At 63.7% G+C, this 56,344-nt stretch carries 54 protein-coding genes, 2 tRNA genes and 1 pseudogene (1 of these 57 cut by a window edge); 33 read left to right on the top strand and 24 right to left on the bottom strand.

Features of this window, described 5'->3' with window-relative positions:
* A protein-coding gene (gene htpG / locus CR103_RS13430; protein ID WP_099916487.1) for a molecular chaperone HtpG crosses the window boundary here: on the bottom strand, window positions 1-91 show its 5' portion. 1,829 nt of this gene lie to the left of the window's left edge; only the first 91 of its 1,920 coding nucleotides appear in the window; the start codon lies at window positions 89-91; its stop codon lies off the left edge, out of view.
* Here htpG and CR103_RS22105 point away from each other — a divergent pair.
* The 9 genes and pseudogenes from CR103_RS22105 to CR103_RS22730 all read left to right on the top strand — a co-directional run bounded on the left by CR103_RS22105 (window position 20) and on the right by CR103_RS22730 (window position 8,501).
* Entirely contained in the window at window positions 20-373 is a 354-nt protein-coding gene (locus CR103_RS22105; protein WP_180279386.1) for a hypothetical protein, read from the top strand. The two genes, htpG and CR103_RS22105, sit on opposite strands and share 72 nt — an antisense overlap.
* A gap of 99 nt (window positions 374-472) precedes the next feature.
* Window positions 473-1,396: pseudogene (locus tag CR103_RS23430) on the top strand (DMT family transporter); the annotation flags it as partial.
* Window positions 1,382-1,960, top strand: coding sequence for a RidA family protein (locus CR103_RS23425; protein ID WP_307719706.1), 579 nt, complete (start codon window positions 1,382-1,384; stop codon window positions 1,958-1,960). The pseudogene CR103_RS23430 and the gene CR103_RS23425, both read left to right, overlap by 15 nt.
* 135 nt (window positions 1,961-2,095) lie before the next feature.
* Complete coding sequence (locus CR103_RS13415; protein WP_099916521.1) at window positions 2,096-3,289, top strand: aminotransferase-like domain-containing protein; 1,194 nt, start codon at window positions 2,096-2,098, stop codon at window positions 3,287-3,289.
* Between the two features lie 179 nt (window positions 3,290-3,468).
* Window positions 3,469-4,791, top strand: coding sequence for a diguanylate cyclase (locus CR103_RS13410; RefSeq protein WP_099916520.1), 1,323 nt, complete (start codon window positions 3,469-3,471; stop codon window positions 4,789-4,791).
* Between the two features lie 82 nt (window positions 4,792-4,873).
* Window positions 4,874-6,136, top strand: coding sequence for a succinyldiaminopimelate transaminase (dapC, locus tag CR103_RS13405; RefSeq protein WP_099916484.1), 1,263 nt, complete (start codon window positions 4,874-4,876; stop codon window positions 6,134-6,136).
* Window positions 6,137-6,151: 15 nt separating this feature from the next.
* A complete protein-coding gene (gene dapD / locus CR103_RS13400) occupies window positions 6,152-6,979 on the top strand; it encodes a 2,3,4,5-tetrahydropyridine-2,6-dicarboxylate N-succinyltransferase (protein WP_099916483.1) in 828 nt (275 codons plus the stop codon).
* A gap of 33 nt (window positions 6,980-7,012) precedes the next feature.
* Window positions 7,013-8,158 carry a PilT/PilU family type 4a pilus ATPase gene (locus CR103_RS13395; protein ID WP_099916482.1) on the top strand — a complete coding sequence of 382 codons (1,146 nt, stop codon included), beginning with the start codon at window positions 7,013-7,015 and terminating at the stop codon, window positions 8,156-8,158.
* Window positions 8,159-8,333: 175 nt separating this feature from the next.
* Window positions 8,334-8,501 (top strand): hypothetical protein, encoded by a 168-nt coding sequence (locus tag CR103_RS22730; protein WP_180279390.1) that lies wholly within the window; start codon window positions 8,334-8,336, stop codon window positions 8,499-8,501.
* A gap of 182 nt (window positions 8,502-8,683) precedes the next feature.
* Here the strand turns inward: CR103_RS22730 and CR103_RS13390 are convergent, their stop codons facing one another.
* Window positions 8,684-8,902 carry a DUF3606 domain-containing protein gene (locus CR103_RS13390; protein ID WP_143752603.1) on the bottom strand — a complete coding sequence of 73 codons (219 nt, stop codon included), beginning with the start codon at window positions 8,900-8,902 and terminating at the stop codon, window positions 8,684-8,686.
* An 88-nt stretch (window positions 8,903-8,990) separates the two neighbouring features.
* Here CR103_RS13390 and CR103_RS13385 point away from each other — a divergent pair, with 88 nt between their 5' ends.
* Entirely contained in the window at window positions 8,991-9,527 is a 537-nt protein-coding gene (locus tag CR103_RS13385; protein WP_099916480.1) for a pyridoxamine 5'-phosphate oxidase family protein, read from the top strand.
* Between the two features lie 20 nt (window positions 9,528-9,547).
* Here CR103_RS13385 and CR103_RS13380 read toward each other — a convergent pair whose 3' ends face one another.
* Both CR103_RS13380 and CR103_RS13375 read right to left on the bottom strand, forming a co-directional pair.
* A complete protein-coding gene (locus tag CR103_RS13380; protein WP_099916479.1) occupies window positions 9,548-11,215 on the bottom strand; it encodes an alkaline phosphatase family protein in 1,668 nt (555 codons plus the stop codon).
* A 410-nt stretch (window positions 11,216-11,625) separates the two neighbouring features.
* Entirely contained in the window at window positions 11,626-12,099 is a 474-nt protein-coding gene (locus tag CR103_RS13375) for a hypothetical protein (protein WP_099916478.1), read from the bottom strand.
* A 215-nt stretch (window positions 12,100-12,314) separates the two neighbouring features.
* Between CR103_RS13375 and CR103_RS13370 the strand changes: the two genes are divergently transcribed.
* On the top strand, window positions 12,315-12,788 hold the full coding sequence (locus tag CR103_RS13370; protein WP_099916477.1) for a TIR domain-containing protein: 474 nt from the start codon (window positions 12,315-12,317) through the stop codon (window positions 12,786-12,788).
* Window positions 12,789-12,823: 35 nt separating this feature from the next.
* Here CR103_RS13370 and CR103_RS13365 read toward each other — a convergent pair whose 3' ends face one another.
* On the bottom strand, window positions 12,824-14,977 hold the full coding sequence (locus CR103_RS13365) for an EAL domain-containing protein (protein ID WP_180279389.1): 2,154 nt from the start codon (window positions 14,975-14,977) through the stop codon (window positions 12,824-12,826).
* A 176-nt stretch (window positions 14,978-15,153) separates the two neighbouring features.
* On the opposite strand from CR103_RS13365, the gene CR103_RS13360 reads away from it, so the two are divergent.
* From CR103_RS13360 to CR103_RS13345, 4 genes are all read left to right on the top strand, one after another.
* On the top strand, window positions 15,154-15,519 hold the full coding sequence (locus tag CR103_RS13360) for an ArsC family reductase (RefSeq protein WP_099916519.1): 366 nt from the start codon (window positions 15,154-15,156) through the stop codon (window positions 15,517-15,519).
* Window positions 15,516-16,661, top strand: coding sequence for a succinyl-diaminopimelate desuccinylase (gene dapE / locus CR103_RS13355; RefSeq protein WP_099916475.1), 1,146 nt, complete (start codon window positions 15,516-15,518; stop codon window positions 16,659-16,661). The genes CR103_RS13360 and dapE overlap by 4 nt, the downstream gene beginning before the upstream one ends.
* 24 nt (window positions 16,662-16,685) lie before the next feature.
* Window positions 16,686-17,573, top strand: coding sequence for a 50S ribosomal protein L3 N(5)-glutamine methyltransferase (gene prmB, locus CR103_RS13350; RefSeq protein WP_099916474.1), 888 nt, complete (start codon window positions 16,686-16,688; stop codon window positions 17,571-17,573).
* Window positions 17,574-17,666: 93 nt separating this feature from the next.
* Window positions 17,667-19,664 carry an ATP-binding cassette domain-containing protein gene (locus CR103_RS13345; protein ID WP_099916473.1) on the top strand — a complete coding sequence of 666 codons (1,998 nt, stop codon included), beginning with the start codon at window positions 17,667-17,669 and terminating at the stop codon, window positions 19,662-19,664.
* A 12-nt stretch (window positions 19,665-19,676) separates the two neighbouring features.
* Here the strand turns inward: CR103_RS13345 and CR103_RS13340 are convergent, their stop codons facing one another.
* Window positions 19,677-20,165 (bottom strand): chemotaxis protein CheW, encoded by a 489-nt coding sequence (locus CR103_RS13340; protein WP_099916472.1) that lies wholly within the window; start codon window positions 20,163-20,165, stop codon window positions 19,677-19,679.
* A 201-nt stretch (window positions 20,166-20,366) separates the two neighbouring features.
* Between CR103_RS13340 and CR103_RS13335 the strand changes: the two genes are divergently transcribed.
* Both CR103_RS13335 and arfB read left to right on the top strand, forming a co-directional pair.
* Complete coding sequence (locus tag CR103_RS13335; RefSeq protein ID WP_099916471.1) at window positions 20,367-21,422, top strand: HDOD domain-containing protein; 1,056 nt, start codon at window positions 20,367-20,369, stop codon at window positions 21,420-21,422.
* Window positions 21,423-21,444: 22 nt separating this feature from the next.
* Entirely contained in the window at window positions 21,445-21,843 is a 399-nt protein-coding gene (gene arfB / locus CR103_RS13330; RefSeq protein WP_099916470.1) for an alternative ribosome rescue aminoacyl-tRNA hydrolase ArfB, read from the top strand.
* Between the two features lie 38 nt (window positions 21,844-21,881).
* Here arfB and CR103_RS13325 read toward each other — a convergent pair whose 3' ends face one another.
* Together CR103_RS13325 and CR103_RS13320 are read right to left on the bottom strand one after the other, a co-directional pair.
* On the bottom strand, window positions 21,882-23,774 hold the full coding sequence (locus tag CR103_RS13325) for a flagellar assembly protein A (RefSeq protein ID WP_099916469.1): 1,893 nt from the start codon (window positions 23,772-23,774) through the stop codon (window positions 21,882-21,884).
* Window positions 23,775-23,984: 210 nt separating this feature from the next.
* Complete coding sequence (locus CR103_RS13320; protein ID WP_099916468.1) at window positions 23,985-24,416, bottom strand: hypothetical protein; 432 nt, start codon at window positions 24,414-24,416, stop codon at window positions 23,985-23,987.
* Between the two features lie 269 nt (window positions 24,417-24,685).
* Here CR103_RS13320 and ompR point away from each other — a divergent pair, with 269 nt between their 5' ends.
* From ompR to CR103_RS13290, 6 genes are all read left to right on the top strand, one after another.
* On the top strand, window positions 24,686-25,387 hold the full coding sequence (ompR, locus tag CR103_RS13315) for an osmolarity response regulator transcription factor OmpR (protein ID WP_229413943.1): 702 nt from the start codon (window positions 24,686-24,688) through the stop codon (window positions 25,385-25,387).
* The gene (locus CR103_RS13310) at window positions 25,387-26,760 is read left to right on the top strand and encodes a sensor histidine kinase family protein (protein ID WP_229443051.1); all 1,374 of its coding nucleotides are present in this window, start codon (window positions 25,387-25,389) and stop codon (window positions 26,758-26,760) included. Before ompR ends, CR103_RS13310 begins: the two co-directional genes overlap by 1 nt.
* 52 nt (window positions 26,761-26,812) lie before the next feature.
* Window positions 26,813-27,778 carry a threo-3-hydroxy-L-aspartate ammonia-lyase gene (locus CR103_RS13305; RefSeq protein ID WP_099916517.1) on the top strand — a complete coding sequence of 322 codons (966 nt, stop codon included), beginning with the start codon at window positions 26,813-26,815 and terminating at the stop codon, window positions 27,776-27,778.
* Window positions 27,779-27,975: 197 nt separating this feature from the next.
* Window positions 27,976-28,344, top strand: coding sequence for a GntR family transcriptional regulator (locus tag CR103_RS13300; RefSeq protein WP_099916466.1), 369 nt, complete (start codon window positions 27,976-27,978; stop codon window positions 28,342-28,344).
* The gene (locus CR103_RS13295; RefSeq protein ID WP_099916465.1) at window positions 28,341-29,213 is read left to right on the top strand and encodes an ABC transporter ATP-binding protein; all 873 of its coding nucleotides are present in this window, start codon (window positions 28,341-28,343) and stop codon (window positions 29,211-29,213) included. Before CR103_RS13300 ends, CR103_RS13295 begins: the two co-directional genes overlap by 4 nt.
* Window positions 29,210-30,199, top strand: coding sequence for a hypothetical protein (locus CR103_RS13290; protein ID WP_099916464.1), 990 nt, complete (start codon window positions 29,210-29,212; stop codon window positions 30,197-30,199). The genes CR103_RS13295 and CR103_RS13290 overlap by 4 nt, the downstream gene beginning before the upstream one ends.
* Window positions 30,200-30,233: 34 nt before the next feature.
* On the opposite strand, the gene CR103_RS13285 is transcribed toward CR103_RS13290, so the two are convergent.
* The 4 genes from CR103_RS13285 to rnr all read right to left on the bottom strand — a co-directional run bounded on the left by CR103_RS13285 (window position 30,234) and on the right by rnr (window position 35,077).
* Window positions 30,234-30,923 (bottom strand): YceH family protein, encoded by a 690-nt coding sequence (locus CR103_RS13285; RefSeq protein WP_099916463.1) that lies wholly within the window; start codon window positions 30,921-30,923, stop codon window positions 30,234-30,236.
* A gap of 8 nt (window positions 30,924-30,931) precedes the next feature.
* Window positions 30,932-31,669, bottom strand: a complete 738-nt coding sequence (gene cysE / locus CR103_RS13280; protein WP_099916462.1) for a serine O-acetyltransferase — start codon at window positions 31,667-31,669, stop codon at window positions 30,932-30,934.
* Between the two features lie 195 nt (window positions 31,670-31,864).
* Window positions 31,865-32,608, bottom strand: a complete 744-nt coding sequence (gene rlmB, locus CR103_RS13275; RefSeq protein ID WP_099916461.1) for a 23S rRNA (guanosine(2251)-2'-O)-methyltransferase RlmB — start codon at window positions 32,606-32,608, stop codon at window positions 31,865-31,867.
* Window positions 32,609-32,611: 3 nt separating this feature from the next.
* Window positions 32,612-35,077, bottom strand: a complete 2,466-nt coding sequence (gene rnr, locus CR103_RS13270) for a ribonuclease R (RefSeq protein ID WP_099916460.1) — start codon at window positions 35,075-35,077, stop codon at window positions 32,612-32,614.
* A gap of 362 nt (window positions 35,078-35,439) precedes the next feature.
* Between rnr and CR103_RS13265 the strand changes: the two genes are divergently transcribed.
* The 6 genes from CR103_RS13265 (at window position 35,440) to phaP (ending at window position 38,870) form a co-directional block, all read left to right on the top strand.
* Window positions 35,440-35,524, top strand: a tRNA-Leu gene (locus CR103_RS13265).
* A 128-nt stretch (window positions 35,525-35,652) separates the two neighbouring features.
* Window positions 35,653-35,737: transfer RNA gene (locus CR103_RS13260), tRNA-Leu, on the top strand.
* Window positions 35,738-35,920: 183 nt separating this feature from the next.
* Window positions 35,921-36,118 (top strand): heavy-metal-associated domain-containing protein, encoded by a 198-nt coding sequence (locus tag CR103_RS13255; RefSeq protein ID WP_099916459.1) that lies wholly within the window; start codon window positions 35,921-35,923, stop codon window positions 36,116-36,118.
* A 68-nt stretch (window positions 36,119-36,186) separates the two neighbouring features.
* A complete protein-coding gene (locus CR103_RS13250; RefSeq protein ID WP_229443050.1) occupies window positions 36,187-37,983 on the top strand; it encodes an ATP-binding protein in 1,797 nt (598 codons plus the stop codon).
* 60 nt (window positions 37,984-38,043) lie between these two features.
* On the top strand, window positions 38,044-38,250 hold the full coding sequence (locus tag CR103_RS13245) for a hypothetical protein (protein WP_099916458.1): 207 nt from the start codon (window positions 38,044-38,046) through the stop codon (window positions 38,248-38,250).
* 71 nt (window positions 38,251-38,321) lie between these two features.
* Window positions 38,322-38,870: a TIGR01841 family phasin gene (gene phaP / locus CR103_RS13240; protein WP_099916457.1), complete on the top strand. Its 549-nt coding sequence runs from the start codon at window positions 38,322-38,324 to the stop codon at window positions 38,868-38,870.
* 57 nt (window positions 38,871-38,927) lie between these two features.
* Here phaP and tssA read toward each other — a convergent pair whose 3' ends face one another.
* The 4 genes from tssA to CR103_RS13220 all read right to left on the bottom strand — a co-directional run bounded on the left by tssA (window position 38,928) and on the right by CR103_RS13220 (window position 43,751).
* The gene (tssA, locus tag CR103_RS13235) at window positions 38,928-39,965 is read right to left on the bottom strand and encodes a type VI secretion system protein TssA (RefSeq protein WP_229443049.1); all 1,038 of its coding nucleotides are present in this window, start codon (window positions 39,963-39,965) and stop codon (window positions 38,928-38,930) included.
* Window positions 39,966-39,975: 10 nt separating this feature from the next.
* Window positions 39,976-42,642: a type VI secretion system ATPase TssH gene (tssH, locus tag CR103_RS13230; protein WP_099916456.1), complete on the bottom strand. Its 2,667-nt coding sequence runs from the start codon at window positions 42,640-42,642 to the stop codon at window positions 39,976-39,978.
* Between the two features lie 77 nt (window positions 42,643-42,719).
* The gene (tssE, locus tag CR103_RS13225; protein ID WP_099916455.1) at window positions 42,720-43,205 is read right to left on the bottom strand and encodes a type VI secretion system baseplate subunit TssE; all 486 of its coding nucleotides are present in this window, start codon (window positions 43,203-43,205) and stop codon (window positions 42,720-42,722) included.
* 3 nt (window positions 43,206-43,208) lie between these two features.
* Entirely contained in the window at window positions 43,209-43,751 is a 543-nt protein-coding gene (locus CR103_RS13220) for a penicillin-insensitive murein endopeptidase (RefSeq protein ID WP_180279388.1), read from the bottom strand.
* Between CR103_RS13220 and CR103_RS22100 the strand changes: the two genes are divergently transcribed.
* The 3 genes from CR103_RS22100 (at window position 43,736) to CR103_RS13205 (ending at window position 48,423) form a co-directional block, all read left to right on the top strand.
* Window positions 43,736-44,383 carry a hypothetical protein gene (locus CR103_RS22100; RefSeq protein ID WP_143752602.1) on the top strand — a complete coding sequence of 216 codons (648 nt, stop codon included), beginning with the start codon at window positions 43,736-43,738 and terminating at the stop codon, window positions 44,381-44,383. The genes CR103_RS13220 and CR103_RS22100 overlap by 16 nt on opposite strands.
* A 99-nt stretch (window positions 44,384-44,482) precedes the next feature.
* Window positions 44,483-46,159 (top strand): VRR-NUC domain-containing protein, encoded by a 1,677-nt coding sequence (locus CR103_RS13210; RefSeq protein ID WP_099916452.1) that lies wholly within the window; start codon window positions 44,483-44,485, stop codon window positions 46,157-46,159.
* A complete protein-coding gene (locus CR103_RS13205) occupies window positions 46,138-48,423 on the top strand; it encodes an ATP-dependent DNA helicase (RefSeq protein WP_099916451.1) in 2,286 nt (761 codons plus the stop codon). The genes CR103_RS13210 and CR103_RS13205 overlap by 22 nt, the downstream gene beginning before the upstream one ends.
* A gap of 114 nt (window positions 48,424-48,537) precedes the next feature.
* On the opposite strand, the gene CR103_RS13200 is transcribed toward CR103_RS13205, so the two are convergent.
* The 7 genes from CR103_RS13200 to CR103_RS13180 form a co-directional block, all read right to left on the bottom strand.
* Complete coding sequence (locus CR103_RS13200; protein ID WP_099916450.1) at window positions 48,538-49,176, bottom strand: LytR/AlgR family response regulator transcription factor; 639 nt, start codon at window positions 49,174-49,176, stop codon at window positions 48,538-48,540.
* The gene (locus CR103_RS13195) at window positions 49,167-49,697 is read right to left on the bottom strand and encodes a sensor histidine kinase (RefSeq protein WP_099916449.1); all 531 of its coding nucleotides are present in this window, start codon (window positions 49,695-49,697) and stop codon (window positions 49,167-49,169) included. The genes CR103_RS13200 and CR103_RS13195 overlap by 10 nt, the downstream gene beginning before the upstream one ends.
* Window positions 49,678-50,382, bottom strand: a complete 705-nt coding sequence (locus CR103_RS13190; protein WP_099916448.1) for a LiaI-LiaF-like domain-containing protein — start codon at window positions 50,380-50,382, stop codon at window positions 49,678-49,680. The genes CR103_RS13195 and CR103_RS13190 overlap by 20 nt, the downstream gene beginning before the upstream one ends.
* Complete coding sequence (locus CR103_RS13185; protein WP_099916447.1) at window positions 50,372-50,755, bottom strand: LiaI-LiaF-like domain-containing protein; 384 nt, start codon at window positions 50,753-50,755, stop codon at window positions 50,372-50,374. Before CR103_RS13185 ends, CR103_RS13190 begins: the two co-directional genes overlap by 11 nt.
* Window positions 50,756-50,965: 210 nt before the next feature.
* The gene (locus CR103_RS22725; RefSeq protein ID WP_180279387.1) at window positions 50,966-51,139 is read right to left on the bottom strand and encodes a hypothetical protein; all 174 of its coding nucleotides are present in this window, start codon (window positions 51,137-51,139) and stop codon (window positions 50,966-50,968) included.
* Complete coding sequence (locus CR103_RS23020; protein WP_218968485.1) at window positions 51,136-51,465, bottom strand: hypothetical protein; 330 nt, start codon at window positions 51,463-51,465, stop codon at window positions 51,136-51,138. Before CR103_RS23020 ends, CR103_RS22725 begins: the two co-directional genes overlap by 4 nt.
* A 173-nt stretch (window positions 51,466-51,638) precedes the next feature.
* Window positions 51,639-54,599, bottom strand: coding sequence for a TonB-dependent receptor (locus tag CR103_RS13180; protein WP_229443048.1), 2,961 nt, complete (start codon window positions 54,597-54,599; stop codon window positions 51,639-51,641).
* 228 nt (window positions 54,600-54,827) lie between these two features.
* Between CR103_RS13180 and CR103_RS13175 the strand changes: the two genes are divergently transcribed.
* On the top strand, window positions 54,828-55,835 hold the full coding sequence (locus CR103_RS13175; protein ID WP_099916446.1) for an N-acetylmuramoyl-L-alanine amidase-like domain-containing protein: 1,008 nt from the start codon (window positions 54,828-54,830) through the stop codon (window positions 55,833-55,835).
* On the opposite strand, the gene CR103_RS13170 is transcribed toward CR103_RS13175, so the two are convergent.
* On the bottom strand, window positions 55,810-56,344 hold a 535-nt coding region (locus CR103_RS13170; RefSeq protein ID WP_143752600.1), incomplete at its 5' end, for a TonB family protein. The genes CR103_RS13175 and CR103_RS13170 overlap by 26 nt on opposite strands.

Raw genomic sequence — 56,344 nt, 5'->3', positions numbered from 1 at the left:
CCTTGTTCGAATACAGCGAATGGATCATCAGTTGCAACAGCTGTTTTACTTCAGCTTGAAAGCCAAGGGTTTCTTTTTCGGCGACGGCCATTTGTTTTCCTCTTGTAGGACAGGTTGGGGTGTGGTTGCGATGTTGGGATTAAAAAAGAAATTTCAAGGGCTGGAGCGTGCCATTTCCCGTTCGGGGAATTGCCAGATATGGGGATCTTGCATCGCCGCCACGTTCCGCCGCATGCGGGTCGGCGCTAGCTGGCTGGGCGAAAACAGGCTGCCGACGGCGACGGTGCGCGCGATCTGGTCGATCAGGGTTTTGCCGGTGCCACGCGACCGCAACTGCGCGATGGGTGCTTTTGTACTGGTCGTTTTACCGTAACAGTATCTAAAATTATATCAACAACTGTACAGGCACTGTACTTGTTTTTTAGTCTAGTATAAACCTATCCGCAATCCCGCGACCACCTCGAAAGCCGGCATGAAGCACACTCCCGCGCCAGGCGCCGCCATTTCAGGCAAGCCAGTCTTGTCCGATGAGACGGCCGGCATGCTGCTTGGCCTAGTGGGTGTTGCCATGTTCAGCCTGACCCTGCCTTTTACGCGCATGGCGGTGGCCGAGCTCGATCCCGCGTTCGTCGCGCTGGCGCGTGCACTGGTCGCCGCCGTGCTCGGCGCCATCTGGCTCCGCTTCCACCGCGCCGCTTGGCCGCCGAGGTCGGCGTTGCTGCCGCTGGCGCTGGTATCGCTCGGCTGCGTGATCGGCTTCCCGTGGCTGACGTCGATTGCCTTGCGCACCCTGCCCGCCTCCCACGGCGCGGTGCTGGTGGGCATCCTGCCGCTGGCGACTGCCGTGTTTTCCGCGCTGCGCGGCGTTGAAAAACCGTCCGCCCGATTCTGGGTCACGGCCCTGCTTGGCTCAAGCATCGTGATCGGCTTCGCGCTGCGCCAGAGCGGCGGCAACCTGCATCCGGCCGACCTGCTGATGCTGGGCGCCGTCGTGCTCGGCGCCCTTGGGTACGCCGAGGGCGGGCACCTGGCGCGGACGATGGGTGGGCCGCAGGTGATCAGCTGGGCGCTGGTGCTGTCGGCGCCGCTGCTGTTGCCGCTGGTGCTATGGCTGTCGTGGCCGTGGCCGGGCGCCATCGCTGGCGCGGGCATCCGCGCCTGGCTCGGGTTTGCCTACGTCGCCGTATTTTCAATGTTCATCGGCTTCGTCTTCTGGTACCGCGGCATGGCGCTGGGCGGCATCGCGCGGGTCGGCCAGGTGCAGTTGATCCAGCCGTTCCTGACGCTGCTGGGCGCGGCAGCCTTGCTGGGCGAACCCTTGGTGCTGTCGAATTTCGTCTTTGCGCTGGCCGTGATCGCGCTGGTTGCCCTCGGGCGCAAGATGCAGGTGCGCCGCGTAGCGCTGGTCCGAATGGCCGACCTGGCCCCGGCGCATGGTGGGCAGGCTGGCGGGCTGGACGTACAATACGAGTTTTATCCACGCCAACTGGAATCGTCCATGTCAATTTATCAAAAACTCAACGATCTCAACATCACCCTGTCGGCGCCGGCCACGCCGGCTGCGGCATATGTGATGTACGTCCAAACCGGTAACCTGGTTTTCATTTCGGGCCACATCGCCAAACATGCCGACGGCACGCCGAACGCCGGCCAGCTGGGCAAGAATGTGACGACCGAACAAGGTCAACAGGCGGCGCGCGCGATCGCCATCGACCTCGTCGGCACCCTGCAGGAAGCCTGCGGCGGCGACCTGACCCGCGTCAAGCGCATCGTCAAGCTGATGAGCCTGGTTAATTCGACGGCCGATTTTACCGAGCAGCACTTGGTCACCAATGGCGCCTCCGAATTGCTCGGCGAACTGTTTGGCGACGCCGGCAAGCACGCCAGGTCCGCCTTCGGCGTGGCGCAGATCCCGCGCGGCGCCTGCGTCGAAATCGAGATGATCGTCGAAGTCGCTTGATCTTTTGAAGTCAGCCGTATCCGGACAACGCTTACCCGGCGTCGTCCATTGAAGAAGCCGCCTATCCGGCGTATTGTAAAATGGCCCAGCACACAAGCGGCCCCATCCCTCTGTGAGACCCGCATGAAACTCGATATGGAAATTGAAAACGCTGTCCCGATCACCTGGCGCTTCTCGCAGCGCGCCGCGCAAATGCAATCCTCGTTCATCCGCGAGATCCTGAAGATTACCCAGCGCCCGGAGATCATCTCGTTCGCCGGCGGCCTGCCTTCGCCCGACACCTTCCCGGTCGAGCAAATGAAGGCGGCGTTCGACACCGTGCTGACCAACAGCGGCAAGGTGGCGCTGCAGTACGGCCCGACCGACGGCTTTCCGCCGCTGCGCGAATGGATTGCCAATTCCCTGTCCACGGCTGGCTGCACAATTGCGCCCGAACAGGTCTTGATGACGTCCGGCTCGCAGCAGGCGCTCGACCTGATCGGCAAGGTACTGATCGACGAAGGCAGCCGCGTGCTTGTCGAGACCCCGAGCTACCTCGGCGCCTTGCAGGCGTTTTCAGTGTACCGGCCACAATTCGCCTCGGTCGCAACCGACGACGATGGCCTGGTGCCAGGCTCGATCGAGAAGGTCGCCATCGGTGCGCGCATGCTGTACGCGCTGCCGAACTTTCAGAATCCGACCGGGCGCAGCCTGTCGATCCCGCGCCGCCGCGAACTGGTCGAGACCTGCGCGCGCCACAACCTGCCGCTGATCGAAGACGATCCGTACGGCGCCCTCAGCTACAAGGGCGAGCCGTTTCCGAAAATGCTGAACATGAATCCCGGCGGCGTCATCTACATGGGCTCGTTTTCCAAGGTGCTGACTCCGGGCATTCGCTTGGGTTACGTCGTCGCGCCGCTGCCTCTGGTGCGCCGACTGGAACTGGCCAAGCAGGCAGCCGACCTGCACACCGCCCAGCTGACCCAGATGGTGGTGCACGAGGTGATCAAGGACGGCTTCCTCGAGCGCCACATCCCGACCATCCGCGCGCTGTACGCCAACCAGTGCCAGGCCATGCTTGACGCGTTGGCCGCATGCTTTCCGGCGGGCGTGAGCTGGACCAAGCCGGAAGGCGGCATGTTCATCTGGGTCACGCTGCCCAAGCACATCGACACCATGAAACTGCTCGACCATTCAATCGCCGAGCGCGTGGCCTTCGTGCCGGGTGCGCCGTTCTACGCCAACGAGGCTGAAACGAACACCTTGCGCCTGTCATTCGTCACGGTGTCGCCCGAGCGCATCCGCGAAGGCATTGCCATCCTCGGCAAGCTGATCGCCGCACTGATGTAAGCATTGGTGTAAGCACAGGTGTAAGCGCTGCTTGTGCGGCGCTTCGCACAACTTGCGGTGACCTTTGGTCAAACCATGGCTGTCGCCGCCAGGTTGTGCAGTTGCAACAAAAAACTGACCTAACGGCAACATTTATTACCGGCAAAGATCGCGAAGGCGTATTATTTTGCTTCATGAACATGCCAGATTTTACAGTCCCGCCAGCCGCACGCCATCGCGCGATCCTGATCGTCGACGACTCGCCTGCCAACCTTGGCATGTTGCGGACCATGATGATGCAGCAGGGATACCAGACCTTCGTCGCCACCACCGGTGAGCGTGCGCTGTCGATCGCGCGGCGGGTGCGGCCGGACCTGATCCTGCTCGACGTCGTCATGCCCGGCATCGACGGTTTCGAGACCTGCCGCAAGCTCAAGGAACATCTATCCACCGAGCACATCCCGGTCATTTTCATGAGCGCCCGGTCGGAGACCGAGGACATCGTTGCCGGCTTCGACATCGGCGCCGCCGACTACATCAGCAAGCCGCTGCGGATGGCCGAAGTGTGCGCCAGGGTACGCGCGCAGCTGCAGATGCGCAGCGCCAGCGAGGCGCAGAAGGAGCAGGCCGAGCGGCTGCGCCGGATCGTCCACGGCATGGACGAAGGCTTGGTAATCGTCGAGGCAAGCGGGCGCATCCAGTACGGCAATCCGGCCTGCGAGCGCTACCTCGGCTACGGGCCAAACGAACTGGCCGGCCGGCCGCTGTCCGACCTGCTGGGCGGCACGCTGGCGCAGGAATACCTCGACTATTTTGCTGCCTGCGCGACCGATCCGGCGGCGGTGCACCAGGCTGGCGCGCGCGAAGTGCTGATCCGTCACAGCGACGGCGCCTTGCGCGCGATGGACCTGACCTTGTCGCCGATGGTCGCCGACGAGCCCTTGTTCATCGGCTTGTTGCACGATATCACCCATCACAAGCGCTCCGAGACGGCGCTGCAGCACGCGGCAATGGTCGACCAGCTGACCCAGATCGCCAACCGCCGCCATTTCGACCACTTTCTCGAGAAAGAATGGCAGCGCGCGCTGCGCAGCGGCCAGCCGCTGTCGCTGATCGTGCTCGACGTCGACCATTTCAAGCTGTACAACGACGCCCTGGGCCACGCCGCCGGCGACCTGTGCCTGCAAAAAGTGGCGGCCGCGCTGCAGTCGCGCGCGCTGCGCACCACCGACCTGGCGGCGCGCTACGGCGGCGAAGAGTTCGTGCTGCTGTTCGCCGAGACCACGCAGGACGCCGCGCTGGTGCTGGCCGAGTCGATCTGTGCGCTGGTCGAGTCGCTGCACCTGCCGCACCCTGGTTCGCCGACGTCCGAGTGGCTCACCGTGAGCATTGGCGTGGCCAGCATCGTGCCGACCAAGTTCGACCGCGTCGAGCAGTTTTTTGTAACCGCCGACCGCGAGATGTACGCGGCCAAGGCCGCCGGCCGCAACCGCGTCGGCTCGACCGGCAGCGGCGCTGGCTGATCGGTTCGCGACCGGCAGCCCGGCAATCTTATCGGCGTTATAATAGCGGTTTGTTTCGCACCACGATAACCCTGGTACCGCCGTGAATCCATATCTCGAGAAACTGCATCCCTACCCGTTCGAAAAGCTGCGCCAGCTGTTCGCCGACGTGACCCCGAATCGCGATTATGACGCCATCAGCCTGGGAATGGGCGAGCCGAAGCATCCGACCCCGGCCTTCATCCACAAAGCCCTTGCCCACGGCCTGCATGGCCTGGCGAGCTATCCGAGCACTGTCGGCAGCGACCAGTTGCGCGGCGCCATCGCGTCCTGGCTCGAGCGCCGCTACGGCGTGCCGCCGCTCGATGCGGCTACCCAGGTGTTGCCGGTCAACGGTTCGCGCGAGGCGCTGTTCGGTATTGCCCATTGCGTGATCGATTCGACAAAGCAGACGACGCAGACCGGAGCGCCGCTGGTGGCGTGCCCGAATCCGTTTTACCAGATCTACGAAGGCGCCGCCTACCTGGCCGGCGCCGAGCCGTACTTCGTCAATTCGGAACCTGCGCGCAATTTCGCCTGCGACTACGCCAGCGTACCGGACGACGTCTGGCCGCGCGTGCAGCTGCTCTACCTTTGCTCGCCGGGCAACCCGACCGGCGCCACCTTGTCGATCGACGACTGGCGCGCCTTGTTCGCGCTGGCCGACCGCCACGGTTTCGTGATCGCCGCAGACGAATGCTATTCCGAGATCTACCAGGGCAGCACGGCCCCGCTCGGCGCGCTCGAAGCGGCGCACCAGTTGGGGCGTAGCGGCGGCGCCCATCCGTACGCCCACCTGGTGGTGTTCTCCAGCCTGTCGAAGCGCTCGAACGTGCCGGGCATGCGCTCGGGCTTCGTCGCCGGCGACCCGGCCATCATCCGCAAATTCCTGCTGTACCGCACCTACTGCGGCGGCGCCATGTCGCCGCCGGTGCAGGCGGCCTCGATCGCGGCCTGGGGCGACGAAGCCCACGTCCAGGAAAACCGCGCCAAGTACAAGGAAAAATTCCAGCTGGTGACGCCGCTGCTGCGCACCGTGCTCGACGTCGAGCTGCCCGACGCCGGCTTCTACCTGTGGGCCGACGTGCGCCGGAGCGGCCTGTCGGACACCGAATTTGCCCGCCGCCTGTACGCCCAATACAACGTCACGGTACTGCCCGGCAGCTACCTGGCGCGCACCGCGCACGGCATCAACCCGGGCGAGCACCGGGTGCGCATGGCGCTGGTCGCCGAAGTCGACGAAGTCCTCGAAGCGGCGCAGCGCATCGTCCAGTTTTGCACTGCCCTGAAAGCAGCGCAGTCCCCAACCACCACCACCGCCACCTAAAGTCAAGCACACATCATGACCCAACAACTCCAGAATATCATCGACACCGCCTGGGAACAGCGCGCCGAAATCACGCCATCGACTGGCAGCGCCGAACTGCGCGAGGCAGTTGCCCACACCATCGCCGGCCTTGACGACGGCTCCATGCGGGTAGCGCAGAAAACCGGCGCCGACTGGGTCGTCAACCAGTGGATCAAGAAGGCCGTGCTGCTGTCGTTCCGGCTCGAGAACAACAGCGTCATGACGGCCGGCGACGCTCTGCAGTTCTACGACAAGGTGCCGGGCAAGTTCGCCAGCTACAACGCCGACGATTTCGCCCGCGGGGGTTTTCGCGTGGTGCCGGGCGCAATCGCGCGGCGCGGCAGCTTCATTGCCAAAAACGTCGTCCTGATGCCGTCGTTCGTCAACATCGGCGCTTTTGTCGATGAAGGCACGATGGTCGACGCCTGGGCCACGGTCGGCTCGTGCGCGCAGATCGGCAAGAACGTCCACCTGTCCGGCGGCGTCGGTATCGGCGGCGTGCTCGAACCGATGCAGGCAAATCCGACCATCATCGAAGACAACTGCTTCATTGGCGCCCGTTCGGAAGTAGTCGAAGGCGTCATCGTTGAAGAGAACTCGGTCATCTCGATGGGCGTATACATCGGCCAGTCGACCAAGATCTACGACCGCGCAACGGGCGTCGTGAGCTACGGCCGCATTCCCGCCGGTTCTGTCGTCGTGTCGGGCAACCTGCCTTCGGAAGACGGCAAATACAGCCTGTATTGCGCCGTGATCGTCAAGCGGGTCGATGCGAAAACACGCTCGAAGACCAGCATCAACGAACTGCTGCGCGGGGTCTAAAATTCACGACGATATGCCCACCGGAGACGACTGATGGCGATGGACCGCTTGTTCCAGCTGATGAAAGAAAAGCATGCGTCGGACATGTTTTTCGCCGCCAATTCACCGGTGCATATCAAAATCAACGGCAACCTGATTCCGATCAACCAGCAAAAGCTGGAGCCGGAAAACATTCATGCGCTGCTGGCCGAAGTCGCCTCGCCGGCACAGATGGCCGAGCTCGAGCGCGACAATGAGCTCAACATGGGCATCTCTGTGGCGAACCTCGGGCGGTTCCGGCTGTCGGCGTTCCGCCAGCGCGGCTCGATCTCGGCGGTGTTTCGTTTCGTGCCGGCGAATATCCCGGCGCTGGCCGACCTCGGGCTGCCCCCCATCCTGTCCGAACTGATCATGGAAAAGCGCGGCCTGCTGCTGCTGGTCGGCGCCACCGGCTCGGGCAAGTCGACGACGATCGCGTCGATGCTGGACCAGCGCAACGAACTGCGCGCCGGCCACATCCTGACGCTTGAAGACCCGATCGAATACCTTTTCAAGAACAAGAAATCGATCGTCAACCAGCGCGAGATCGGCAGCGACGCCGTTGATTTCTCGACGGCGCTGCGCAACTCGATGCGCCAGGCCCCGGACTGCATCCTGATCGGCGAAATCCGCGACAAGGAAACCATGGCGGCGGCGCTGGCCTATGCGCAATCGGGCCACCTGGTGCTGGCGACGCTGCATGCCAATAACAGCTACAACGCCCTCAACCGCATCATCAGTTTCTATCCCGTAGAGAACCGCCCGGCGCTGCTGCAGGACTTGTCGTCGGCGGTCAAGGCGATCGTCTCGCAGCGGCTGGTGCGCTCGTTTGCCGGCGGCACCCGCCAGGCCGCGGTGGAAGTGATGGTCAACACCCGCTACGTGGCCGACCTGATCGAAACAGGCGCGATCGGCGAGATCAAGGAAGCGATGGAAAAAAGCCTCTCGTCCGGTTCGCAGACGTTCGAAACGGCGCTGCTGCAGCTGGTAAAGAGCGGTTTGGTAACGCAGGAGGAAGCACTGGCCAACGCCGATTCGGCGACCAACCTGCTGTGGCTGCTCAATAATGGGCCGGACAGCAAAAGCCAGCCGCTCGACGTCGAGCCGGCCAAACCGGCCGAACAAGGTGCGTCGTTTACCGAGTTCACGCTCGACACCTGATGCCATCCCATATTCACCCAGCCCGGATAGCCGATAGTTTCGCCTGCCGAAACACGCTGCTCCCATCATTTTTTTAAATATTGTTTTAGCAATTTATACTTATATTTGAGCGAAGGCTCGGGCTAAGCTGCGTCAACGCCGACGCGACACCTGTTTCTTCTGACCAGGAGACTGCATGTTTGGATCCGGCGTTCTCGATACTGTCATCGGCGTGGTGTTTGTCTTCCTGCTGGTGAGCCTGCTCGTCACCACATGCAACGAGCTGATCGCCGCCATGCTCCGCTCGCGCGCCAAATGGCTCGAATACGGCGTCGGCCGGCTGGTATCGGCGCCGCTTCGGTAGCCGACATCAGGGGCGCCGCGGCCATCAGGACAGACCTGCAGCGCTTGTCCGCGATCCTGAACCGGAACGACGCCGGCAACCCCGGCATTGCCCGTAAATCGGGCCGGGCCAGTCGGCAAAGCAGGCCAACGAAAACGCCGCGCTCGCTCGATCCGGACCGCGATGAAGATACGACAGCGCGATTATCCCAGCGCCAGGTGCTTCCTCACATCGGTGACCTTCTCCCCCACCTGCTCGATAGCCCGCGCCAGACGCTCGCGCGGGACTCCCAGTTCCTTCGACCAATACGCAATCTCGGACTCGACCAGCACGTTGATGCGGTCGTAATCGCGCGGCCCCGGCTCCAATGGATTGTCGGACATGTTCTCCCTTTCGCTCTCGTTGAACACGGAGGGTGGCACGGATCGTTGCCGAACTCTGTTAAGTATCCAACATTGGATCCGCACGCATCGACGTACTATTGGATATCCTTCAGGACGAGGAATTCACATGGATTCGATCAACAAGAACCAGCTGGAACAAAATCACCAAGACCTCGACGGTAAAGCGGCCGTCGACAAGCTGAGAGAAGTCGTCAGGAAGGCGGAGACCTGCTTTTTTTCGACCGGCGAAGCGGGTGGCGCCACCTGCGCTACGCGGCCGATGAATGTGCGACTGGTCGACGACGCCGGCAACCTGTGGTTTCTGAGCTCCTCCGACAGCGCCAAGAATGCCGCCATCGCCGCCAACCCCAACGTCAAACTTTATTTTCAGGGCTCGCCGCATGCCGATTTGCTGGCCCTGGAAGGGGTCGCGACGATCACGCGCGAAAAGGCGCGCATCAAGCAGCTGTGGAGCTTCCTGCTCAAGAACTGGTTTACCGACGGCGAAGACGATGCGCGCATTACCGCCATCAAAGTGGTGCCGGCGCGTGCCTACTATTGGGATAACAAGCACGGCAACGCCGTCGCGGGCGCCAAGATCCTGGCCGGCGCGGTGCTCGGCAAAACCCTGGACGACTCGATCGAGGGCAGCCTGATGCTATAGGCCTGCCTAGCGCACCGGCTTCATCGCACGATCTCGGTGAGCACCCGTCCTTCCGCGCCCGCTGGCAGACGCACCCGCAGCAAGTGGGCCAGCGTTGGTGCGATGTCGACCACTTCCGCGTACTGGCCATAGTCGCCCGGCCTGATCCAGCGCTTGCCCATGATCAGTAGCGGCACGTTGGTGTCGTACGTGTATGGCGTGCCATGCGACGAGCCGGTCGTGCCCGTGCCGAAGTACCAGTACGGCTTGACCACCACCATCAGGTCGCCGGAAAGCTGGCGGTTCCACGCGCGCCGCATCAGGATGCCCATGCGGGTGTCGACGACAGCGCCGGTGTCGAACTGGGTACGGGTATAGACTTGGGCCACGCCGGCGTAGTCGAGCAGGAAGCGGGCGGCGGCCTGCTCGACGTCGTCGCGGCGCAATCCGCGTTTCTCGATCGTTGCGCCGTCGAGATGCACATTCGGCAGCGACGTGGCGACCACTAGTTCATCGATGCCGTATTTGGCCGACAGGTGAGCGTTCAAGGCGGCGATCATTTTCTTGCCGTCGAGCCGTTGCGCGTCGATGTGGCGCGAGCGCGAAAACTCCGGCGTGTTGGTGAAGCCATGGTCGGCCGTCAGCACGACGACAACGTTGTCCATGCCGAGGCGTTGGTCGAGGTAGCCGAAGAAGCTGGCCAGCATGCGGTCGAGCCGCTGCAGATGGTCGTGCGACATCTTGCTTTCCGGCCCGAACGCGTGGTTGACGTAGTCATGCGCCGACAGGCTCACGCCCAGCAGATCCGGCACGCCGGCGGGATTTCTGCCGAGGTGTTCGCCTTCGACGGCGGCGCGCGCGAACGCCAGGGTCAACTCGTCGAGGTAAGGGCCGGTCTTGAGGCTTTTGAAATACTCGGTGTCGGGTTTGCCGCTTTTGCTGGAATACAGGAAGGGAAAACGCTGGCTGACGCCCTCCTTGTCCGGGTAAAACGCGTTGCTGGCGTCAAGCGCATACGCTGAATCGGCCAGCAGCGGCGTCCACGCCTGGCCAAAATAACGGTCCTGCGGGCGGCCGGCCCGATAGCGCTGCACCCATTGCGGATGCGACGGCATGTAATAGGTGCTGCTGGCGAAGTTGCCGGTCGCGTCCATGTACATGTAGGCGGTGCCGCTCTTGCCTGCCAACAAAATGGCGCCCCGGTCCTTGCCCGACACGGTGACCACCTTGGTCCGGTTGCCGCTGGCGTAGCGCATCTCGTCGCCGAGCGTGCCGACACGCAGGTTCGCCGGCGAGGTGCCGTCGCCGGGGTTGGTTTTTTCGCCGATATAGGTGTACGCCGTGTCTTCGGTGCAGTACAGCGACTTTTTCGTCGCGGGATCGATCCAGTTGTTGCCGATGATGCCGTGCTGATAAGGATAGGCGCCGGTCAGGACCGCCGCATGGCCTACCGCCGTCACCGTCACGCCATGCGCCTGGTGGGCGTTGCTGAACGACGCGCCCTGATCGAGCAGGCGGCGCAAGCCGCCCTGGCCAAATTGATCGCGGTAGCGCTGCAATTGCTCGTTCGGCAGGCCGTCGACGACGATGACGACCACCAGCTTGGGTTGCGCGCTGGCCGGGGCCGCTGCACCCTGGCTTGCCGCCACGCAGGAAAACAGGACCACGGCGCATGACCATGACCGGAATGGGGAGGAATTGATTTTCATATTGGCTCGTCGGTGAACAGGTTTCGCAGGCAAACCGTAGCCTACCCCATTGAAGTGCCAAGCATGTGTCGGGTGCCCAAAAAATCATTTGGCGCGCTGCCAGTCGCAGGTGGCGGATGTCGAGAAACTGCGAGTTGGTACCGTCCCCCGCTAAGTCTTGAAAGGTCTGCCTCGGTTGCTGCTCCATCGAACTGAATTTCAACGTCGACACGTCGGCGGGTGGCATTTCCGTTGATGCTCTTGACCTTGGGAGTCTTGGCGATGGCGCGCATCAGTGGGACCAATACGATCTCTTCAACGCGCTCGACGGACTGCTCGCCCAAGCGGCAACGCACGACCACGGCCATGTGAGGTGGCAGGACGGCGCTTGCTGCTGCCGAGCCGGCCGGTGAATCCGGGATTGGTGCGCTTTAACGCACCAAAGCGACGCTGAAGACCGACATGTCGCCAAATGCCGTCGCCTGAAATGGCAGGACCCGGGTCGGCAAAGCGCGCAGGTCCGGATAGGGTGCCTCCCCTGCCGTGGTGACCAACGGCGTCGAAGGCACCAGGTACCCTGGCGCATCCGATTCCGGCGCGCCAGCCCAATCGGGGAGTGCGGCGATCGCGCCAATCGGCGCGGCGCACGTTGGCCCGGCGCAAGGGACCGCCGCGGGCAGCCCAGGCACGCCAGCGCCGGCCGGGTCGGTAACGGTGCCGGTGGCGGCAGGCATGGGCGCCGCTGGAACCGAACCTGGCGAGTTTGCGACGACCGCAACAGGCGCCGCGGGCTGGCCGGCGGAACTGACGCCGCCGCAGGCGGACGACAGCGCCGCCAGCGCCAGGGTTGCCGAACAGGCCAGACGGGCCCGGCATTTGCGCCTGAAAAGAGTCGAAGTATTCATCAACGAAAGTGTACATCAATTCCCTGCGGCAACTACCGTTGCAATCATTTTTGTTTTTCCCTAGCAACATCCACGATAGTCCAAATGGCGCAAAATTAACTTTCCGCTTGTTTATAAAAGGATTATCCTATTACATAATTAGCATGTTTTAATCATCAAATAATGCAGTGGCGATAAGGATCGCTGAGCGAACATGGTTGCTAAAGGATGACAATATGACGCGCAAGGCATTTTTTTCGTTTCGGCATGAGCCTGATTACTGGCGGGCCATCAACGTGCGCAATTGCTGGACCAACAATGAGCGTACAGTTGCCGGCTTTTTCGAGCCGACCGAGTGGGAAGGCGTGAAGCGGCAAGCCGATTCGGTCATCGCAACCTGGATCGACGAACAATTGCGCGACACCTCCGTCACAGTCGTCCTGATCGGTATCGATACTGCCAAAAGCAAGTGGATCGAGTATGAAATCAACGCCAGCCTGGCCCGAGGCAACGGCGTTCTCGGTATTTACATCCACGAGATTAAAAACAGCAAAGGCATTACCACCGCGCGCGGCGCCAATCCGCTCGACGCTTTGGTTCCCGCCCGGAGCGGATCGCTCGCCTATCCCGTCTACGACTGGTTCAAGGACGATGGCTATACTAATCTGAACAGCTGGATCGAGGCAGCGGCCTTAGTTGCCGGGAACTAAGCTTAGGGCCGCAGCTGCGGCCGGGCCGGCGCCGCTCACTCTGGCGCCCGGTTCCCATTGCCAGCAAGCAAGCGCTCGAAGGATGCCGAAGACACCGGCTTCGAAAACAGGAAGCCCTGCGCATAGTCGCATCCCATCGTCTTGAGGACATCGCGCTGCTCGGCCGTCTCGATTCCTTCCGCGATCACCTTGAGGCCAAGCTTGTGCGCCATCAGCACGATCGTTTCGGCGAAAACACTGCTGTTCAGATTCGTCGCGATGTCTTTCACGAACGACTGGTCGATTTTCAGGAAGTCGACCTTGAATTTCTTCAAGTAGGCCATCGACGAATAGCCGATGCCGAAATCATCGATCGAAAACTGCACGCCGGTCTGTGCAAGCTGGCCGAGTCTTGCCTGGACGCCGGGTGTATCATTCAACAACAACCCTTCCGTAATCTCGACAGCAATCTGCTTGCCCGCGCGTTCGAACAGCGCCAGGTCGTTGTCCCAGCTTTGGATCATGGCCCGGCCGGTAAATTCAGCGGGCGACTTGTTGACGCTGATCTGAAACGGCGCACCGGCCAGGGCACTCCACGCGCGCGCGCACGCCGCCGCCTGCGCCAGCACCCAGGCGCCGATGTCGTCGATCAGTCCGGTTTCCTCGGCAAGCCCGATGAATTCCTCCGGCAGTACCAGGCCGTGCCGCGGATGGTGCCAGCGCACCAGCGCCTCGGCCTTGACGATGACTCCGGTGTCGAGGTCGACGATCGGCTGGTAAAACACGTCCAGTTGCTGTCTAGCCAGCGCATGCCGCAATTCATCGATCATCTGCAGGCGCACCCATGCGGACTCGCGCATTTCGACTGTGAAGAAGCTGAAGCGGTTGCGGCCCGCCTGCTTGGCAACATACATTGCCTGGTCGGCATTGCGGACCAGGTCGCCGGGGGTGCTGGCGTCCTGCGGGTACAGCGTGACGCCAATGCTGCCGGAAACGTGGACGTCCTTCTGGTCGATCCTGAAGGGCCTGGCCAGCGCGTCGAGCACCTCCTGGGCCAGGATTTCAACATGCGAGAGCTTGTTGACCTCGGTGAGGATCACGGTAAATTCGTCGCCGCCGATGCGCGCGACCGTGTCGGTTGCGCGCACGCATGCGGCGATTCGCCGCGCGCTTTCTTGCAATAACAGATCGCCGGCGGCGTGCCCCGAGCGGTCGTTGACTTCCTTGAAAAAATCGAGATCGACGAACAGCAGGGCCAGCGCATTGCCGGTCCGGGCCGCGTGCCTGACGTCCTGCTCGAGGCGGTCAAGGAACAGCCGCCGATTCGGCAATTCCGTCAAACTGTCGTAATAGGCATTTTTGTAGATCTCTTCGCGCGAGGCGTGCAATTCGGAGATGTTGCGCGCCGTCCCCGTGATCGACTCCACCTGGCCGGCGTCGTTCAAGACCGGCATCAGCACGTAGCGATAGGTAAGCGCCGGACCGGACAGCTGCGCGCAGGAGAGTTCGCCCGAACACGGCGCGCGCGTTTCGATCACGTGCGGCAATTCGCGCGCGAGCTGCGGGCCGATCGTCGGACAACGCCGGGCAATGTTATCTCGCGGCAAAAGCTGTGCCGACGGCTCGCACAGGTGCAGGAAGGCCTTGTTGGCGTAGATCAGGCTGCCGTCGACAGCGAGGATGTATTGCAGGTCTGGCGACGACGACAGCAGCGTGTCGAAGCGGCGCGTGGTTTCTTCCTTCTCGACCGCATAGCGCTCCATCGACTCCGTCAGGGCCTGGTCGATCGCCTCGTTGAAGCGGATCAGCTGTTCGCCGGCGCCGGGCGATGCCGCACCCTCTGCCTCACGCCACAGGTGAAGCACGCTCGCGCGCAGGGCGCGAAATTCGGAAACAGTGTCGTTGACGCTGAATCCCCTGGCGACCCGGTCGGCGCCGTGCAGCTCCGCATTGCTCACGGCCGCCTCGCGCGGCGCACGCCCTTTCGATTTTTCCGCTTGTTCGAAGCTGGTCTGTGCATGCTCCAAATCGTCGGCTATCGCGGTCAGCACGCCGGCGGCATGGTCGCGCAGCGTGTCGGCGTTCATGCCGTGGGCCGATCGGATGCCGCGCGCGAACTGCTCCCAATGTTCAAGTATCGTATCGAGGTTGGCGTGAATGAAATCGGACAGTCCTGGCGAGGCTGCAGTTGAGGTTGCATTTTCGTCCATACACGCTGCTCCAACGGATGATGATCGCCACCTCACAGTAGCGCAAAATGGCAAAAGTCGCAGAATCGTCACCCCATCGTGCGCCACAATCCGCGGCACGTCAGCGTATGCTATGCTCCGGCCTTCCCCGCAATGACCCTGTCCGCCCATCTGGTGCGGCGCCCTCCATGTCGACCATAAAAACAACGCTGTACGGCATTCCCAATTGCGACACGGTCAAAAAGGCCCGCGCCTGGCTTGCCGCGCATAACCAGGATGTGGACTTCCACGACTTCAAGAAACAAGGCCTCGAACGCCCCACCGTCGCCGCCTGGCTGGAACGACTGGACTGGGAAGTGCTGGTCAATCGCAAGGGCACCACCTGGCGCAAGCTGCCCGAGGAGCGGCGCGCCGCCGTCATCGACAAGGCCAGCGCGCTCGCATTGATGCTGGAAATGCCGTCGGTGATCAAACGCCCGGTGCTGGCCCGGGCGGACACGCTCAGCGTCGGTTTTTCGGAGCAGCGCTACGTCGATCTGCTCGGCCGCCAGGCGCAGCCATGAGTGTGGACGCTACGCCGTCACGCACCATGGCGCTGGCCGAACAACTGATCGCGCTGTCCTCGATTACGCCGGACGACAAGGGATGCCAGCGCCGCCTCATCGAACTGCTCGCCCCGCTCGGCTTCGCGTGCGAGACCATCGCCTCGAACGGCGTCACCAATCTGTGGGCACGCAAGGGCACGCGCCCGCCGTTGTTCGTCTTTGCCGGCCATACCGACGTGGTGCCGACCGGGCCGGTCGGGCAATGGCAATCACCGCCGTTCGTGCCGACCCGGCGCGACGGCAAGCTGTATGGACGCGGCGCGGCCGACATGAAGACCTCGATCGCGGCAATGCTTGTCGCCTGCGAAGAATTTATCGCGGCCTACCCGGCGCACCAGGGCTCGATCGCTTTCCTGCTTACCAGCGACGAGGAAGGCCCGGCCAAAGATGGCACCGTCGTCGTCTGCGCCATGCTGGAACAACGCGGCGAGACCATCGATTACTGCCTGGTGGGCGAACCCACCTCGGTGCACTCCCTGGGCGACACGATCAAGAACGGCCGGCGCGGCTCGCTGTCCGGCCACCTCGTCGTCAACGGCATCCAGGGCCACATCGCCTACCCCCAGCTGGCGCGCAACCCGATTCACCAGGCGGCGCCGGCGCTGGCTGAACTGGTTGCCGAGCAGTGGGACAGCGGCACCGACTATTACCTGCCGACGTCTTGGCAGATGTCGAACATCCATGCCGGCACCGGCGCCAACAACGTCATCCCGGGTGCACTGGCGATCGATTTCAATTTCCGCTTTTCGAACGCCAGCACGGCCGAATCGCTGCAGGCGCGGGTCCATGCGATTCTCGATCGCCATGAACTGGACTACGACCTGGCGTGGACCCTCTCCGGCCTGCCGTTCCTGACGCCGCGCGGCGCGTTATCCAGCGCCGTCTCGGCGGCCATCCTGGCCGAGACTGGCATTCGCACCGAATTGTCCACCACCGGCGGCACTTCGGACGGCCGCTTCATAGCGCGGATATGCCCGCAGGTGATAGAATTCGGCCCTCCGAACGCCAGCATCCACAAGATCGACGAGCATATCGAGGTGCGCTTCATCGATCCGCTGAAGAATATCTACCGCCGCACCTTGGAAAACCTGCTGGCGTAAGCGCGCCCAACCGAGAACCAGGCCATGACCACGACTCAATTTACCACCCCGCGCGACCTGCTGCGCTACGCCGTCAGCCGTTTCAACGACGCCAAGCTGTTCTTCGGCCATGGCAGCGCCGAGGCGTTCGACGAAGCGGCTTACCTGATCCTGCACACGCTCAAACTCCCGCTCGACAAGCTCGAGCCCTTCCTCGACGCCAGGCTGCTGTCCGGGGAAGTGCTGCAGGTGCTGGCCGTGATCGAGCGGCGCGCGGTGGACCGGGTGCCGGCCGCCTACATCACCAACCAAGCCTGGCTCGGCACCTACGCCTTCTACGTCGACGAGCGCGTGCTGGTTCCGCGCTCGTTCATCGCCGAACTGGTGCCGGAACGGTTCAGCCCATGGGTGATCGATCCGGACGCGGTCGAAAACATCCTCGAGCTGTGCACCGGATCGGGCTGCCTGGCAATCATGATGGCCGACGCGTTCCAAAACAGCCTGGTCGATGCGGTCGACATTTCGCTCGATGCGCTGGCGGTCGCCGAACACAATATCCGCGATTACAAACTGGAAGGCCGCGTCAATCCGATCGCGTCGGACCTGTACCAGAACGTGCCGTTCAAGAAGTACGACCTGATCGTCACCAATCCGCCGTATGTCAATTCCGACTCGATGAGCCAGCTGCCCCAGGAATACCTGTGCGAGCCGCAGATCGCGCTCGACGGCGGCGCCGACGGCATGGACCTGGTGCGCAAGATCATCGACGGCGCGGCCGATTACCTGACGCCGGAAGGCATTTTGATGGTCGAAATCGGCAATGAACGCGAGTACGCCGAGGCCGCGTTCGGCCACCTCGGCCTGACGTGGCTGACCACCAGCGCGGGCGACGACATGGTGTTTTTGCTGACGGCTGAGCAGCTAAAAAAGTAATCGCAAGAGGGGGCAGACCCCTAACATCAACACCGGGGTCCGACCCCTGCGGCACCGCCCGCTTCATATTTACCTTAGATTGAAAAGACCAGCATGATTCGTTTCCTCAACGTTAGCCTGATGCGCGGCACCAAGCCGCTGCTCGAAGGCGTCGACCTGACCCTGAACCCCGGCGACAAGATCGGCCTGATCGGCGCCAACGGCGCCGGCAAATCGAGCCTGTTCGGCATGCTGCGCGGCGAAATCCACGCCGACCAGGGCGAGATCGACTTCCCGGCCAAATGGCGGATGGCTTACGTGGCGCAGGAAACGCCGCCGCTGGACCGCGCCGCCCTCGATTACGCCATCGACGGCGACGTTACGCTGCGCAAACTGGAAGCCGAACTGGCGCGCCTGGAAAACGAACCGGAAACGCACGAAAACGGCATTGCCATCGGCAACATCTACAGCGCACTGGCCGACGCCGACGCCTACACGGTACAGTCGCGCGGCGAGCAATTGCTGCTCGGCCTGGGCTTCTCGCTCGAACAAATGCAGCAGCCGATCGTCAGTTTTTCGGGCGGCTGGCGGATGCGCCTGAACCTGGCGCAAGCACTGATGTGCCCATCCGAGCTGCTGCTGCTGGACGAGCCGACCAACCACCTCGACCTCGACGCCATCATCTGGCTGGAAGACTGGCTCAAGCGCTACGCCGGTACCCTGATCATCATTTCGCACGACCGCGACTTCCTCGACGAGATCGTCAACGTGGTGGTCCACATCGACGAGCGCAAGCTGAAGCGCTACTCGGGCAACTACTCGAGCTTCGAGCGCCAGCGCGCGGCCCAGATGATCCTCGCCGCCGGCGCCATGGCCAAGCAGGAACGCCAGCGCGCCCACCTCGAATCGTTCGTCAACCGCTTCAAGGCCCAGGCTTCGAAGGCGCGCCAGGCGCAGAGCCGCATGAAGGCGCTGGCCAAGATGGAAGAGATGGCGCCGCTGCGCGCGGCGGCCGAGTTCTCGTTCGAGTTCCGCGAGCCGCTGTCGGCGCCGAACCCGCTCCTGGTGATGGAAGACGTCAACGCCGGCTACCACATCGTCGACGATCACGGCGACAAAGTCGGCGACAAGGTCATCGTCCACGACATCAAGTTTTCGCTGCAGATCGGTCAGCGCATTGGCCTGTTGGGCGTGAACGGCGCCGGCAAATCGACCTTGATCAAGACCATCGCCGGCGAACTCGATCCGCTGACCGGCACCGCCACCATCGGCAAAGGCCTGTCGATCGGTTATTTCGCCCAGCACCAGGTCGAGATGCTGCGCCACGACGAATCGCCGCTGTGGCACCTGGCGAAAATCGCCCCGACCGTGCGCGAGCAGGAGCTGCGCAACTTCCTCGGCGGCTTCAACTTCCCCGGCACCATGGTGACCAGCCCGATCCGACCATTTTCAGGCGGCGAGAAGGCCCGCCTGGCGCTGGCGCTGATCGTCTGGCAGCGTCCGAACCTGCTGCTGCTCGACGAGCCGACCAACCACCTCGATTTAGAGACGCGCGAGGCGCTGACGATGGCGCTGGCCCAGTTCGAAGGCACGCTGGTGGTGGTATCGCACGATCGCCACCTGCTGCGCGCCACCACCGACCAGTTCATCATCGTCGCCGACGGCAAGCTGCAGCCATTCGACGGCGACCTCGACGACTACAAGGACTGGCTGTTCCAGACCAAGCTGGGCAAAGGCACCACGGTGCTGCCGGCGGCCGGCAAGGACAACAAGACCGACTTTCCGGTCGCCTCCGCGGTGGCGCCTCCAAGCGCGCCGGCGGCCACCAGCAAGGACCAGAAGCGCCTGGATGCGGAGCAGCGCCAGAAAGTGGCCGCGCTGAAGAAGCCGATCGAGGGCAAAATCAAGCGCCTGGAAGAACAGATTGCCAAGCGCAATGCGCAGAAGGCCGACGTCGACGCGAAGCTGGGCGAAGCGGGCGCGTATGACGCGGCCAACAAGGCCAAGCTCAAGCTGCTGCTGGCGGACCAGGCTTTCTTCGGCAAGGACCTGGCGCAGCTGGAGGCGGAATGGCTGGAGCTGCAGGAGCAGCTGGAAGGGCTGGCGGCGTAAAGCGGGAGGCGATCACGCCGCCTGCTGCGTCCCCTGGATTGCCACGCGCTGGATCGACATCAGCCTGTCGATATCGATCAGGATCAGGCGCCGGCCGTTGCAGTGGCCGAGGCCAAGCAGGTAATCGACCCTGCCTTCGCCATCGCTGCGCGGGATCGGACGGATCTGGTCGTCGTCGAGGTTGACGACGTCGGTGACGCCATCGACCACCATTCCCATGACGCAGTTCGACAGCTGCAAGATGATGACGTCGGTGTGCGCAGCGTGCGTGCTCGAGTGCCATGACATGGCCACCCGCATGTCGACGATCGGCATGATCACGCCGCGCGATACCGCCACCCCGCTGATGATTTCACCTTCCGAGGCGAAGCGCTCGAGCGAATTAAGCATCCGCAGCTCCTTGACCTTGCTGATATCGAGTCCGTACTCCAGGCCACCAAGCTGAAAGCTGAGAAATTGCGTCTGGCCCTTGCCGGGAACGCGGGTTTCGGTAACGGTCATGGTGATCCTTTCGACTTTGCGAGGAGCGGCGATGCAACGAAGTCCTATCGTAAAACCAAAACCGATTGTCTTAGTTGACTATACTCAACATTTCCCGTTGGTATGAAATGGTCGCGCCCTCACCGGAACGCTTTACAATGCTGATGCGATGCCTGGGAGCCAACATTGGTAGCTCACGTTGCGCATAACGAAGGATGGAACATGTACCAATGGTTGCGGCGATTGTTTTCGGGGCCGGCACGCGCCGGCGCCAGTGCGCTTGCGTTACCCGCGGCAAGGTCGGCGTCAGCAAAGCCGGCCGTAGCGACGCCGCCGGCCATGCCCTTCGACCAGCTCGACCTGGTCAACCGCCTCTATCACCATTGGATGTTCGACATCGAAGGCGAATCGGAGTTCGACACCAACGCCCAGGAAGTCCAGGTACTCGACGCGCTGGCCGCCATCCTCAATTCGCAGCAGTCCGGCTCCGCGCTGGTGCGCCGCATGCCAGGCATGATTCCACAACTGCTGCAAAGCCTGCGCCGCGATAATTTCTCCGGCGCCCAGCTGGCGCGCACGATTTCCAGCGACGTGGTGCTGGTGGCGACCGTGATCCGCGCCGCCAACAGCTCGCTCAACGGCAACGGCGCGATCTCCAGCGTCGACCATGCGGTCATGCTGATCGGCCAGGAAGGTTTGCGCCACCTGATTACCAGCGTTGCGTTCCGTCCCATCATCGACCTGAACTCGGGCCATTTCACGCGTACCCTGGCGCCGCGCATCTGGGACCATTCGGAACGCTGCGCCCAAGCCAACCGCGCGCTGGCCGAGGCGCTGGGGATCGATCCGTTCGAAGCCTTCCTCGCCGGCCTGGTGCAACATGTCGGCCTGATCGTTTCGCTGCGCATCATGGACCAGATGGCAAAAGGCGACAAGCATCTCGGCTCCGAAATGTTCTGCGCCGGCCTGGTGCGCGATGCGCGCATCCTTACCTGCAGCATCGGGCGCGAGTGGAATTTTCCCGCCAGCGTCGTCAACGCCATCGGCGAGCAGGCCGGCATGCAGAAAGGCGCCATCGTTTCGCCGCTCGGCCGCCTGCTGACGTTGACGGACTATATGGGCAAGGTGCGCATCCTGGTCGAAAACCAGCGCGCGCCGTTCGGCGATCCGGCACTGTTTGGCGGCCTGCCGCCGTCCGCCGCCGAGGCTTACCGCTCGCTGCGGGCGATCGATGCGGTTGGCCTGGCGGCGCCTGGCGACGCCGGCGCCGCAAGCTGACGGCACAAGGCAGCAATTGAGAATGGACGCGCAAATCAATCCCGACGAAGTGGCAATGAGTGCGATCCGCGCCCAGGGCCCGGGCGGTCAGAACGTCAACAAGGTATCGTGCGCGGTACACCTGCGCTTCGACATTGGCGCCTCGTCGCTGCCCGACCCGATCAAAGAGCGCCTGCTGGCGCTGCCGGACGGGCGCATTACGCAAAACGGCGTGGTGGTGATGAAGGCGCAGCAGTCGCGCAGCCTGGAACAGAACAAGGAAGAAGCGCTGCGGCGCCTGCAGGAGCTGGTCGACAGCGTCGCCGTGCTGCCGGCGCAGCGCCGCGCCACCAAACCGACCCGCAGTTCGCAGCGCAAGCGCCTCGATTCGAAAGCCCGCAGCGGCCAGACCAAGGCGATGAGGGGAAAGGTAAGCGAGTAGGCCGCGCGCCGTCGTCTCTGCCATTGGCAGAGACGACCCTATTCGCTGACCCAGTCCACCGCCCCTACGCTACCGGAAAAAATCAGCTCGCCGCCGGCCGCGCCGGCGCGCAGGCGCGTCCTGATGTCCTTGGCGGGGATGTCGTAAGTGCTGCTGCCGTCAGGGTTGAAGGTCATCGTGCGCACGACGGTATCGCCGTTCAGCATCCTCACCACGACGCGGCTGACGCCGTCGGTGTCCAGACGCTGCCGTTCAAGCTGCGCGATCAGCTGCTGGCCGGCGTGCTGCTCGATTTCGGCCGCCTTGACGCCCGCCGACGCCTTGGCGATCGCTTTCAACGCCGGCCCCACCGCCAGTGCCAACGTCTGGAACTGCGACAGCTGTTCAGGCGCCAGGATCAGCTCCTTCTTGCGCACTTTCGAGGCCAACGAGACGTACCTGCGCACCTCGGGCTCACTCGTCAACTGCTCCATCCCGGCCTTGCGCTGCGCCGCCAGCGCTTTCAATTCGCCGACCCGCGCCGTCATCAGCGCCAGCACTTCTTCGATCCGCGCGCTGTCCGGGCGTAGCGCGTAGACCACCATGTCGTTTTGCTTGCGCGGACCCGCGAGCTCGATGGTGACGCAGCGTCCGGCGATGGCGCAGCCTTCGGCCTGCTTCACGTTCACTTCGTCGGCCATGATGTCGCAATTGACCGCGTGTTCGACCGTCACCCTGGTGCCGGAGATGATGCAATTCTCGGCGCGCGTCAATACCACGTTGCCGCAGACGGCCTGGATTATCGCGCTCGACGCGATGCCATTGATGCGGATGTCGCCGCGCGCGTTGTGGGCGGCGCCGCCGACCAGGTTGCGGTTCAACAGCACGGTGCCGCCGCGCGAGACGACATGGCCGAAGACGTCGGCATGGATCGTGATGCCTTCGCCTTCGATCACGCGCTTTTCCTGGACCTCGCCGAACTCTTCGTAGTCGCCGGTAAGCTGCAGGTTGCCGGTGGTGCGGGACGACACACCGTCGCGGCTGACGATCTTGGCATCCACCGAAATCTTCCCGCTGTGGACATCGACGTTGAGGAAGCCGCCCTGGCGCGACACCAGGAATTCGCCGCCCGCGGTATGCTCGATGGCGGTGCCGGGTCCGGCCATCGGCGTCATGTCGACATCGATCGGCACGGCAGGTTCGATCGGCATGCCGGACAGCTCGAAGCCGGCCGCGCCAAGCGAGCGTGGCTCCTTCCTGAGCAGCTTGACGTTTGCCAGGATCTGCGGGAACCGGTTCTGGAAGGCCATCAGGTCCAGCTTGCCATTGGCCATCTGGCGCGGCGCGTCGCTGCGGTGGATGCCGTCGGACACCTCGACGAACCGGGCATCGACCCCGGCGACGGCGTCCTGCCGGCGCGCGATGATGATGCGCCCGGCCTTGCCTTGGGCGATCGCCGCGCGCACGGCATCCACGTCGATACCGAAGCGGATCCCCTTCTGCCATACGTCGGCAATGAATTCGTCGACGTCGAGCATGGCCAGCTGCCCCGCTGCGCCGGGGTCGCCAGGGTCGGCCTGGAAGACCGGTTCAAAATAGTACTCGGCCCTGCCCTCGCTGATCCTGACCGCCTTGTACAAGGCGCGCCGGGCCGGATCGAACGGCGCGACGCGCGAGGCAATGCGCAGCATCGGTGCACCGCGCGATGGTGGAGCCGACGAACCCGGGCCGCAATCGTACAGCGCCTTGGTCACCAGCGGGTAGTCGATATCGGCAAAGTAGAAATTGCCGTGGAGGACATGGGCGAAGGCGGCGAGGAAGGTCTTGCCGAACGGGGTTGGATCGGCGTACACGCCGTCACGCCGCTGCACGATGCAGTGCGCCAGCCCCAATGCGTCGAGCCCGCCGATAGGCACGCTCAAGGGGTCGGCAACGGTGGATTCAGTCGGCACCTACGTACTCCAGGCGTCTTTCGCAAGACTTGTCTGCGTGGCTAGGGAATTTCGCCACAACTAATTTTCAACAGAGTAGCATGTTGCGGCTTGCAAATAAACTATCTGGCTGGTGAAAGCCGGCGCTTGTCGATGGGTGGTGCAGCGCAAGGAGATACAACGCGGCAGGCGGGCGCCGCCGCAGCATGCGGGTAACCCAGGCCGTATGGTTTAACGACGCGGGGGGTTCGGGTACAGTTCGACGCCGGCTTCGTTGATCTGGCGGCGCAGCTCACGCCGCTCGTCGACCGTGAGGCGGCCGCCGCGGCGGCTGCCCTGGTCTTGCTGCTGGGCCTGGCGCCGTTGCTCTTCATAGGCATGGGCATCGGCTTGACGCGGATCGGCCCGCTGCTGCTGTGGCGGCTGGGGCTGCTGCTGCGGTGTCGCGCCGCGCTCGGCGCGTGGCGGCGGCATGTCACGGTTCGGCTGCTGCTGCTGCTGCTGGGTATTGCTGCGCCCGTCACGCTCGCGGTCCTGCCCGGCAAACGCCGGCAGGCCGGCGCATGATATTGCACAGCCAAGCACCAGCGCGCGGACGAAGGCCTGACTGCCGCGAAAACGGGCACTTGCTGGTACATGATTGGGTGTGGGCGCGATATTCATGGTGCTCCTCTTCCGCGATGCCGTATAAACAGATAAGCTTGATTGCTCCGATTTCAGTGTATGGCTGATCGTTTCGGGGTGTAAGGCGAATTGGGTAAAGTTTGTAACAGGTTGTAATGAATGAAAAGCAACCCTCTTTGCATGGCGATAAGACGTTACCATAGCAACATGAATATAACAATTCCGGCAGGCACATGAGCTCACAATCGATCCCAAGTACAGGCAACAATACAACGCAGGCCGCTCCCGGTGGCCATTCCGCCAAGATTATGGTAGTTGACGACGACGTGCGCTTGCGCGACCTGTTGCGGCGCTACCTGACCGAGCAGGGCTTCGCCGTCGTCACCGCCGAAAGCGCTCCGGCGATGAACAAGCTATGGCTGCGCGAGCGCTACGACCTGTTGGTGCTGGACCTGATGCTGCCCGGCGAAGACGGCCTGTCGATCTGCCGCCGCCTGCGCGGCGCCGGCGACCAGACCCCGATCATCATGCTTACCGCCAAAGGCGAAGACGTCGACCGCATCGTCGGCCTCGAAATGGGCGCCGATGACTACCTGCCGAAGCCGTTCAACCCGCGCGAACTGGTGGCGCGCATCGGCGCGGTGCTGCGCCGCAAAGGCCCGGACGAAATCCCCGGCGCGCCTTCCGAAACCCCGGCGTCGTTCGAGTTCGGCCAGTTCGTGCTCGACCTGGCGACGCGCACGCTGAAAAAGAATGGCGAAACGGTACCGCTGACGACCGGCGAATTTTCGGTGCTCAAGGTGTTTGCGCGCCATGCGCGCCAGCCGCTGTCGCGCGAGAAGCTGATGGAACTGGCGCGCGGGCGCGAGTACGAAGTGTTCGACCGCAGCCTCGACGTGCAGATATCGAGGCTGCGCAAGCTGATCGAACCCGATCCTTCGAGCCCGCTGTACATCCAGACCGTGTGGGGCCTTGGCTACGTGTTCATCCCTGAAGGCCAGCCGCGCTAGTGTTGGCCGCTGACGCGGGTGCCCGCCGCGCGCGCCGCCTGAACTGGTTCAAGAGCGGCCTGTTCTGGCGTACCTTCCTGCTGCTCGGACTGCTCACGACCTTGTCGATGGCGTCGTGGATCGGCATGATCAATGCCGTCCAGCGCGGCCCGCAGGTCAAGCAGACGGCCGAACTGGTGATCTCGGTGGTCACCATCACGCGCGCGGCGCTGACCCACTCGGCGATCGACCTGCGCAAGGAACTGCTGTTCGACCTGGTCAGCAACGAAGGCATCCGCATCACCGCGCTGATGGACAACGACGTCGTCGACCCACCGCCGGACAGCACCTTGATGCCCGAGATCGAAGCAATCGTCAAGGAAAAGCTGGGCACCGACACGCGGTTTTCGAGCCGGGTCAACGGCGTGCCGGGCTTCTGGATCAGCTTCAAGATCGACGACGACGAATACTGGCTGATGCTCGAGCGCGAACGGCTGGCCGGCCTGTCCGGCGTGCAGTGGCTCGGCTGGGCCGGCGTGGTCGGGATACTGTCGTTACTCGGCGCCGCCCTCATTTCGCGCCTGGTCAACCTGCCGCTGGCGCGCCTGACGGTGGCGGCGCGCGACATCGCCCAAGGCAAGCGGCCGGACCGGCTGCCCGAAAAAGGCGCGCAGGAGATCATCGAGGCGAACCGCAGCTTCAACCAGATGGTCGAGGATCTGCAGCAGGTCGAATCGGACCGCGCGCTGATTTTGGCCGGCATCTCGCACGATTTGCGCACCCCGCTCACGCGCATGCAGCTCGAACTCGAAATGGCGAACCTGTCGACCGAGGCGCGCGACGGCATGCAATCCGATATCGGCCAGATGGATGCGATCATCGGCCAGTTCCTCGACTACGCCAGGCCGACCGAGGCGGCAAGCTTTGTGCCGATCGACATCAGCGATTTGCTGGGCGACGTCGGCCGCGCCGCCGAGCGCATTCCCGGCATGCGTGTGACGGCCGACATCGAGCCCGGCGTGCACGTGATGGGCAATGCCACCGACCTGCGGCGCGTCTTCAACAACGTCGTCGAAAATGCCCGCCGCTACGGCGCCACTCCGGGCCTCGACATCACCGAGCTCGACATTGCCTGCCACGTGAAAACCAACGGCGGCATCAAGCGCGTGGCGATCTGCCTGCAGGACCACGGCTGCGGCGTCCCGGCCGGGCAGATCGAACAGCTGAAGAAGCCGTTCACCCGAATGGACACCGCGCGCGGCCAGGCCAACGGCGCCGGCCTGGGGCTGGCGATCGTCGAGCGCGTGGTCGGCCGCCACAATGCCGCGCTGACGGTACGCAATCGCGACGGCGGCGGCCTGCAGGTCGAGCTGGTGATGGCGGTCGTACTGTAGAAGACCCATTGCCGTTATACTGTCGCACTTCCGGCACAACGAAATGCACACCATGGTCGACCTGGCGCAATTGCAGTTCAGCGAAGTTGAAAAAGCGGCCTTGCGGATCAAGGGCGTGGCCCACCACACCCCGGTACTCACCTCCACCACCGCCAACCGCCTGGCGCGCGCGCAACTGTTCTTCAAGTGCGAAAACTTCCAGCGCAGCGGCGCTTTTAAATTTCGCGGCGCCTACAACGCGCTGTCGAAATTTACCGAAGACCAGCGCCGCGCCGGCGTACTGACCTACTCTTCAGGCAACCATGCGCAGGCCATCGCGCTGTCGGCCAGCCTGCTCGGCATGGCCGCAAGCATCATCATGCCGCACGACGCGCCGGCGTTGAAAGTGGCGGCCACCAAGGGCTACGGCGCCGAAGTCATCGTCTACGACCGCTACAAGCAAAACCGCGAAGAGATCGGCCGCCGGCTGGCGCAACAGCGCGGCATGACCCTGATTCCCCCGTACGACCATCCCGACGTCATCTGCGGCCAAGGCACGGCGGCGATGGAACTGTTCGCAGACACGGGCCCCCTCGACGTGCTGCTGGTGTGTTTGGGCGGCGGCGGCCTGCTGGCCGGCTCGGCGCTGGCGGCAGCGGCCATGAGCCCGGATTGCCGCATCATCGGCGTCGAGCCCGAGGCCGGCAACGACGGCCAGCAATCGCTGCGCAGTGGCGCGGTGGTGCACATCGCGGTGCCCGACACGATCGCCGACGGCGCCATGGTGACCCACCTCGGCGCGCACAATTTCGAAGTGATCCGGCGCGAGGTCGACGACATCGTCACCGTCTCGGACGACCAGCTGGTGGCGACCATGCGGTTTTTTGCCGAGCGCATGAAGATGATCGTCGAGCCGACCGGCTGCCTGGCGGCGGCCGCCGCGCTGCAGGGCGTGGTGGCAGTCGAAGGCAAGAAGGTCGGCATCCTGGTCAGCGGCGGCAACGTCGACCTGGCCCGCTTCGCCAGGCTGGTCGGCTGACCGACGCCGTTGCTTGAAGCGGCCGGCCCGCGCAGCAACACCACCCCACCCATGTTCAATATTAAAAGAAGATATTGACACGTCAATTTGTGGTGTTATACTTTACTACATCACCACTTAAACACATCACCAACACATCAACAACCGGGAGGCAATATGCACGATTGCGCCGTACCCTTGGCCGGGGAGACTGTTTCATGACCATCGGCTGGAACGACAACACGCCAATTTACCGGCAGCTCAAGGAGCGGGTCATCGGCATGATGCTCGACGGCGTACTGAAGGGGGGCGACGCCCTGCCTTCGGTGCGCCAGGTCGCAGCCGAATACCAGCTCAATCCCATCACCGTTTCCAAGGCTTATCAGGAACTGGTCGATGACAATCTCGTAGAAAAAAGAAGGGGAATCGGCATGTACGTCACCGAAGGCGCCAGCGAAAAACTACTTGCAAGCGAACGTGAGCGCTTCGTGCGCGAAGAATGGCCGGCCATGGTCGAACGCATCCGGCGCCTCGGCATCGACCTCGAACAGCTGCTGCGCGCCGCCCAGCCGGGAGCGGCATCGTGAGCGCCGTGATTTCCGCCAGGGGCCTGTCGAAGCACTACGGCAAGCATGCCGCGGTCGACAACGTCAGCTTCGACATCGCGGCCGGCCGCATCGTCGGCCTGATCGGGCCGAACGGCTCCGGCAAGACCACCACGCTCAAGGCGGCGCTCGGCCTGGTGCCGTTCGAGGGCGAACTGAGCGTGCTCGGGCTCGATCCGCGCACCGAGCGCGACGCGCTGATGCAGGACGTCTGTTTCATCGCCGATGTCGCAATCCTGCCGCGCTGGCTGCGGGTGAGCGAAGCGATCGATTTCGTCGCCGGCGTGCATCCCCGTTTCGACCGCGAGAAGGCCGAGCGCTACCTCGCCAACACCAAGCTCAAGCCGTCGATGAAGGTCAAGGCGATGTCGAAGGGGATGGTGGTGCAGCTGCACCTGGCGCTGGTGATGGCAATCGACGCCAAGCTGCTGGTACTCGACGAGCCGACCCTGGGCCTGGACATCATCTACCGCAAGCAGTTCTACCAGAACCTGCTGGAAGACTATTTTGATGAAGGCAAGACGATCATCATTACCACCCACCAGGTGGAAGAAGTCGAACACATCCTGACCGACCTGATGTTCATCCAGGACGGCAAGATCGTGCTGGCGGCGTCGATGGATGAAATCGGCGAGCGCTACACGGAAGTGATGGTGCCTCACGACAAAGTCAACGCCGCCAACGCGTTGCAGCCAATCGACCGCCGCACCGTCTTCGGAAAATCGGTGATGCTATTCGACTCGGCCGCACCAGGCAGCGCCTCGCGCACCCAGCTTTCGGCCATCGGCGAGACCCGCAATATCAGCGTCGCCGACCTGTTTGTTGCAACCATGAAAGGAAGCTACGCATGAAAACGATGAAATGGCTGCTCCGCCGTGAATACTGGGAGAACAAGGGCGCATTTTTCTGGGCGCCGCTGACCATCGCGCTGGTGATGCTGGCCTTTGTCGGCATCACCACGGGGTACGCCCTCGCCACCCATGGCCTGGGCGACTCGGTGAGCGTCAATGGCCACCACATGAGCAAGGTAGAGTTGTTGAATGCGATGCCGCTGACGGTCCGGACGAGTATCGCCGCCGTCGTCGCCAACGCCTGGCTGGCAGCTTGCGCGCCGCTGTTCGGCGTGTTGCCGGTGGTGGTGTTCTTCTACTGCCTGGCCGCGCTGTACGACGACCGCCGCGACCGCAGCATCCTGTTCTGGAAGTCGCTACCGGTATCGGACCAGCAGACGGTGCTGTCGAAAGTGCTGACCGCCGTGTGCGTGGCGCCCATGATTACCATCGCCATCGGCACCGGCGTGTCGCTGCTGATGGTGTTCATCGCTCTGACGGCGGTGTCGTTCAACGGCCTGCACCTGTTCGGCCTGGTGCTGGGCAACCCGGACTTTTACCTGGCGCCACTGCGGTTGGTGGGCCTGTTGCCGGTCTACGTGCTGTGGGCGATCCCGACGGTCGGCTGGTTGCTGATGGTGTCGGCGTGGGCACGCTCGAAAGTGTTCCTGTGGGCGGTCGGCGTGCCGGTCCTGGTAGCGGTGCTGGCCAAGTGGGCCAATTTCATCCTGACCGAATACATGGGCGGCGGCTTCGACGTCAACTGGTTCATCCACAACGTGATCGCGCGCGGGCTGGCCGGGCTGGTGCCTGGCGCCTGGCTGCCGTTCGGCGAAGTTTCGCCGGCCGCGCTGATGAACAATGCCGCGCACACGGTCAACGCCGGCAGCATTTTCACGCAGTCGTGGCTGACCTTGTTGCAGCCGGGCGTGTGGGTCGGCGTAGCGATTGGCAGCGCGATGATCTTTGCGGCGATGCGCCTGCGCCGCTGGCGCGACGAAGGCTGAGGATGGGTCGACTGAGGGCGAGCAGCTTGCTTAGCTACTCGAACTGCTTTTTAAAGCTGTCGAACTGCGCCTTGAGGTCGTCGACCTCGCTGCGCAGGCTGCTCACTTCCTGCTCCAGCTGCGCCACCCGGCTGCCTTGGGCCGGCGCACTCACCGGACCGAAGGCCGACTCCTGCTGCGCCAGCGCGGCGTCGCCGGCCAGCAGGTGGCCGTAGCGCGGCTCCTTGGTGCCAGGCGCGAGCGACAGGCGTGCCACCAGCGGCGGGTATTTGTCGATCAAGAACTGCAGGCACGCTTCGACCTCCAGCGGCGACTTGAACTCATGAAGCCGGCCGCATCGGGCACGGATCTCGCCGGCGGTCTGCAGGCCGCGCAGCATCAGGATCGTCAGCACCGCCATCTTGTCTTGCTCGAGCGACCATTTGATGCGCATGCGGTGCTCGTATTTGGTGACGCGGGCGCCCGCTTGCGTGATGCCGTTGACGAATTTTCGCTGCATCAGCCGCTGCAGCACATCTTGTACCGTCTCTTCGGATAACTGCATCACCGGGTCGCGGCTCGACAGCTGGTTGCAACCGTTGGTCAGCGTATTGAGCGACAGCGGGTAGTTGTCTTGTGTGAGCGCTTCCTTTTCGGCAAGTACCGCGAGCACGCGGATTTCGAACGGGTCAAGCAAGGCGTCGGCGGTGACGGACTCGGGGCCGCCGGTGGTTTCATTAGTCATGCAAATCCTCATTCAACCAGCCTGTTCAGCTGGATAGTGTCGAGTCTGTCACCCTCGGGCATGCTCGGGCAGCACAGTCCGGCTGCCTTCATGGTGGCCATCATGCGTTCGATCTGTTCGTCCTGGCGGGCAGCGTGGTTGATCAGGCCGTGCAGCGCCTTCGACAGCGGATCGTCGCCGTTCGGCACCACACCGTAAGCCGCGAACAGGTGCGCACTGCGCCCGTCTGCATCCTTGCGCACGATATGGGCAGGATTGCCGACCGCGGTGGCGCCGGCCGGCACCGGCTTGACCACCACCGCGTTCGAACCAACCTTGGCGTATTCGCCGATCGTGAACGCGCCGAGCACCTGGGCGCCGGCGCCGATGATGACGCCGCGCTCCAACGTCGGATGGCGCTTGGTCCCACTGGTGAGCGAAGTGCCGCCCAAGGTCACGCCCTGGTAGATGGTGCAGTCGTCGCCGACGATGGCGGTTTCGCCGATCACCACGCCGAAGCCGTGGTCGATGAAGACGCGATGGCCGATGGTGGCGCCGGGATGAATTTCGATGCCGGTGATGATGCGCGCGACGTAAGAGATGAAGCGGCCAATCCACTTGAGCCGGCTAATCCAGCAGGCATGCGCCCAGCGGTGCATCATGATGGCCTGGAAGCCTGGATAGCAAGTGAACACCTCGAAGCCGTTACGGGCCGCGGGGTCGCGTTCGATGATGCTCTTGATATCGTCTAAAAGATTGGGAAACATTGGAAGGGACGGACTGTTGCGATATGGCCATGGTAGCGCATTCGGTTCACGGGTGCTGCGAGCGGGGTCAATTTGGGCTGGGCCATCGTCGCCTTCCTCGCGAATGCGGGGGCCCAATTTCGCCGCATAACGTCGGCTATTGATGCTAACGCTGTGCAAGCGACTTGGGTCCCCGCGTTCGCGGGGACGACGTCATCAGCCTTCGCGCGCCAAGCGTTGGCGGCGCGCTTCGTACAGGCAGACGCCGGAGGCAACCGACACGTTCAGGCTTTCGACCGAACCGAACATCGGGATGCCGACCAGCACGTCGCAGGTTTCGCGCGTCAGGCGGCGCATGCCCTCGCCTTCCGAACCCATCACCAGCGCCGCAGGACCGGTAAAATCGGCTTCGTACAGGCCTTTGTCGGCGTCGTCGGTGGTGCCGATGAGCAAAATGTCGCGCTCCTTCAGCTCGCGCATGGTGCGCGCCAGGTTGGTGACGGTGATGTAGGGCACGGTCTCGGCGGCGCCGCTGGCCACTTTCGCGGCGGTGGCGTTCAGGCCCACCGCGCGGTCTTTCGGCACGATCACCGCATGCGCGCCGACGCCGTCGGCCACGCGCAGGCAGGCGCCGAGGTTGTGCGGATCGGTGATGCCGTCGAGGATCAGCAACAGCGGCGGACCGTCGATCGCGTCGAGCAGTTCATCGAGGTTGCGCGCCAGCGACAGCTCGCTGGCGAAGGCGATCACGCCCTGGTGGCGGCGGGTGCCGACGATCTTGTCGAGCCTGGCCGAATCGACCGGCATGATGCGCACGCCGACTGCCTTGGCGGCGGCGATCAGGTCGTGCATGCGGCCGTCCTGGCGCGACGCGTCGACAAAAATTTCTTCCACCGACGAGGCCTCATGACGCAAACGCGAAGTCACCGCATGGAACCCGAAAATCATTTTGTTCTTCATCTGTTAGCGCTTCTTCCTGCTGGTCTTGCTTGGTGTTTTTACTGAACGGGACGACGGCTTGGCGGCCGCCGCCGCGGTTTTGGCGCGCTTGGCCGGCGCGGCGCGAGCGGCGTTTCCATCGACGTTGGCATCGAGTTCGTAGCGCGACTCGGTATTGGCCGAGGGCTTCCTCGACTTGGCCGGCTTGGCTTCGAGCGCTTTTGCCGCACTGCTCTTGGGCAGGCCAACGCCGGACACTTCGTCGGCGCCACCGGCCAGCACCAGGTCGATTTTGCGCGCTTCGAGGTCGACCCGGGCCACCTTGACGGACACGCGGTCGGTCAACTGGTAGCGCTTGCCGGTACGTTCGCCGCGCAGTTCGTGGCGGGCGTCGTCGTACTGGAAGAAATCGGTGCCCAGCTCGGTGATATGGACCAGGCCTTCGACGTACAGCGCATCGAGCTGGACAAAAATGCCGAAGGTGGTCACGCCCGAGACGACGCCGGTAAATTCTTCGCCCAGCTTGTCCTTGATGAAGTAGCACTTGAGCCAGGCTTCGACGTCGCGCGACGCTTCATCGGCGCGCCGCTCGTTGGCCGAACAGTGCACGCCGAGCGCGTCCCAGATCGTCAGGTCTTTTTCCTGCTTTTGCGTGCCTTGCGCCTTGTCCTTGGCCTGCTTCTTGCGCGTCGCGTTCGACACGTTCGAGTTCAGGCCGGACAGCTCGATGCCTTTCGGCTCGTATTTTTTACCCAGCAAGATCGCCTTGATCGCGCGGTGCGTCAACAGGTCGGGATAGCGCCGGATCGGGCTGGTGAAGTGGGCATAGGCCTCGTAGGCCAGGCCGAAGTGGCCGATGTTGTCGGGGCTGTAGACCGCCTGCTGCATCGAGCGCAGCAGCATGGTTTGCAGCAGCTGGGCGTCGGGACGCTCCTTGACCTGCTTCATCAGCACGGCGTAATCGTTGGCCGCCGGCTTGTCGCCGCCGCCCAGGTTCAGCCCGACCTGCTTGAGGAAGGTGCGCACTTGCGTGAGCTTCTCTTCGGTCGGCGCGGCGTGGATGCGGTAGGTGCCGGGATGCTTGTGGCGGATCAGGAGGTCGGCCGCGCAGACGTTAGCGGCCAGCATGCACTCTTCGATCAGCTTGTGGGCGTCGTTGCGGGTGCGCGGAATGATCTTTTCGATCTTCCCCAGCGCATTGCAGACGATGTAGGTTTCAGTGGTCTCGAAGTCGATCGCGCCGCGCGCCTGGCGCGCCTTGTTGAGGACGTGATAGACGTCGCTCAGGTTCAGCAGGTGCTGCACGATGGCCGGGCGGCGCGCCGCTTCGGGACCGGCGCTGTTGCCGAGGATGTCGGCCACTTCGTTGTAGGTCAGGCGCGCGGCGGAGTGGATCACGGCCGGGTAGAACTGGTAGGCGGTCACCTCCCCGGTCGACGACACGACCATGTCGCACACCAGGGTCAGGCGGTCGACCGCCGGGTTCAGCGAGCACAGGCCGTTCGACAGTTTCTCGGGCAGCATCGGGATCACGCGGCGCGGAAAATACACCGACGTGCTGCGCTCGAGCGCGTCGACGTCGAGCGCATCGTTGGGCCGCACGTAGTGGCTGACGTCGGCAATCGCGACGAGCAGGCGGAAGCAGTCTTCGTTGCCGATCCTGACCGGCTCGCAGTACACCGCATCGTCGAAGTCGCGCGCGTCTTCGCCGTCGATGGTAACTAGCGGCACGTCGCGCAGGTCGACCCGGTCTTCGAGGTCGGCGTCGCGTACTTCAGCGGGCAGCTTGGCGGCCGATTTGAGCGCCGCCGCCGAAAAAATGTGCGGCACGCCGAACTTGCGCACGGCGATTTCGATTTCCATGCCGGGGTCGTCGAGGTCGCCCAGCACTTCGACGATGCGCCCGGTCGGCTGCTTGAAACGCGACGGCTGGTCGATCAGTTCGACGCTGACGATCTGGCCGGCCTTGGCCTTGCCGGGCGAGCCGGCGACCAGCACGTCCTGGCCGATGCGCTTGTCTTCCGGGGCAATCAGCCAGACGCCGTTTTCGTTGAGCAGGCGGCCGATAATGTGGCTGTTGGCGCGCGTGACGACTTCGACGATGGTCGCTTCCTTGCGGCCGCGGCGGTCGGTGCCGGTGACTTTCGCCATGACGCGATCGCCATGCAGCACTTTCTGCATTTCTTTGTCGGACAAAAACAAGTCTTCACCCGGCTCGTCGGGAATGACGAAGCCGAAGCCCTCGCGGTGGGCGCTGACCTTGCCGGCAACGAAGCCGGAATGGTCGGCCAGCTCGAACAGGCCGGACTGGTCCGAATGGATCTGGCCGTCGCGCTGCATCGCATTCAGGCGGCGCGACAGCACCTCCACTGCGTCCGGGTCGACATTAAGGGCGCGCGCCAGTGCTGCCGCGTCAAGCGGGGACTGTGCATCGCGGAAAATGCCGAGAATTTCCTCGCGGCTGGGAATGGTATGAGTAGGTTGGTTCAAATCGTTTTCAGTAATTGTATTGGCAGTGCTCCCGGTATGACGCCCGGATGACTGGCACATTGGTTGGATTGACACGTCTGTTCCGCGTAGTGTACCGGAGGACACCCTATTTCGCCTAACGTGCCGCGCGCCGAAAATACTTGGGCCGGCGCTTTGACATTTCAAATTGTTCCGCTATAATTTCGGTCTTTCGCGGCAGTGACAAGCTGGCACGAAGCAAGCTGGGTAACAGCGGCTGGAATAGCACCAAGGGTAACGAAAGTTAGTCTGGCGCAAAACTCCAAAGGCTAGTATGATAGCAGAAGTTGGCGGTAACGCCGATTAGTTACGAGGCAGTTAGCAACACAATGTAGTAACCCAGTGCCCACGTGGCGGAATTGGTAGACGCGCATGGTTCAGGTCCATGTGCCTTAGGGTGTGGGGGTTCGAGTCCCTCCGTGGGCACCACTACCGGATGTATTTCCGCAGGTTTTAAAGTAAGCATCATCACTGCGCCGTGATCGTTTCAAGATTGCGGCGTTTTAGTTTGAAGCAGTTTGTTTTGGTTGTCGCAGTACCGCAGTAGCAGCATCAGTGCCCACGTGGCGGAATTGGTAGACGCGCATGGTTCAGGTCCATGTGCCTTAGGGTGTGGGGGTTCGAGTCCCTCCGTGGGCACCACTACCGGATAGATAGCCGTAAAACGCCGCCTCCCTTGAAAAAGGGAGGCGGCGTTTTTCTATGGTGCGTCGTTCTTTTATGGGTGCGTCGTTGTGACACGCGCGCACGCTTTGGGCCGATGTTGTACATTGGTCGTGCCGGTGCAGCCGCACCGGCATTGGCTCCGTCGGACTGGACACCCCCATGCTCACATTGCACATTCCCGCCATTAGCTGCGAGCACTGCGCCCGCATCATCAGCGACACCGTCCGCCATCTCGATCCGGCGGCCATCGTGCAGGTCGACGTCGGCGCGCGCACCGCCGTGATCGAAACCCGCGCCGACGCCGTCATCGTGCAGGACAGACTGGCCGAGGAAGGCTACCCGGCCACGCCTGCCTGATTGCGGGTGACGCACGACGTCAGGTTTGTACTACACTGGCGTTCGAAAGTTGCAAGGGAGCGGCAGGGATGGACCTGGACAAGCTGGAAGTAAACTATCACGCCATGCTGATGCAGTGGCCCGATGCGGGCGCCCTGCTCGACCTTGACAGCGGACGCCTGCAGGGCGCCAACCTCAAGGCTGCGGCCTTGTTGGGCGTGGCGAGCGAAAGCCTGGCGCACATGCCGTTGGCGCAGCTGTGCCCGCCAGGCAGGCCTTCCGACCTGCTGCTGGCCCAGTCGCAGCGCGCGCTGGGCGGCGAGAGCGTCAAGTTCGAGACCGAGCTGCGCACTGCCGGCGCCGCGCTTCCGTGCGAGGTGCTGCTGGTCCGGCTGCCGGTACCGGGCCGGCGCCTGCTGCATGCGCGCTTTGTCGACATCTCGCGCCACGTGCGTGCCGAGCAATTGCGCGACGGCGAAGGCCGCGTACTCGAGCTCATCGCGCGCGGCGCGCCGCTCAAGGACATCCTCGACCGCCTGATGCTGCTGATCGAAGCCCAGTCCGAAGGCGTGCAGTGCTCGGTCCTGCTGCTCGACGACGATGGCGTCACCGTGCACCCGATCTCGGCGCCGAGCCTGCCGCCGTCCTACATGGCGTCGCTGGAGGGACTGTCGATCGGCCCGCACGCCGGCTCGTGCGGCGCCTCCATGTTCTTCAACAAACCCGTCATCGCGCACGACATCCTGACCGACCCCGGCTGGGCGCCATACGCGGCGTTGGCCAGCCAATACGGCCTGCGTTCTTCCTGGTCGACGCCGATCGCACCCGACAAGCACACCGTGCTCGGGTCGTTCGCCATGTATCACCACAACGTGCGTAGCCCGACCGAAGACGACATGCACCTGATCGACATCGCCACCCACCTGGCCGGCATCGCGATCGAACGCACCCGCCGCGAACACGAGCTGGCGCAGCACCGCGAGAACCTGGAAGGACTGGTGGCGGCGCGCACCCTGGACCTGACCCGCGCCGTCGAGCACGCCGACCGGATCAATGGCGAACTGTTGCACGCGCTCGACACCCTGTCGCGCGCCCAGGACGAGCTGGTGCGGCGCGACAAGATGGCGGCGCTGGGCGCGCTGGTGGCCGGCGTTGCGCACGAACTGAACACACCGATCGGCAACAGCCTGATGGTGGCCACCTCGCTGGCCGAACGCACCCGCATCCTCGCGGCAGACCTGGCGGTCGGGCTGCGCCGCTCCGCGCTGGAGCGCTACCTGGCCGACTCGGGCGAGGCCGGCGAACTGCTGGTTCGCAACCTCAAGCGCGCCGCAACGCTGGTGGCCGGCTTCAAGCAGATCGCCGTCGACCATGCCAGCCTCGAGCGGCGCGATTTTTCGCTGACCCAACTGCTCTCCGAACTTGCCGCACCGCTGAAGCTGGCCGCCAAGGGCGCGCGGGTGAACCTGGCGCTTGCACTGGAACCTGGCTTGATGATGGACAGCTACCCTGGCCCGCTGTCGCAAGTGGTCACCGAGCTGTTTGAGAACAGCCTGGCGCATGCTTTCCTCGATGGGCACGGCGGCGCCGTGCGGATTACGGCGGCGATGCGCACAGGCGACCTGGTGGCGATTTCGGTAGACGACGACGGCGTCGGCATGGCGCCTCAGGTGCAGGCCAGGGCGTACGACCCGTTCTTTACCACGCGGATGGGGTCGGGCCGCTCCGGCCTGGGACTGCACGTGGCGCACAATATCGTCAGCAACATCCTGGGCGGGCGCATCGAACTGCGCAGCACACCCAGCCAGGGCGCCTGCTTTACCCTGGTCGTGCCGCTCACGGCGCCGCTCGGCCCGGCGCCAACGGCGGCTGGTACGCACCCTTGAGTTGTGCACGCTTGAGTTGCGGCCGCTTGACTTGCAGCCACAAGCGGCTATCCTCGTGCTATGAAAAAATTTTGCATTATTGCAATTGGCCTGCTGCTGACCGGCGCCGGCGCCGCGCTGGTGGCCGCGCCGGCGCCCTGGTACAAGTGGCGCAGCAAGGTCGATGGCCAGCAGGTCTGTGCGCAAACCCCGCTGGGGCCCGGCTGGGAGAAGGCCACCGGCCCTTATCAAGATAGTCATTGCGAAAAAAGAATCGCTGCTAAATAATAGACCAATAACAAGTGGGGAGATTTCTGGAAAGCCGTCCGTTGTATTTATTCCAAACCGAGGAGAAGTCCATGTTTACGAATCCCGAACAATTTGCATCCGCCACCAAGACCTTGTTTGAACTCCAGATGATGACTTTTAACGCGCTCACCAGCAAAGCGGTGCAAGGCGTTCAGCAGGTGGTTGCGCTGAACATGGCGACGGCGAAGGACAAGGTCGAAGAATCGATGGCGGCCGGCAAGGAGATCAGCCAGGCCAAGGATCCGAAGGCGGCACTGGCGGCGGCCGCCACGGCCGCCAAACCGGCCATGGGGGCCGCAGTCGAGTATGGCTCGCAGATCAAGGTCATCATGGACGATATCCGCAGTGAATTCACCCAGGCGGCCGACGCCCACATCGTCGAGGCAAAAAGCGCACTGACGGCGCTGATCTACGACGTCACGCAAAACGTCAAGCCGGGTTCGGAAAACGCGGTGGAAATCATCAAGAAGGCAATCGACAATGCGTTCCAGGGCTACGAGCAGGTGACGCAGGCGACGCGCCAGGCCGTGCAGACGGTCGAAGCGCAGATTGCGCAGGCGACCGCGCAGGTAATGCCGGGAGCTGCCAAGGACAAGTAGTTTCGCCAACCACCAATGACATGCCGCTTTTGGCGTGCTCATGGCAATCGCTGTCCATCACGGCACCGGCGGCACGCCCAGCATCTCCTCGAGTTGGGCGCACACCGCCGGATCCTTGACCACACCGCGCAGCCACACGTGCAAGGACTGTTCGCCCCAGGCAGCGGCGCGCTCGGCCAGGTAGGCGACCGGGCTGTGCGGCTCGGTGTGGCGGAAGTATTGCGCCACCGCGCGCAACTGCGCCAGCGCCTGCGCGCGCGTCTGCGGCGCGCCGGCGGGCAGTGGCGGCTGTAGCTGGCGCGGCGCGGCGGCGGACATTACTTTGGCGCCGCTGTCAACTTCTGACGCCTCCCCTGCCCCGGCCTGATCCTGCGCTTGCGGATCGCGCGCGCCTGGGCGGGCGAAGCGGATCACGTCCTCCAGCGCTTCCCTGGCGTCCTTGAAGCCGGGGCCGTCGTCGCCCAGCCGCTGGTCCGTCACGCGGCGCAGCTGAGCGATCGCGGCCAGGCAGTGCGCGCCGTCGTCCAGCAGCGCCTGGAAAAAGCCGCGCGACGTTCCCAGCTTGGCCGACTCGACCTCCTTGATCGCATCAAGCCCGCGCAAGCGCGCCGCCGCCACGTCGACCAGCGAGAACGCCGTGGCCCGCCCGTCGGTCAGCTTGACTTCGCGCGTCAGCTGCCGGACCCGCGCCTCGAGCAGGCCCATGTACCCGGCGCGCTGCTCGAAGCTGCCCTCGTCCGGCAACGGGTACAAGCCATCCCAGTAGCGCTCGCACAGCGCCGCCACCAGCAGCAAGGCGTCGCCCATGCCGCGCAGTGCGCCGGTCTTGGCGCTCGCTTCGGTCAGCCAGACCGCGAGCTTGAGGTCCTTGCTGCGCGAGCGGATCAAACTGGCGCACCTGGCCGCAACAAACGGCCAGTCGGCCGCCTTCAACGCGGTCTTCCATTCGCCCTGGTCGAGCGTCGGATCGTCGGCGAGGCGCGCCGCTTCGATCGCATCGAGTTCGCTGGAATAGGCCAGGTCCTCGCCGCAGGGATGGTCGGCGCTGACCGGCGCCAGCAGTTCTTCTACATTCAGCATGTCAGGTTTGAACATGAAACGCTCCTCAGGCCGGGTCGATTGTGTACTTGAACTTGCCGGCCTTGGTTGCGCTCACCTTGATGCGCGCAATGGCGCCGCCTTCGGCCATCCTCGCCAGCACGCTGTCGGCGATCTCCGGCAGCAGCGTGCCGTTCAGGATGGTGTCGACATTGCGCGCGCCCGAATCGACTTCGGTGCAGCGCGCCAGCACCGCATTGACGAGCGAGTCGTCGTAGTCAAATTTGGCATGGTGATTATGGTCGATACGGCGCGCGATGCGGTCGAGCTTCTGGCCGATGATACGCGCCAGGACGTCGTCGCCGATCGGATAAAACGGCACCACCGCCAGGCGGCCGAGGAAGGCCGGCTTGAAATGCTTCATCAACTGCGGGCGGATCATTTCGGCCAGCTGGTCCGGGCTGGGCAGCTCGCTAGCGCTCTTGTTCAGGCAGGCCTGCATCATCTGGCCTGATGCCACGTTCGAGGTCAGGATGATGATGGTGTTGCGAAAATCGATCTGGCGCCCTTCGGCGTCGTCCAGCACGCCCTTGTCGAACACCTGGAAGAACAGCTCGAGCACGTCGGCGTGGGCTTTTTCGACTTCGTCGAGCAGCACCACGCTGTAGGGATTGCGGCGCACCGCCTCGGTCAGCACGCCGCCTTCGCCGTAGCCGACGTAGCCTGGCGGCGAGCCCTTCAGGCCCGACACGCTGTGCGCCTCCTGGTACTCGCTCATGTTGATGGTGATCAGCTTGCGCTCGCCGCCGTACAGCAGGTCAGCCAGCGCCAGCGCGGTCTCGGTCTTGCCGATGCCGGAACTGCCGACAAACAGGAACACGCCTTTCGGCTTGTTCGGGTCGTCCAGGTTGGCGCGCGCGGTGCGCACCCGCTGCGCCACCGCGGCGCTGGCGTGCGACTGGCCGAGGATGCGCTCTTCCAGCAGCGCCTGCAGGTTCATCACCGTCTTGATTTCGTCCTTGACCATGCGCCCGAGCGGAATGCCGGTCCAGCTGGCGACGATTTCGGCCACCACGTGGCCGTCGACCTGCACCGGCACCAGCGGCGACTCGCCCTGCACTTCGCGCAGCTCATCGATCCGGGAGCGTAGCGCGCCGTTCTGGCCGGTGCTGCCCTCAACGCTGCCAAGTTCCAGGCCGCTGCGCAGGCGCTGTATCTCGGCGTTGATGGCCTGCTCGCGCTCCCAGCGTTTCTGTACCTGGCGCTGCTCCTCGGTGGCGGCGATGCGCTGTGCGCGCAGCGATGCCAGCCGGGCGCCATGATCGGCACCGGCGCTTTCCTCGCGCGTCAAAGCGGCCGACTGGGCGTCGATCCGCTCGATCCGGCGCACCAGCGCTTCGACCTGGGCCGGCGTCGCATTCTGCCCCAGCGCCACCTTGGCACAGGCGGTGTCGAGCACGCTGATGGCCTTGTCGGGCAGCTGGCGTCCGCTGATGTAGCGGTGCGACAGCCGCACCGCCGCTTCGATCGCGTCGTCATAGACCCGCACGCCGAAATGCTGTTCCATCAGCGGTGCCATCGCGCGCAGCATGGCGCAGGCGGTCTCCTCGTCCGGCTCCTCGACCTTGACGACCTGGAAGCGGCGCGCCAACGCGGCGTCTTTTTCGAAGTATTTTTTGTATTCGCTCCACGTAGTGGCCGCGATGGTGCGCAGTTCGCCGCGCGCCAGCGCCGGCTTGAGCAGGTTGGCGGCGTCGTTCTGGCCGGCCGCGCCGCCGGCGCCGATCATGGTGTGCGCTTCATCGATGAACAGGATGATGGCATGCGGGCTCTTTTTTACCTCGGTAATGACGTTCTTCAGGCGGTTTTCGAACTCGCCCTTGACGCTGGCGCCGGCCTGCAGCAGGCCCATGTCGAGCGTATGGATCTCGACCCCGCGCAGCACTGCGGGTACGTCGCCGCTGGCGATGCGCAGCGCCAGCCCTTCGACCACGGCGGTCTTGCCGACCCCCGCTTCGCCAGTCAGGATCGGGTTGTTCTGGCGGCGCCGCATCAGGATGTCGATCGCCTGGCGGATCTCCGGGTCGCGGCCGATCACCGGGTCCAGTTTGCCGGCCTTTGCGCGAGCGGTCAGGCAGGTGGTGAACTGGTCCAGCGCCGGCGTCTTGTGCGCCGCGCTTGCATCCAGTTCCGACACCGGGTCGCCCGGGCCGAACTCGCCGGCGGCGCTGGTGGCAGTGGCCGTGGTGGGCTCGGCTTCGCTTGACCCGCGCGTGAGCTTGTCGAAGTCGTGCTTCAGGCGCTCGACCGGCACCTGGGCAAACAGCGGCGAGCCGCGCCGGGCCAGTTGTGCCAGGTCGGGCGCCGTCAGCAAGGCCAGCAGCAAGTGGCCGCTGCGGATCTGGTGCGGGCCGGCGCCGTCCAGCGACGCGATCAGCCAGGCATGCTCGAACAGCGTCGGCAAATGCTTCGAAAACACCGGCGTGCGCGCGCTGCCGGTGGAAAAGCGCGCAATCTCGTGGCGCAGGTCGGTCTCCAGGCCGGTCAGGCTGATGCCGCACTGATGGGCGATGCGCACGAAGTCGCAGTTCGGTTGTTCGATCAGCGCCAGGAACAGGTGTTCGATGTCGACCTCGTAATGTCCCTGGCCGACGCAGATGCCGGCGGCGCGGGTGGCGGCGGTGCGGCTGCTGTCGTTGAGTTTTCCAATCAGCGTCTTCAGGTTGATGTCCATCGATGGCGTCCTTGGTGTGAGCGGTTGCGGCACCGGCAAGCACCGCGCCGCGGTTGGTTTGAAGTTGAAATCGATTTCTAGGTGCGCACGGTGCGCGCCGCCTTGCTGATCGAGTAATGCAGCGACGACGGCTGCAGCACCGCATTGAAGTTGACAGGTTCGGCCGAAGCTTCCACCTGCAGCACGGCGTTGATGACGAAATTGAGGCGATTGACGCTGCCCTGCTCGAGTTCAAGCGATGCGCTGACCTCGCGCAGGCGCGGCTCGTGCTGCTCGATGGCCGCTTTCAGGCTGGCGCAGATGGCGGCGCGGTCGTCGGTGCTGGAGAGGCAAAAGCCGGCGAAGTCGATCAGGCCGTAACTGATGATCGACTTGCGGCATTCGGGGAAGAGCTCGAGCATGTCGGGGGCGATGCCGATACGGGTATTGAGCAGCGCCTCGAGGTCGCGCGCAACGCTGTCCTTGAGCTGGTCCATCGACAGGCGCGACACGACCCCGCTGGCAGCGTTGTGCGCGCGTTCGCCGAACAGGCGGTCAAGCAAGCTGGGGACAAAGCCTTTCATGGATCAGCAGGTCGATCCGGGAACGGTTTTCCCGGTCGTCAGGTCCAGGCCGAAATCGCACGCATGGCCCGCACCTTTCCGGTAGCGGCAAGACAATGACTGTAAATGGTCATCGTGACCGACCAGGAATTTGACGCCACGGATCCGGAGGTGGTTAAAATACCCGACATCGACTTCGCCGGAATCCAGAAATAAATCGACAAGCTTCGCGGTTGCATCGTGGTCATACAGCTTGTCAAACCGCGTTACGCGCAGGTTGTTTCCATCCTGCCGCAAAGGCCGCACATCAACGTCCAGGCCACCCCGATGAGAACGGTGATCCTTCATTTTTGTGCCTCCGGCAACGCTAATGTGCCCAATTCCTAGTTTTCGGCCGTCCTCGGCTTGCCAAAAGCTTTCGACTCTACAGATCAAAGAAAGCAGTGTGGGGTGGGCGAACCGGGCAGCACCGCCGCCAGGCGTGCCATTGGTGTAGTACCCAACTTGTTCAGGCCCTTGCGGCAACATGAGAAATCCGCGCGTATCGGCCGATGCAATTTCTTTCATCTGAACTCCCATCGATTCAAAACAGGGGGCTCATCCATACGGAGAGCCACCCCGACCGACCGGCGCGCGAAAACATCCCGGCGCGCCAGCCGGCGCTGGCCGAATCGAAGGCAGCGCCCGATGCGTACGGCGCGCGCCCGCCAATCTTGGCCGGCAACGACGCTGGCTTCGCGCCGCTACCCGCACTCGCGCCCACGCCCATCCCCGCCTCTATGCCGGCCCAACCGCAGCTGCCGGCCACGGTCGTCGATGCGCGGCCAGCCCGTACCGATGCTCCCGCCCGGCCGTCGCTGGTCATGCTCAAGCCGGCGCCGGTCAAGGCGGTCGCGGCCGGGCCGGCAGCCATCGCGCCGCGCAAGAGCACCCCGGTTGTCGCAGTCAAGCCGGCGCCGGTACGTGCTCTGGTGGCAAACGCTTCGCGGCCGAAGAAATCGTCGTCGGCGCCGGAGCGGGCCCCGGCCGCGGCGCTCGACCCGGCCGTCGAAAGCGACGTCGCCTTGTTGTCGGCGATCATCATACATTCCAGTCGCCATGCCGGCGAACGGGCGCAGCTCGAAGCGGCCCGCTGCGGCGGCGGCAAAAAGTGCGCCCTCGCTCCCGCCCCGCTGACGTCGCTGAAAGCCACGGACTGAATTTCAAGCACGCCAGCCCGATTTTGCTGGGGACTGCCCGCCTCTTCGGTTATACTGTATGTATGCACAGTGCAGCACCAGGAATTGCGGCAGTCCCACATGAACAAAGTATTCGATAACCAGTTCTACTACCTGGACAACTTCCAGCGCGTACTGGACTGGATCGGCGAGCGCTACAACGACCTTTTGACCGACGACGAGCGGGACTTTCTTGCCACCTTCGCGGTGCTGCCGCAGCCGTCGCGCGCCTTGTTCGTCCGCATGGTCATGCGCAAGGGCAGCCTGTTCCGCGCCAGCAAGCTCAACTATGCCGAGATCGGCTGCCCGGTCGAGGCCGCGCGCTACCTGCCGCCCGCTTGGGTCGAGCCCGACCCGGTGCTTTCAATCGACGACTTGTTCGAGCTCTTGTCCAAACCCGAGATCGGCTCCCTGTTCGGCGTGCCGGCGCACCAGCTATCTGGCCGCAAGGGCGACGTGCTGGCGGCGCTGCGCCCCGGTTTTACTGACGCGCGCCGGTTTTCGGCCTGGCACAGCAACAGCGGCGACCATGTTTTCCAGATCAGCGTCAAGCCGCTGTGCGACCGCCTGCGGTTGATCTTTTTCGGCAATTTTCGCCAGGACTGGACCGAGTTCGTGCTGTCGGATCTCGGCCTGTGCCGCTACGAAACGGTCGAGTTCTCGGCCGCCTCGCGCGGCTTTCGTAGCCGCGCCGACATCGACCGCTACCTTGAACTACATCACTGCAAGGAAAAATTCCGCGCCAACGACGGGTTAAGTGACAACCTGGGCGACCTGCAGCTGCTGCTGCCGTCGGCGCCGTTCGAGAACGACTGGCTCAACAGCCGGCGCGAACGCCTGGTGTTCCAGATCGCCCGGCACTATGAACAACGCAAACAGTGGAGTGACGCCTACGACCTGTACGCGCACTGCAGCTTTCCCGGCGCGCGGGCGCGCGCCATCCGCGTACTCGAAAAGAACAAGCAATATGCCCAGGCTTACCAACTGCTGCTGGCGGCCCAGGGCGCGCTTGAAAGCGACGCCGAGCGCCAGCAACTGCTGCGCATCTCGCCGCGGCTGACGCGCCGACTGGGCCGCCCGACCACCCGCGCGCCGCGCCCGCCCGTCGTCGCCACGCTCGAACTGCGGTTGCCGGTGCCGGTCACTGGCCGCTGGGTCGAGGGCGCCGTGCGCGACCATCTGGCGCGCGTTGGTACCCCCGATGCCCCCGGTGCCCCCGTGTTCTACGTCGAAAACACGCTGATCAACGCCTTGTTCGGCCTGTTGTGCTGGCGCGCCGTTTTCAGCGCCATCCCGGGCGCCTTTTTTCACCCGTTCCACCGCGGACCGGCCGACCTGTACAGCCTCGACTTCTTCCAGCGCCGCGCGGGCGAATTCGGCGCCTGCCTGGCCGAACTCGACGGCGAGCTCTGGCGCGATACCATCCGCGCCAATTTCGCCGCCAAGGCCGGCATCATGTCGCCCTTTGTCGCCTGGGACGCCATCAGCGCCGAGCTGCTCGAACTGGCACTGACCTGCATTTCCGCCCGCGACCTGAAGAAAATGTTCGAACGCATCCTGCAAGACGTCCAGGCCAACCGCACCGGCTTCCCCGACCTGATTCAATTCTGGCCGGCCGAGCGGCGCTACAGCATGATCGAGGTGAAGGGCCCGGGCGACCGCCTGCAGGACAACCAATTGCGCTGGATCGACTACTGCGCCACCCACCGGATGCCGGTCTCGGTGTGCTATCTCGAATGGATCGAGGCGCAAGGGTGAGCGTGAGCTGCGTCGCGCGTTACGTCGTGGCGGTGCGCGCGCTGTGCGACTTCACCGCCAAGGCGGGCGACCTCGACCTGCGCTTCACGCCCTCACCCACCGCCCTCGAAGGCATCAACGGCCATGCAGTGGTGACGGCGCGGCGCGGCCCGGCCTACCAGGCCGAGGTAGCCCTGTCCGGCAGCCACGGGCAGTTGCTGGTACGCGGGCGCGCCGACGGCTACGACCCGGACCAGAACCTGCTGGAAGAAATCAAGACCTACCGCGGCCGCTTGGACAGTTTGCCCGAACGCCACCGCCATCTGCACTGGGCCCAGTTGCGGGTCTACGGCCACCTGCTGTGCCAGGCGCGCGGCCTCGAGCAGGTCAATCTGGCCCTGGTCTATTTCGACATCGCCCGCCAGAGCGAGACCGTACTGCGCGAAACCGCCTCGGCGCTTGAGCTGGCCGCGCTGTTCGCCGGCCAGTGCGAGCGCTTTGTCGCCTGGGCCGGCCAGGAACTGGCGCACCGCGGCGCGCGCAATGAATCTTTGAGCAATTTGCAGTTCCCGCATGCGCAATTTCGCCCCGGCCAGCGCCACCTGGCCGAAACCATCTTCCGCGCCAACAGCAGCGCTCGCTGCGTGCTGGCACAGGCGCCGACCGGCATCGGCAAGACCGTCGGCAGCCTGTTCCCGGTACTGAAGGCGGCACCGGGCCAGCAGCTCGACAAGGTGTTTTATCTGGCCGCGAAAACGCCGGGCCGCCAGCTGGCGCTCGACGCGCTGGCCACCATCCGGTCCGGCACGCGCACTATTCCATTGCGGGTGCTCGAACTGGCCGCGCGCGACAAGGCCTGCGAGCACCCCGACAAGGCTTGCCACGGCGACTCCTGCCCGCTGGCCAAGGGATTCTACGACCGCCTGCCGCAAGCGCGCAGCGCGGCCGCGGCATTACCGGTGATGGACCGGGCATCGCTGCGAACGGCCGCGCTGGCGCACGGCGTCTGTCCCTATTACCTGGGCACCGAGATGGCCAAATGGGCCGACGTCATCGTCGGCGACTACAACTATTACTTCGATGGCGGCGCGATGCTGTACGCCCTCTCCACGGCCAACGGCTGGCGGATCAGCGTGCTGGTCGACGAAGCGCACAACCTGGTCGCGCGCGCCCGCGCAATGTATTCGGCCGAGCTTTCGCGCGCAAGCTTGCGGGCGGCGCGCGCCCTGGCCACGCCGGCGTTGAAAAAATCGCTGGATCGGGTCGCCCGCAGCTGGACTGAACTCGACAAGGCTTGCGCCGCGCCCTACCAGGTGATGCCGGAACTACCAGGCAAGCTGCTCGCCAACCTGCAGGCGGCGGCCGGCGACATCACCGAGTTCCTGGCCGAGGACCCGGCGCCGCTCGAACCGGCGCTGCAGCGTTTCTATTTCGATGCGTTGCATTTCGCGCGCCTGGCCGAATCGTTCGGCGCGCACTCGCTGTTCGACGTATCGCGTGACGAAACACACGGCTCAACCCTCTGCGTCCGCAACATCGTGCCGGCGCCTTTTTTAAAGCCGCGCTTTGCCGCCGCCCATTCGAGCGCGCTGTTTTCGGCCACCCTCAGTCCGTGGCACTACTACAGCGACGCGCTCGGCATGCCGGCCGACACCGCGTGGATCGACGTTGAATCGCCGTTTTCCGCCGGCCAGCTCGAGGTGCGCGTGGTGAACCGCATCTCGACCCGCTTCCAGCACCGCGCCCGCTCGGTGGCGCCGATCGCGGAACTGATCGCCGCCCAGTACCGCGCCGCGCCGGGCAACTACCTGGCGTTTTTCAGCAGCTTCGATTATCTCGACCAGGTGGCGCAGGCGTTCGCCGAACAGCATCCGGCAATTACGGCGTTCAGCCAGTCGCGCCGGATGGATGAGAATGAAAGGGCGGCCTTCCTGGCGCGCTTCACCAGCGACAGCTGCGGCATCGGCTTCGCGGTGCTGGGCGGCTCCTTCGGCGAAGGCATCGACCTGCCCGGCGCGCGGTTGATCGGTGCCTTCATCGCCACGCTTGGCCTTCCGCAAATGAATCCGGTGAACGAACAGGTGAGGCAGCGCATGGAGGCGACGTTCGGCGCCGGCTACGACTACACCTACCTGTATCCGGGGATCCAGAAAGTGGTGCAGGCGGCGGGACGGGTGATCCGCACCAGCGGCGACCGCGGCGTGGTGGTCCTGATCGACGACCGGTTTTCGCAGCCGGATGTGCAGGCGCTGCTGCCAAAGTGGTGGGGACTTGGCACGGCGTAGTCAATGGGGTCCCCGCGTGCGCGAGGACGACGGGGTAAGGTCGTCGTCCTCGCGCACGCGGGGACGAAGGGGTAAGGTCGTCGTCCTCGCGCACGCGGGGACCCCATTTCGCTTCTATCCCAGCAGCGCCCGCAGCTTCTGATACCCGCTGCGGCTGACCGGAACACGTCGCCCATCTTGCAGCACCACGCAATGGCTGTCCTTGCCCGCCGGCTCGATCCGGCTCATGCGCTCGATGTTGACGATGTATGAGCGATGGATGCGCACGAAGCGCCCCGCATCGAGCAGTACCTCGAGCTCGGCCAGGCGCTGGTTCTTCAGCCACGCCTTGCCGCCCGTGCTGATGCACACGTAATCGTCCTGCGCCTCGATGACGTCGATGTCGGCGGTAGCCTGCACTGGACCGGCGCGCGCGTGCGCCAGCGCCACATCGAGCCGCTGCTGGCTGAACGGCTTGAGCAGATAATCGATCGCGTGCACCTCAAACGCCTTGATGGCGTACTGCTCGAAGGCGGTGACGAAAATGACGCGTATTGCTGGTGCCTGGCCTGCCAGTTCCAACACCTCAAAGCCGTTCAGTTTCGGCATCTGGATGTCGAGGAACGCCAGGTCCGGCTGCAATTCGGCGATCGCCTTGACCGCTTCGAAGCCGTTGGCGCATTCGCCGACGATGTCGATGTCGGCATGCGCGCCGAGGTATTCGCGCAGCACGCCGCGCGCCAGTTGTTCGTCGTCGACGATGATCACCCGCATGTCGATGCGCCCTTGATTTCGTCCTTTGTTTCGAACGGAATCGTCAGCTCGACCCGGAACCGGTTACCGCTGCGCGACCAGTGGATCGCGGCCTGCTCGCCGTAAGCCGCGGCAAGCCGCTGGCGCACGTTGGCCAGGCCAATGCCGTTGCGCGATGCCGTCGGCTGGGCGGCATCGACGTCATTTTCCACGCTGAGCCGCAACTGCGAGCCGGCGCGCGCGGCATGAATGCGCACCGCACCGCCTTCAGTCAAATTGCCGATGCCGTGCTTGACCGCGTTCTCGACCAGCGGCTGCAGGATCAGCGGCGGCAGCAGGCAGGCCAGCGCGTCGATCGCCACGTCGCGTTTGACCACCAGCCGTTCGCCGAAGCGCACCTGTTCGGTCGCCAGGAAATGCAGCGCCAGCGTCACCTCGGCGTCGAGGCTGACCTTGCGGTGCGCCTCCAGGCCGAGCGTGTGAACAGTGCGGCGCCACGCCTGCTGGCGAACGGTCCCTGCATCAGTTGCGAACTTCCACACCGCCTATAATGGCGTGACCACGCACGATCAGGCGCTTGCTGTTGTCCGGCGGCGGCGCGGTCTTCTCGGTGAAGCCGCCCATGATCGGCGTACCGTGCAACACGATCGTCCAATCCGGCGGGCACTTGAGGGTGATACCGCCCCACATGACGAACACATTGATCACCGCTTCGCCGTCGATCGACGAGCCGCGCAAGTCGAGCTCGCAGCCGCCCATCACGGCGGTTATTTCGCCGCCCTTGAAGTTCTCCGTATTGATGCGGCGCTCGAAGCCGCCGAGGATGGCAGTGACATCGACGACGTCGTCGGACCCGACCGCGTCTTTTGCCGACGAGCCGACCAGGCGCCGCCCGGCGACGGCGCGGTACACCACCGAGCCGCCCAGCGCAATGAGCATCACCGGCCAGATCGTGCGCCAGCTGAAATACACCAGGCCAAGCCGGTCCAGCATCATCAGCACGCCGACCAGGATCAGCGCGCCGCCGAGAATAACGCCGTCCGAGCTGTTGGTGTCGCACAGCTTGATGACGCCGACCACGATGAACGCCATCGGCCAGAACGACAGGGCGCGACCGAAATTCCAGATGTTCATGTTGTCGAGCAGGAACAGCAGCCCCATGCCGATCACCAGCATGCCGAGGATCACCTGGCGCGACACATTCTTGCTTGGCATTTCAGTTTTCATGGCCAGACTCCCCGGTTGGTGGATTGATGGCGAAGCGCGCGCGGATGAACGGCTTGAGGATCAGCGTGACGCCCCAGGCGATGATGAGGTACGGCCAGCTGGTCCAAAACGTCATCCCGAACGCACGCTCGAAGTTGGCAAACAGCCACAGGCCGATGAACATCGTCCACAGCCCGCTGGTAAAGTCGGCGGCGGTCGGATAGCCGATCATCTTGTTAATGCCGATCACTACCAGGATCAGCGGCCAATAATGCCACAGCTCAACTATCTCGACGACGCCCATCTGGTCAAGCAGGAAAGCGCCGCCCAGCCCGATCAGCAGCAGCCCCCACATCAATTGCTTGCGCCATTGGTAAGAATGAATAGTGTTCACGATCGCTCCCGTTGTCAGAGAACGCCACAATACCGCGGGCGCCATCCGGGCGACAGGGATTTTCGGTGAGTGGCGGCTGGCGGTCGGCGGACGGGAAAAAAACAGGCATAAATAGGCAAAAACGGGCCTAAGCGGGCATAAGCGGGCCTAACCGGGCGTAAAAAAACCCACCGCGTTGCCAGGGTGGGCTACTGAAAAACAGACGAACGGTTATGCCGGCGGCAAGTGCGATGCCATGGGCTGGTTCCGTACCTGGTTTTGGTACCTGGCCCGCGCAATGGCCTGCTTGACCAACTCGCGCGCCTTGTTGGCAGCCTTGATGTCTTTCTTTTCCTGCTTGCCGCGATGTTGGGCTTCGTCTTTGTTTCCAATACGCTTGGTCATGGGCAATCCTCCTGGTGTGTCGAAGGCTTTGACACGATGGTATCGGTCTTGGTTCCCGCAACCAAGTCAATCATCGCCCGTTTGTTGGATGTGGAAACTGCAGCCGCAGGCGGCGCGGGATCATGCGCGCGGCGCTCCAGGTATTCGCGCACGAGAAACTTGGTGGGATGAGCATTGGTGGACATGAGGTCTGCGCTGCCATTATCAGATGCTGCCATTGTTCGGTACTGCGCAAACGCCTGCGCAACCCCGTGATATCTGGTGCCGGTCCTTGAGGCGACCGGCTCACCTGTTGATGTTTTCGCCTTCCTTGGGTCGTTCGACAAGGGGCGTCACTCACACGGCTTCATCTTATCCGCGCACGCTTGGCTTAACCGTTAGATGCCGCACTTTCAACACGGTTTCGATAACGCAAGCCCAATATATTTTCGAAAACGCGTAAAAAAAGGGAGCCGAAGCACCCTTTTCATTTTTTACTTGCTACCACTACCGCTTCACATCAGAACTTGTATTTCAGGTTCAGGTAGAACTGGCGGCCGCTGACGTCGAGCTTTTGCGGTTCTTCTTCGCTGTAGCGATACTGCGCGCGCGCCGTGTTGAGCAAATTGGTGGCATCAAACGACGCCACCAGATTCTTGCTGATGTTGTAGTTCAGCGAGAACGCCAGGGTCGACACGCCGGCGGCGATGGTCGGCGCGGTCGGCATCGCCACACCGTTGATCACCGACAGGCCCTGGCTGTTGGAGGTCGGCGCCGGCGCGGTGCTGCTGCTGACGTACTTGCCGCGGTAGTTGTAGACCAGGCGAGCACTCAGGTCGTCGTTCTCGAAGTAACCGCCGACGTTGGCCGCCCATTCGGACGCGCCGACCATCGGGCGGCCATCGTCGACCTTTGTCCTGGCGCGGCTAACGTTGGACTGGAAGCCGAAACCGCCCCATACCGGCTGCTCGTACGCCAGTTCGATGCCGCTGATCTTGGCGCCTTGCTGGCTTGAGGTGTTCACGAAAAACGGCTTGACTTTCTGGTCGCGCGGATCGACCAGGTCGACCGTGATCTGCGACGCCGTGCCGGTCTTCACGTAACCATCAATCTTCGAATGGAACACGTTGACCGATATCAGCGAACGCGGCTTGAAGTACCAGGACCACGCCAGGTCGATATTATCCGACAGCAACGGGCGCAGGTTCGGGTTCGGGCCGTTGACGGTGCAACCGCTGGCGATGCAAGTCGGCGCGCCAAAACCGGTTCCGAGCACGTTGTAGTTCTGGCGCCCGAGGGTGCGACTGGCGCCGAAACGCACGATCATGTCCGTGTCCATCTCGTAGCGCAGGTTCAGGCTGGGCAGCAGGTTGGTGAAGGCGCGGTTGGTTGGCGTCTTGTAGTACAGCACGCCGCCATTCGGATCGAACGCCACGTTGTCCCGGTAGGATGCGCCGTCGCCGGCGGTGGTGATTGCGGTCGGATAGGCGGCGCACGGCACGGCAGGCTTGCCCGGCTCGGTACGCTTGCAGGTATTGGTCGGGATCGGCGTCGAAATGTTAGCGTCCACTTCAGTACGCACGAAACGCAGGCCGAGGTTGCCCGACCATTTGTCCAGTTCCAGGTTGGCCATCAGGTAAACGGCGCTCTGGCGTTCGCGCATGTCGATTTCGCTGGCTACGCGGCGCTCGAATTCCGGCGTGGTGGTCTTGGTAATGGCCGCAATATAGGCTTTCACCGTGGCCGGGTCGTAGGTGAAGCCGGTGTTGTCCCAGTTGGCGTTGCCCAGGCCGCTGCCGAAGTCGGACGGGTACGGCATCACGCCGGTGGTCGGCGCCGCCGGCAAGCCGCCGCGCAGCGCCGGATTGTAACGGCCGCTGGTGCGCTTATGGTCGGAATAGCGCACGCCCGATTCGATCGACTGCAGGAAGCTCTTGTCAATCTTGTATTCCGCGTCGAACTGCAAGCTGTGTTCGCGGTCGACCGTCTTGATGCCGGAGGCGGCCAAGCCGACCAGCTTGTAGCCGCTGCCGTCCGGGTTCAGGCCAGGGGTGTTGGTACCGGTGCCGAAATACTGCGAATCGGGCGGATTGCCGATGCCGTTCAGGGCGTAGCTGATGCCGGTGCCGTAACGGGCGAAGGTCAGGCCCTGGTCGAGCACGGTCTTGCCCTCGCCGCGCGTCACGCTGGCCAAGCCCTTGACGCTCAGCTCGCTGTTGACGCGGTATTTGGCGTCGAGGTCGAGGAACGCGCTGGTGGCGTTGGCGCCATCGCGGTAGAAGCCTTCCGAGTTGCCGACGTACTGCGGGGTGGTGCCGGCCGGGAAGACGATATCGGCGCTTTTCAGTACTTTCAACGGCAAGCCGTAGATCGAGGTTTGATTGACGATCACCGGATTTTTGATCTGGGCGAAAACCTGCTGGCCGTTCGACGACGTCGGCATCGCGGCGGCCGTAACTGCTCCTACCGGTTCGTTCTTACCGAGCAGCATGCTGTACATCGCGCCCGAGGTAAGCCGGCCGTGGTTGTTCGCATCCATCGACGAGTAAAAACCGGTCGCGGTGATGTCCAGGTCCCTGTTCGGCTTGAACTGGACCGACATCATGCCGCCTTTGCGGGCGCGCTCGCCTTCGACGAATTCCGATGACATGCTGCCCGGCATGCGCACGCCATTGAGATCAGCAGCCTTGAGGCCGGTCCCAGCCAGCGATTCGTCGATGATGCCCTTCATGGTAGCGGTGTTGATGACGTCCCAGCCGCTGCTGGCGCCGTAGGCGAAGCGCGAAGTGGAGTCGCGCCGGCTGTAGCGTTTTTCCTTGAATCCCTGGACGATGACGCCCATGGTACCGGCGTCGTTTTGCCACGTGGCGTTGACGTTCAGGTCTGGGGTGATCTTGTCGGGCAACTGGGCGTAGGCCGCGCCGATCGCTATCGTGCCGCTGAATTTGTCCTTTTTGTCCAGCGGCTTGCAGGTCGTCACGTTGATGGTGCCGGCCAGGCCGCCGTCGGCAATGTTCGCTTGCGACGTCTTGAAGACGATCGCCTGGTTCAGCACCGACGACGGCATCAGCGACAGGCTGGTGCTGCGGCTGCTCGAACCCTGGTCGGCGACATACCAGTCGCCGCCGCTGACGGTGTGGCCGTTGAACAGGATCAGCGACATGTCGGGATTGGTGCCGCGCATCGACACTTTTTCTGCTTCATCGTAGTCGGTACGCACGGCGACACCAGGCAGGCGCTGCAGCGAATCGGCCAGATTCTTGTCCGGCATCTTGCCGACGTCTTCGGCCGTGATGACCTCGACGTTGGCGCTTGCATTTTTCTTGACGCTGAGCGACTTGGCCATCGAAGTGCGGATACCGCTCACTTCGACGGTTTGCATCTGGGGCGCGGCTTCGGTCTGCGCCACCGCCGGCATGGCCGCCAGGCTCCACAAGGCCATCGATACAGCGGCAGCCACCGGCTTTTGTTTGAACATCATTGAATCGTCTCCTGATTTTTATGCGAAGTGAATGCCGGTGTCCCCGACCTAAGGGAAAGTATTGACGATGGTCATTTGAATGAATAATCACTTATATTGTTTAGCCCATAACCTGGCGGAATGCAGGGCCGGCCCGGTGCCACCAAAGCGCGTGCATTCAGAATAAATTTTCTTTTCCAAGCGGCACGCAAGGGGTTAGGATGCAACTCCCACGTGCCAGGAACTTTCATGCGATTAGCCGCCCTGCTGTTCACCGCCGCCGCCATCTCGATTGCCGGCTGCGCGACTCGCCCTGCCGTTGCCCCGGCCACGCCCCATGCCGACGCGTCGGCGGGCAGCGCCAGCCGGGCGGAAAAACCGGTCTACCAGATGAGTCCGGTTGAAGCGGGCCGCTACATCGCCGCCGTCCACCAGGGCGAGCCGGACCTGCGCAAACGCATTGCCGCAATTGGCCGGCGCAACATCGGCCAACCGTACAAGCTGAACCTGCTTGGCGAATTTCCGTACCAATTACACGACACTTTGCCGATGTTCAGCCTCGAGCAGAGCGATTGCGTGGTGTTTGCCGAACATACGTACGCGATGGCGTTGAGCCAGTCGTGGGAAGAGTTTTTCTGGATGCTGCAGCGGATCCGCTACAAGGATGGGGTGGTCGGCGTGGCAAGCCGCAATCACTACACCGAAGTCGACTGGAATACCAACAACAACTGGCTGGTGACCGACATCAGCGCTGACCTGGCCGGCGTTGACGGACCTGCGTACGCATTGCGGGTCGACCGCGCGCGCTTTTTGAAAACGCGCCACCAGACCGACAGCAACCTGCCGCTGCAAACCAGCCGCGAAGCGTTCGTCGCCACCGGGCGAGTGGCGCAGATTGCCGACCAGCTGCAGGACGGCGATTTCGTCAACGTGATCTCGACCCGCGGCGGCGAGCACTGGGCCTCGCACGTCGGCCTGGTGGTGACCGGCGCCGGCGGGGTCCGCAACTTCCTCCATTCGGCCGAGCCGCAAGTGCGCGAAGAATCGTTCGACGCCTTTATTGCCCGCACCCGCGCGCGCGAGGAACGCAACGCCGCCGCCGGCAAGCCCGGCCAGAAGCTGGCCGGCTTCAAGTTCCTGCGGCTGAATGGCAACATCGTGGTGCCACCGGCGCTGCCGCAGCCCCGGCCAGCGTCGGCACCAGCCGGATTCGCCCCAACCAAAACCCAGGTTAGCGCAGTTCCTCCAGCAGCTTGAGCGTCTCGGCGAAGCTCCAGATGCGGCGTACTTCGATGACGTCGTATCTGTCGGCGATATTCGGCGGGAAGGCCGAGTAGCGGGCGTTGAGCCGGATGATGCGGCGCACCGCGTTGTCGGTGTCGGCATTGCCGCTGGAACGCACGATGGTGACGTCCTCGACGCTGCCATCGCTGCGCAAGGCCACGCTCACCAGCGGATCGATGCGGATCCGGTCGCCATCTTGCGACGTAAAACCCAGGCCGCCGTTGCGCTCGACTTTCTGGCGGAAGCTCTCGACGTACATGCGCAGCGGGACGTCGCGCTCGGCGCCGCCGGCCACCATGCGCCGTCCGCCCCGCTGGTCGCCGCGCGGCGGCGCGCCTTGCAACAGATCGATGCCGCGCGTCAGTTCGCGCACCCGGTTGCCGGCGTCGCTGCCCAGCAGGTTTTTCGGCACCGTGGCGCCGCTGCCGCCAAGGCCGGCGCCCGGAGTGCCGGCGCCGGCCGCCGCCGCGGCTGACCGTTCG

This window comes from Massilia psychrophila, from assembly GCF_002760665.1.
In the GTDB taxonomy this organism is placed as follows: Bacteria; Pseudomonadota; Gammaproteobacteria; order Burkholderiales; family Burkholderiaceae_D; genus JAFCUW01.
The sequence above is the reverse complement of the archived record's forward strand: the minus strand, read 5'-3'. Positions and strand labels throughout refer to the sequence as shown.

Excerpts from the sequence above, each read along its gene's own strand:
- CR103_RS13285 (WP_099916463.1), bottom strand. The coding sequence starts at position 30,923 with ATGACTAATGAAACCACCGGCGGCCCCGAGTCCGTCACCGCCGACGCC.
- CR103_RS13220 (WP_180279388.1), bottom strand. The coding sequence starts at position 43,751 with ATGAAAGAAATTGCATCGGCCGATACGCGCGGATTTCTCATGTTGCCG.
- CR103_RS13210 (WP_099916452.1), top strand. The coding sequence starts at position 44,483 with ATGAACAAAGTATTCGATAACCAGTTCTACTACCTGGACAACTTCCAG.
- CR103_RS13410 (WP_099916520.1), top strand. The coding sequence starts at position 3,469 with ATGCCAGATTTTACAGTCCCGCCAGCCGCACGCCATCGCGCGATCCTG.
- CR103_RS13250 (WP_229443050.1), top strand. The coding sequence starts at position 36,187 with ATGGACCTGGACAAGCTGGAAGTAAACTATCACGCCATGCTGATGCAG.
- CR103_RS22100 (WP_143752602.1), top strand. The coding sequence starts at position 43,736 with ATGCAATTTCTTTCATCTGAACTCCCATCGATTCAAAACAGGGGGCTC.
- cysE (WP_099916462.1), bottom strand. The coding sequence starts at position 31,669 with ATGTTTCCCAATCTTTTAGACGATATCAAGAGCATCATCGAACGCGAC.
- CR103_RS13370 (WP_099916477.1), top strand. The coding sequence starts at position 12,315 with ATGACGCGCAAGGCATTTTTTTCGTTTCGGCATGAGCCTGATTACTGG.
- CR103_RS23425 (WP_307719706.1), top strand. The coding sequence starts at position 1,382 with ATGCAGGTGCGCCGCGTAGCGCTGGTCCGAATGGCCGACCTGGCCCCG.
- tssH (WP_099916456.1), bottom strand. The coding sequence starts at position 42,642 with ATGGACATCAACCTGAAGACGCTGATTGGAAAACTCAACGACAGCAGC.
- tssA (WP_229443049.1), bottom strand. The coding sequence starts at position 39,965 with ATGTTCAAACCTGACATGCTGAATGTAGAAGAACTGCTGGCGCCGGTC.
- CR103_RS13365 (WP_180279389.1), bottom strand. The coding sequence starts at position 14,977 with ATGGACGAAAATGCAACCTCAACTGCAGCCTCGCCAGGACTGTCCGAT.
- rlmB (WP_099916461.1), bottom strand. The coding sequence starts at position 32,608 with ATGAAGAACAAAATGATTTTCGGGTTCCATGCGGTGACTTCGCGTTTG.
- ompR (WP_229413943.1), top strand. The coding sequence starts at position 24,686 with ATGGTAGTTGACGACGACGTGCGCTTGCGCGACCTGTTGCGGCGCTAC.
- CR103_RS13340 (WP_099916472.1), bottom strand. The coding sequence starts at position 20,165 with ATGACCGTTACCGAAACCCGCGTTCCCGGCAAGGGCCAGACGCAATTT.
- CR103_RS13380 (WP_099916479.1), bottom strand. The coding sequence starts at position 11,215 with ATGAAAATCAATTCCTCCCCATTCCGGTCATGGTCATGCGCCGTGGTC.
- CR103_RS13180 (WP_229443048.1), bottom strand. The coding sequence starts at position 54,599 with ATGATGTTCAAACAAAAGCCGGTGGCTGCCGCTGTATCGATGGCCTTG.
- CR103_RS13300 (WP_099916466.1), top strand. The coding sequence starts at position 27,976 with ATGACCATCGGCTGGAACGACAACACGCCAATTTACCGGCAGCTCAAG.
- CR103_RS13415 (WP_099916521.1), top strand. The coding sequence starts at position 2,096 with ATGGAAATTGAAAACGCTGTCCCGATCACCTGGCGCTTCTCGCAGCGC.
- CR103_RS22730 (WP_180279390.1), top strand. The coding sequence starts at position 8,334 with ATGTTTGGATCCGGCGTTCTCGATACTGTCATCGGCGTGGTGTTTGTC.
- CR103_RS13290 (WP_099916464.1), top strand. The coding sequence starts at position 29,210 with ATGAAAACGATGAAATGGCTGCTCCGCCGTGAATACTGGGAGAACAAG.
- CR103_RS13200 (WP_099916450.1), bottom strand. The coding sequence starts at position 49,176 with ATGCGGGTGATCATCGTCGACGACGAACAACTGGCGCGCGGCGTGCTG.
- prmB (WP_099916474.1), top strand. The coding sequence starts at position 16,686 with ATGACCACGACTCAATTTACCACCCCGCGCGACCTGCTGCGCTACGCC.
- CR103_RS13320 (WP_099916468.1), bottom strand. The coding sequence starts at position 24,416 with ATGAATATCGCGCCCACACCCAATCATGTACCAGCAAGTGCCCGTTTT.
- CR103_RS13175 (WP_099916446.1), top strand. The coding sequence starts at position 54,828 with ATGCGATTAGCCGCCCTGCTGTTCACCGCCGCCGCCATCTCGATTGCC.
- CR103_RS13190 (WP_099916448.1), bottom strand. The coding sequence starts at position 50,382 with ATGAAAACTGAAATGCCAAGCAAGAATGTGTCGCGCCAGGTGATCCTC.
- CR103_RS13335 (WP_099916471.1), top strand. The coding sequence starts at position 20,367 with ATGTACCAATGGTTGCGGCGATTGTTTTCGGGGCCGGCACGCGCCGGC.
- CR103_RS13375 (WP_099916478.1), bottom strand. The coding sequence starts at position 12,099 with ATGAATACTTCGACTCTTTTCAGGCGCAAATGCCGGGCCCGTCTGGCC.
- CR103_RS13345 (WP_099916473.1), top strand. The coding sequence starts at position 17,667 with ATGATTCGTTTCCTCAACGTTAGCCTGATGCGCGGCACCAAGCCGCTG.
- phaP (WP_099916457.1), top strand. The coding sequence starts at position 38,322 with ATGTTTACGAATCCCGAACAATTTGCATCCGCCACCAAGACCTTGTTT.
- CR103_RS13395 (WP_099916482.1), top strand. The coding sequence starts at position 7,013 with ATGGCGATGGACCGCTTGTTCCAGCTGATGAAAGAAAAGCATGCGTCG.
- CR103_RS13205 (WP_099916451.1), top strand. The coding sequence starts at position 46,138 with ATGGATCGAGGCGCAAGGGTGAGCGTGAGCTGCGTCGCGCGTTACGTC.
- arfB (WP_099916470.1), top strand. The coding sequence starts at position 21,445 with ATGGACGCGCAAATCAATCCCGACGAAGTGGCAATGAGTGCGATCCGC.
- tssE (WP_099916455.1), bottom strand. The coding sequence starts at position 43,205 with ATGAAAGGCTTTGTCCCCAGCTTGCTTGACCGCCTGTTCGGCGAACGC.
- CR103_RS13385 (WP_099916480.1), top strand. The coding sequence starts at position 8,991 with ATGGATTCGATCAACAAGAACCAGCTGGAACAAAATCACCAAGACCTC.
- CR103_RS13245 (WP_099916458.1), top strand. The coding sequence starts at position 38,044 with ATGAAAAAATTTTGCATTATTGCAATTGGCCTGCTGCTGACCGGCGCC.
- CR103_RS13305 (WP_099916517.1), top strand. The coding sequence starts at position 26,813 with ATGGTCGACCTGGCGCAATTGCAGTTCAGCGAAGTTGAAAAAGCGGCC.
- CR103_RS13255 (WP_099916459.1), top strand. The coding sequence starts at position 35,921 with ATGCTCACATTGCACATTCCCGCCATTAGCTGCGAGCACTGCGCCCGC.
- CR103_RS22725 (WP_180279387.1), bottom strand. The coding sequence starts at position 51,139 with ATGACCAAGCGTATTGGAAACAAAGACGAAGCCCAACATCGCGGCAAG.
- CR103_RS22105 (WP_180279386.1), top strand. The coding sequence starts at position 20 with ATGGATCATCAGTTGCAACAGCTGTTTTACTTCAGCTTGAAAGCCAAG.
- dapD (WP_099916483.1), top strand. The coding sequence starts at position 6,152 with ATGACCCAACAACTCCAGAATATCATCGACACCGCCTGGGAACAGCGC.
- dapE (WP_099916475.1), top strand. The coding sequence starts at position 15,516 with ATGAGTGTGGACGCTACGCCGTCACGCACCATGGCGCTGGCCGAACAA.